The 50,168-nt window shown below is 60.4% G+C and carries 39 protein-coding genes and 3 pseudogenes; 9 read left to right on the forward strand and 33 right to left on the reverse strand.

Features of this window, described 5'->3' with window-relative positions; translation table 11 throughout:
* The first annotated feature begins 425 nt into the window (after positions 1-425).
* Positions 426-1,046: a hypothetical protein gene (locus tag PQR32_RS37235; protein ID WP_408239461.1), complete on the forward strand. Its 621-nt coding sequence runs from the start codon at positions 426-428 to the stop codon at positions 1,044-1,046.
* Positions 1,047-1,440: 394 nt separating this feature from the next.
* On the opposite strand, the gene PQR32_RS37240 is transcribed toward PQR32_RS37235, so the two are convergent.
* The 3 genes from PQR32_RS37240 to PQR32_RS37250 all read right to left on the reverse strand — a co-directional run bounded on the left by PQR32_RS37240 (position 1,441) and on the right by PQR32_RS37250 (position 4,131).
* Positions 1,441-2,382 (reverse strand): LysR family transcriptional regulator, encoded by a 942-nt coding sequence (locus PQR32_RS37240; protein ID WP_408239569.1) that lies wholly within the window; start codon positions 2,380-2,382, stop codon positions 1,441-1,443.
* Between the two features lie 137 nt (positions 2,383-2,519).
* A complete protein-coding gene (locus PQR32_RS37245; RefSeq protein ID WP_408239463.1) occupies positions 2,520-3,056 on the reverse strand; it encodes a carboxymuconolactone decarboxylase family protein in 537 nt (178 codons plus the stop codon).
* A 73-nt stretch (positions 3,057-3,129) separates the two neighbouring features.
* Positions 3,130-4,131 (reverse strand): HPP family protein, encoded by a 1,002-nt coding sequence (locus tag PQR32_RS37250; protein WP_408239466.1) that lies wholly within the window; start codon positions 4,129-4,131, stop codon positions 3,130-3,132.
* Positions 4,132-4,231: 100 nt separating this feature from the next.
* Between PQR32_RS37250 and PQR32_RS37255 the strand changes: the two genes are divergently transcribed.
* Positions 4,232-5,107 carry a LysR family transcriptional regulator gene (locus tag PQR32_RS37255; RefSeq protein ID WP_408178681.1) on the forward strand — a complete coding sequence of 292 codons (876 nt, stop codon included), beginning with the start codon at positions 4,232-4,234 and terminating at the stop codon, positions 5,105-5,107.
* A 379-nt stretch (positions 5,108-5,486) separates the two neighbouring features.
* Here the strand turns inward: PQR32_RS37255 and PQR32_RS37260 are convergent, their stop codons facing one another.
* Both PQR32_RS37260 and PQR32_RS37265 read right to left on the reverse strand, forming a co-directional pair.
* Positions 5,487-5,945 (reverse strand): universal stress protein, encoded by a 459-nt coding sequence (locus tag PQR32_RS37260; protein ID WP_408239468.1) that lies wholly within the window; start codon positions 5,943-5,945, stop codon positions 5,487-5,489.
* A 315-nt stretch (positions 5,946-6,260) separates the two neighbouring features.
* Positions 6,261-6,827: a hypothetical protein gene (locus PQR32_RS37265; protein ID WP_408239471.1), complete on the reverse strand. Its 567-nt coding sequence runs from the start codon at positions 6,825-6,827 to the stop codon at positions 6,261-6,263.
* Between the two features lie 143 nt (positions 6,828-6,970).
* Between PQR32_RS37265 and PQR32_RS37270 the strand changes: the two are divergent.
* Positions 6,971-7,375: pseudogene (locus PQR32_RS37270) on the forward strand (DUF899 family protein); the annotation flags it as partial.
* A 55-nt stretch (positions 7,376-7,430) separates the two neighbouring features.
* Here PQR32_RS37270 and PQR32_RS37275 read toward each other — a convergent pair.
* Genes PQR32_RS37275 through PQR32_RS37285 form a run of 3 tightly spaced genes read right to left on the reverse strand, consistent with a single transcriptional unit; the run spans position 7,431 to position 11,262 of the window.
* A complete protein-coding gene (locus tag PQR32_RS37275) occupies positions 7,431-9,746 on the reverse strand; it encodes a xanthine dehydrogenase family protein molybdopterin-binding subunit (protein WP_408239474.1) in 2,316 nt (771 codons plus the stop codon).
* Positions 9,746-10,732, reverse strand: a complete 987-nt coding sequence (locus PQR32_RS37280) for an FAD binding domain-containing protein (protein WP_408239477.1) — start codon at positions 10,730-10,732, stop codon at positions 9,746-9,748. Before PQR32_RS37280 ends, PQR32_RS37275 begins: the two co-directional genes overlap by 1 nt.
* Complete coding sequence (locus PQR32_RS37285) at positions 10,732-11,262, reverse strand: 2Fe-2S iron-sulfur cluster-binding protein (RefSeq protein ID WP_408239480.1); 531 nt, start codon at positions 11,260-11,262, stop codon at positions 10,732-10,734. Before PQR32_RS37285 ends, PQR32_RS37280 begins: the two co-directional genes overlap by 1 nt.
* 617 nt (positions 11,263-11,879) lie before the next feature.
* On the opposite strand from PQR32_RS37285, the pseudogene PQR32_RS37290 reads away from it, so the two are divergent.
* Together PQR32_RS37290 and PQR32_RS37295 are read left to right on the forward strand one after the other, a co-directional pair.
* Positions 11,880-12,089: pseudogene (locus PQR32_RS37290) on the forward strand (alpha/beta fold hydrolase); the annotation flags it as partial.
* A gap of 721 nt (positions 12,090-12,810) precedes the next feature.
* The gene (locus tag PQR32_RS37295) at positions 12,811-13,506 is read left to right on the forward strand and encodes a GntR family transcriptional regulator (RefSeq protein ID WP_408239483.1); all 696 of its coding nucleotides are present in this window, start codon (positions 12,811-12,813) and stop codon (positions 13,504-13,506) included.
* Positions 13,507-13,775: 269 nt separating this feature from the next.
* Here PQR32_RS37295 and PQR32_RS37300 read toward each other — a convergent pair whose 3' ends face one another.
* The 14 genes and pseudogenes from PQR32_RS37300 to PQR32_RS37365 all read right to left on the reverse strand — a co-directional run bounded on the left by PQR32_RS37300 (position 13,776) and on the right by PQR32_RS37365 (position 32,127).
* Entirely contained in the window at positions 13,776-15,074 is a 1,299-nt protein-coding gene (locus PQR32_RS37300; protein WP_408239486.1) for an MFS transporter, read from the reverse strand.
* A gap of 221 nt (positions 15,075-15,295) precedes the next feature.
* A complete protein-coding gene (locus tag PQR32_RS37305; protein ID WP_408239489.1) occupies positions 15,296-16,897 on the reverse strand; it encodes a CoA-transferase in 1,602 nt (533 codons plus the stop codon).
* Positions 16,894-17,634, reverse strand: a complete 741-nt coding sequence (locus tag PQR32_RS37310; RefSeq protein WP_408239492.1) for an enoyl-CoA hydratase/isomerase family protein — start codon at positions 17,632-17,634, stop codon at positions 16,894-16,896. Before PQR32_RS37310 ends, PQR32_RS37305 begins: the two co-directional genes overlap by 4 nt.
* Positions 17,635-17,673: 39 nt before the next feature.
* Positions 17,674-19,014, reverse strand: a complete 1,341-nt coding sequence (locus PQR32_RS37315) for an FAD-dependent oxidoreductase (RefSeq protein ID WP_408239495.1) — start codon at positions 19,012-19,014, stop codon at positions 17,674-17,676.
* 324 nt (positions 19,015-19,338) lie between these two features.
* A pseudogene (locus PQR32_RS37320) lies at positions 19,339-20,035 on the reverse strand (helix-turn-helix domain-containing protein); the annotation flags it as partial.
* 334 nt (positions 20,036-20,369) lie between these two features.
* Positions 20,370-20,693: a DUF4148 domain-containing protein gene (locus PQR32_RS37325; RefSeq protein ID WP_408239498.1), complete on the reverse strand. Its 324-nt coding sequence runs from the start codon at positions 20,691-20,693 to the stop codon at positions 20,370-20,372.
* A 1,326-nt stretch (positions 20,694-22,019) separates the two neighbouring features.
* Positions 22,020-23,237, reverse strand: a complete 1,218-nt coding sequence (locus PQR32_RS37330) for an ABC transporter substrate-binding protein (protein WP_408239501.1) — start codon at positions 23,235-23,237, stop codon at positions 22,020-22,022.
* Between the two features lie 42 nt (positions 23,238-23,279).
* Positions 23,280-24,350, reverse strand: coding sequence for a porin (locus tag PQR32_RS37335; RefSeq protein WP_408239504.1), 1,071 nt, complete (start codon positions 24,348-24,350; stop codon positions 23,280-23,282).
* Between the two features lie 328 nt (positions 24,351-24,678).
* Entirely contained in the window at positions 24,679-26,394 is a 1,716-nt protein-coding gene (locus PQR32_RS37340; RefSeq protein WP_408239507.1) for a hydantoinase B/oxoprolinase family protein, read from the reverse strand.
* A gap of 7 nt (positions 26,395-26,401) precedes the next feature.
* On the reverse strand, positions 26,402-28,477 hold the full coding sequence (locus tag PQR32_RS37345) for a hydantoinase/oxoprolinase family protein (RefSeq protein ID WP_408239510.1): 2,076 nt from the start codon (positions 28,475-28,477) through the stop codon (positions 26,402-26,404).
* A gap of 269 nt (positions 28,478-28,746) precedes the next feature.
* A complete protein-coding gene (locus PQR32_RS37350) occupies positions 28,747-29,463 on the reverse strand; it encodes an ABC transporter ATP-binding protein (protein ID WP_408239513.1) in 717 nt (238 codons plus the stop codon).
* Positions 29,460-30,206, reverse strand: coding sequence for an ABC transporter ATP-binding protein (locus PQR32_RS37355; RefSeq protein ID WP_408239516.1), 747 nt, complete (start codon positions 30,204-30,206; stop codon positions 29,460-29,462). Before PQR32_RS37355 ends, PQR32_RS37350 begins: the two co-directional genes overlap by 4 nt.
* Positions 30,203-31,180, reverse strand: coding sequence for a branched-chain amino acid ABC transporter permease (locus PQR32_RS37360; protein ID WP_408239519.1), 978 nt, complete (start codon positions 31,178-31,180; stop codon positions 30,203-30,205). Before PQR32_RS37360 ends, PQR32_RS37355 begins: the two co-directional genes overlap by 4 nt.
* Before the next feature lie 56 nt (positions 31,181-31,236).
* The gene (locus PQR32_RS37365) at positions 31,237-32,127 is read right to left on the reverse strand and encodes a branched-chain amino acid ABC transporter permease (protein ID WP_408239522.1); all 891 of its coding nucleotides are present in this window, start codon (positions 32,125-32,127) and stop codon (positions 31,237-31,239) included.
* A 424-nt stretch (positions 32,128-32,551) separates the two neighbouring features.
* On the opposite strand from PQR32_RS37365, the gene PQR32_RS37370 reads away from it, so the two are divergent.
* A complete protein-coding gene (locus tag PQR32_RS37370) occupies positions 32,552-33,526 on the forward strand; it encodes an NAD-dependent epimerase/dehydratase family protein (RefSeq protein WP_408239525.1) in 975 nt (324 codons plus the stop codon).
* A 53-nt stretch (positions 33,527-33,579) separates the two neighbouring features.
* On the opposite strand, the gene PQR32_RS37375 is transcribed toward PQR32_RS37370, so the two are convergent.
* Positions 33,580-33,885, reverse strand: coding sequence for a hypothetical protein (locus PQR32_RS37375; RefSeq protein ID WP_408239528.1), 306 nt, complete (start codon positions 33,883-33,885; stop codon positions 33,580-33,582).
* A gap of 161 nt (positions 33,886-34,046) precedes the next feature.
* Between PQR32_RS37375 and PQR32_RS37380 the strand changes: the two genes are divergently transcribed.
* The 3 genes from PQR32_RS37380 (at position 34,047) to PQR32_RS37390 (ending at position 37,702) form a co-directional block, all read left to right on the forward strand.
* Positions 34,047-34,574, forward strand: a complete 528-nt coding sequence (locus PQR32_RS37380) for a MarR family winged helix-turn-helix transcriptional regulator (protein ID WP_408239531.1) — start codon at positions 34,047-34,049, stop codon at positions 34,572-34,574.
* Between the two features lie 217 nt (positions 34,575-34,791).
* Positions 34,792-36,210 carry an MFS transporter gene (locus PQR32_RS37385; protein ID WP_408239534.1) on the forward strand — a complete coding sequence of 473 codons (1,419 nt, stop codon included), beginning with the start codon at positions 34,792-34,794 and terminating at the stop codon, positions 36,208-36,210.
* A 205-nt stretch (positions 36,211-36,415) separates the two neighbouring features.
* Positions 36,416-37,702, forward strand: coding sequence for a Rieske 2Fe-2S domain-containing protein (locus PQR32_RS37390; RefSeq protein WP_408239537.1), 1,287 nt, complete (start codon positions 36,416-36,418; stop codon positions 37,700-37,702).
* Positions 37,703-37,770: 68 nt separating this feature from the next.
* Here PQR32_RS37390 and PQR32_RS37395 read toward each other — a convergent pair whose 3' ends face one another.
* The 10 genes from PQR32_RS37395 to PQR32_RS37440 form a co-directional block, all read right to left on the reverse strand.
* Positions 37,771-38,364 (reverse strand): carboxymuconolactone decarboxylase family protein, encoded by a 594-nt coding sequence (locus PQR32_RS37395; protein WP_408239540.1) that lies wholly within the window; start codon positions 38,362-38,364, stop codon positions 37,771-37,773.
* A 41-nt stretch (positions 38,365-38,405) separates the two neighbouring features.
* Entirely contained in the window at positions 38,406-38,705 is a 300-nt protein-coding gene (locus PQR32_RS37400) for a hypothetical protein (RefSeq protein ID WP_408239543.1), read from the reverse strand.
* A gap of 35 nt (positions 38,706-38,740) precedes the next feature.
* Positions 38,741-40,090, reverse strand: coding sequence for an NAD(P)H-dependent oxidoreductase (locus tag PQR32_RS37405; RefSeq protein WP_408239546.1), 1,350 nt, complete (start codon positions 40,088-40,090; stop codon positions 38,741-38,743).
* A gap of 39 nt (positions 40,091-40,129) precedes the next feature.
* Positions 40,130-40,978, reverse strand: coding sequence for a TauD/TfdA dioxygenase family protein (locus PQR32_RS37410; protein WP_408239549.1), 849 nt, complete (start codon positions 40,976-40,978; stop codon positions 40,130-40,132).
* A complete protein-coding gene (locus PQR32_RS37415) occupies positions 40,978-42,756 on the reverse strand; it encodes a GMC family oxidoreductase (RefSeq protein ID WP_408239551.1) in 1,779 nt (592 codons plus the stop codon). Before PQR32_RS37415 ends, PQR32_RS37410 begins: the two co-directional genes overlap by 1 nt.
* A gap of 33 nt (positions 42,757-42,789) precedes the next feature.
* Entirely contained in the window at positions 42,790-44,256 is a 1,467-nt protein-coding gene (locus PQR32_RS37420) for an aldehyde dehydrogenase family protein (RefSeq protein ID WP_408239554.1), read from the reverse strand.
* Positions 44,257-44,384: 128 nt separating this feature from the next.
* A complete protein-coding gene (locus PQR32_RS37425) occupies positions 44,385-46,433 on the reverse strand; it encodes a hydantoinase/oxoprolinase family protein (protein WP_408239557.1) in 2,049 nt (682 codons plus the stop codon).
* 89 nt (positions 46,434-46,522) lie between these two features.
* The gene (locus PQR32_RS37430; RefSeq protein WP_408239560.1) at positions 46,523-48,265 is read right to left on the reverse strand and encodes a hydantoinase B/oxoprolinase family protein; all 1,743 of its coding nucleotides are present in this window, start codon (positions 48,263-48,265) and stop codon (positions 46,523-46,525) included.
* Positions 48,266-48,333: 68 nt separating this feature from the next.
* Positions 48,334-49,095, reverse strand: coding sequence for a 3,4-dihydroxyphthalate decarboxylase (gene phtC, locus PQR32_RS37435; RefSeq protein WP_408239563.1), 762 nt, complete (start codon positions 49,093-49,095; stop codon positions 48,334-48,336).
* A 74-nt stretch (positions 49,096-49,169) separates the two neighbouring features.
* On the reverse strand, positions 49,170-50,114 hold the full coding sequence (locus tag PQR32_RS37440) for a PDR/VanB family oxidoreductase (protein WP_408239566.1): 945 nt from the start codon (positions 50,112-50,114) through the stop codon (positions 49,170-49,172).
* Positions 50,115-50,168 lie beyond the last annotated feature (54 nt).

Here is a 50,168-nt window from a genome sequence, read left to right on the forward strand (position 1 = left end):
ACTGGCCGAACTCTGCCTGACGACGATCCGCCGCCTGCGCTCCCTCAGGAGACGGTGGGCGACGCTCGAGAGGATCGGCAAATTCCACCGTTGAGCGCGCGTCCGTGCTTGGATGCTGGCTGCCGAGTGGTTGAGCCTCAGCGGTCGTGGCGCAGCGGCGCCATTTTGAATTTTCGCCAACACCTTCTTGAGACGGATGCCACGACTTGCTGACGGGTCCGCAACAGCAGCCGAATCCTGCTACTCTTAAGGAAAGAAACTCGTGCTTTGGCGAGCTGTGCCTAGGTTCCTAGATTGACTTACACAAAGCCCCAACCCGCACGCTCCCGCGAGCAGTCGTGAATTGGGATCGTGGCGTCCGAATGTCCAAAGCGTGCGCCTTTCGACGGAACTAGCCCTACAGATTGCGATGCTAGAGGCAAACTATGAGCACAGAGCCGTCCGAAGGACATGCGCCGAGTAAGAATGCTTTACTCCGTGCGCTTAAAAGCGACTCATTTATTGAGAATGCATTTTTGCTAGTTCTCACTGCCGCGCTTTCTGGAGCCGTGGTTCCTCTGATTATCAAGTCAGTTGATGTTGCGAGTGATCGGCACGCGGAGCTAGCACGTGCTCAAGCAAAGCTATTTGATGACGTCTCTGAGACCATCATGACCTGCGAAGCGCTTGCGCTCGACGTGAGTTGGTTCGGGACAGTGCAAGCGAAGAATGTTGAAATGCAAAAGAAAGCCTTCGACCGGTATACAGAGAGGACCGCCGACCTGATTGCACGTTGGCGAACTGAATCGGCGCGCGCACAAGCTTTAGCCTCGCCCGAAGTCGCCAAAAAACTTGACGCGTTTCAGTACCGCTTTTTCGTCGAACAGGATACGCCGATGAACGGACTATGGATCAAGTGCAATACTAGTTGTGATTGGAAAGACCAGCATGCGCAAAACGAAGCTATGCTTGCTCAGGCTAACCTGCTCATTCTTGAACTCGCGCATGAGTTGGGAATGGCGCGCGCTAGCCAATCGTCTTTTCCAAGTGCATCGAAAGAACGTTGAGAAACATAATCGCTTCTCGCTTGGCGGTTGGTTTTAGGAATTCGCCTCAAAGTTCAGGGGCGATTGCAGCAGTAGTCGTCCGGTGTTGAGAATCGTTGGATGCGAATGCCTCGCATTGGGATTTGCAGCCCTCGAAGTATTCGCCTCGCACGAAGGACTGTTCATATAAATAAGTGAAGCAGCCTGTCGAGTGACCGGGCGACCTCCGGTGCGAGAGTCTATGGCCGAACAAGGTCCGACGCCGAGACCGCCGAGGTAGCCGCCGTCGACGTTCTGTATCCGGCAGAAGTCGACCCGGAGGAGCCATTGCGTCCGCAAAACAGGAACGTCCGCTCACGCCATGACCGGCCATTCGGTAGCGCCGGACGACTGTCTCCTCGTGGCCGGGTCGTGCCTATTGACCGGACGATTGCTGTTCTTTCGTGTCACCAAGTCCCGCCAGGAACCGCTCAGCCAAATCGGATGTGTCTAGTCGCTCGATCCACCACTCCAATGCTCGCCCCACCTTGTCTTCGCGCCAGGCCAGGTAGCAATTTGTCAGTTCACGCACGCCGACAATGCGTCGGGCGACGAGTCTCCCCTCATGGATCGGCCCTTCCGCTACGCGCTCGGGCAGCATTCCGACGGCGATACCTTCGCACAACGCTTCAACCTTCGCGCCCAGTGTCGGCACGACAATCACCATCTGTCCATCGTGTTTGGCCACCGATTGAGGTTGCAGTTTGCGCGAAGTGTCGCTTATGACAACACCTCGGTATCTTGCGATCGTCTCGCTTCGCAACGGCTCGAGGATGCCTGCGAGTGGATGGTCCGGTGCAACGACGAACACGTGTCGGAGCGTGCCGATTGGTCGAGCTGCGATGTTGGCGGCATGCGGCGGCTCACCAAATGCACCCACGGCCAGATCGGCCCGTCGGGTAATCAGCGCATCCCAGACTCCCCCAAGCACCTCGGTGGAAAGGCGTAGTTGGGTAACCATCTCGAGATCGTAGAAGGCACGTACATACGGCCACAAAGATGCGGAAGGCAAGATTGCGTCGAGGCATATCCGCAGCTCCGATTCCCAGCCGTCCTGTATTCCCTTTGTTCTGATTTCCAGATCTCGAGCAGCGTGTAAAAGTTGCCGCCCTTCATCGACAAGGAAGCGACCGGCTTGCGTGAGTTTTGCTCGTCTGCCGCTGCGATCGAAAAGCTCGACGTTCATATCGCCTTCCAGCTTCTGCACGAGGTACGTGAGTGACGAAGGAACTCGATGCAACGACATTGCTGCTTCAGCGAATGTGCCAGTGCGGTCAATCGCGTCCAGGACCGCAAGAACTTCAAACGAAAGCTTTATCGCCACAGACGTTGCGTCCTCAGTTGTTGCTACCCGTTGATCGCCGTCAGCGCGAACATCGAGCAATTTTCAGCAGCGCTTGCGCTCGCATGGGGTCACGCAAGTGCTATCAGATGGAAGGAGCCGATGCTTTCGCACTAGTCCGCAGCAGGGAAGTCGAGCGTAGTGTCGTTGATACGGTTAAACAGATTGGTGAATGCAATGCTGGCTATGGCCATCGCGACATCGACGATTTGTGCATCGGTGACACCGGCCTGTTTGACCTCCGTTATCACATCGGTTTGAACTGTGCCGCTCGTTGTGATTAGATGCAGCACAAACTTGGCCAACGCATCATCGTGCGCGTCGCCCGACGGCCGGGCCTGACGCAACGCCAGAATGGCCTCACGGTCAAGGCCCATTTTTTTGCTCAACAGCGTGTGTGCGGCGAGGCAATAGCCGCAGCCGGTTGTCTGGCTGACGACCAGTTTAACGACTTCGATGTCCCGTGCGCTCAAGTTGCTCTTTTTGAGCGATGCCTCAAGACTCAGTACTGCCTCCAGCGCGACCGGGCTATTGGCGCCGAGTCCAATGTATGAATTCGGGACCTTGCCGAGAGCCGCTTTGACACCTTTAAACAATTCGGCCGTGTGGCCGGTGGCTTCAGACACTGAGATAGTATGGAAGCGAGGCATGATGTATTCCTTTGGGGCGGTGAAAAATAGGCGAATAGCGGGCGCCATGGCGCGTGAAGCTTAGTAAACCTGATCAGTCATCCGCTGTGAGCGGTGCGCTTTGATCGAGCAATAGGGGACGAGCGAGCAGAAATGCGCCGACAAGCGCCGCGCTACCCAGTGTGACAGCGAGCACGAAACGCCAATCAGGGTGCAGCATGATCTGTGGCAAAAGACCCACCGTCAGGGCGGGCGGAAAGTGGAGTCGCAGTGCACGCAACGTCACGATTCCGACCAGCAACGAAACGACGACGGACAACGGGCCGGCGCCGAACCACAAAAGCGCGGCGAGCCCCACAGCGGCGGTGATCGTGCAGACAAGGGGCAAAGTGAGGGGCCGCTTCGCCCATGGACGGATGTTAGCGTTGGTGAAGATCTCGAATGCGGTCATAACAAGTGGGGGAAACAGGATCAGCCGCAGACCGGTGACGCGGGCTAGTCCGTACGCCACGAGAACAAACCCGAAGAAAATGAAAATGGGTAGCCACATCCTGAGCCAGGGCGCACGCTCAATTTCATCGGCTTGGGCCACGGCATCGTGCGCGGGCGCCTGACCAACATCGCCCGAAGCCAATATACGGCCATAGATCGTGGAGACGAGGGCCAGAATCGCCATCACGGCAGCGATGGAGATTGGATACCACCAGCTCGTGATACCGAACACGAGAGGCAGAAAGGCTGCGGAAATGGCTGGCATGATGGGCGAACGCATCAAACCGATGATCAGTATCGCGCCGGCAATGGTCATCGCCACCGACCATAGGCTGTACACCATCGCTTGCGTGAGCGCGGTGCCCAGTGCCGCGGTCACAGAGGGCGTGATCGCCAGCATGACCGGCGAGCGTGCCCACTCTCCCGTGGGGCGCGTGAATACGTCATAGCTCAACGCGGCCAGTTCGGGAAAAAGAACGTAGAACGCGCCAGTCAACAGCGCCGCCTTCGCGACAACAGCGAGAAGGACAACCGAAAGCACTGGCCCAAGGATCAATGCGTCGGTGAACGTGCCACGTCGGTCGCGGCGCATGGAAATGCTCATCAGAAATAAACCCTACCGGTTGGCATAGTCCGATGATAGGGATTTCGGATTTGTGCGAATATTCCCCGTATCTGCAACCCTACCTTGCGTTAATGCACCGATGTTCGATTGGGAAAACATTCGATATTTCTTGGCTATCGCTCGCATCGGGACGCTGTCGGGCGCCGCCCGAAGCCTCAAGGTTGATCACGCGACGGTGAGTCGGCGTTTGAGCGCACTGGAGAGCGAAATCAAGACCTGCTTGATCGAGCGCCAGCCCAGGACTTGCAGGCTCACGCCAATCGGCCAGCGCGTGTTCGAATTGGCGCAGGAAATGGAAGAAGGCGCGTACGCTGTCGAACGACTCCTGGACGCCAGCCGTTCGCCGCTGAGCGGCAAGGTCACGCTCAGCGCACCGCCCGTCCTCGTGGCGAATTTTCTGGTTAAGCATCTAGCAGACTTTCGTCGTGCAAATCCAGGCGTACAACTGTCCGTTTCGTGCGAAGCACGGCAGGTCTCCCTAAGCCGAAGGGAGGCAGATGTTGTCCTGAGACTGACTCGGCCTGAGGAACTCACGAGCGTCGCGCGGAAGCTGGGGCGCGTGTCGTTCGGTCTGTACGCGAGCAAGGACTATCCTCATCTGCACGATCCGTCCGCCTGGGAGTTCATCGCCTATGACGCTGGCTTCGTGGGCGTGCCACAGCAGAAGTGGTTGACGAGCGTTGCAGGGAAAAGGCCCATTGCCTGCGAAATCAGCGATATCAATGGCCATCTGGTAGCGGCGCGGGCAGGCGCGGGCGTGGCGGGTCTCCCTGACTTCCTGGCAGATACCGATGCGAAGCTGCAGCGCCTCACGTACGGTGGCGAAGCGTTTTCGCGAGATATCTGGATGGCTGTTCATCGAGACCTGCGCCGTTCGCCGCAAATACGGGCAGTCATGGACTTCCTGGTGAAGATCGTAGCCGAAAATCCCGCCTTGGCGGACCATCGACCCTAAGCGGACGTTCGTTGCATTGACGCGAACGTCCCTTGTTGGCCGGGTGCTGTCCGGTACAAATTGCATATCCCGTGGTTCGCGCCCAGACGGCGGCGATCGGCAGTACGCGTCGTCAAACTGCCGCAGCAATGACGCGCTTAGGCGCGCCGCATGAAGGCCCCCTCACGGGTTCAACAGTGAGGAGCGTGCAGGATTGCGTGAGTCAAGTGCAGAGGAAAACTGATTGGGCGCTTCGTGCGCTGTCGCCGTGGTTGCCGACGGGCTCTGTGAACGTGCAGCGACGACGATGGATGCACCCGCGACGGCCCAACATCCAGCGTGATTTTCACTTGCTGGAACGGCCACGGGAATTGGCTACCGCCTGACCCGCGTCATGAAGTTAGCCCTTGTCCCGGGTTTCGATCAGTACCGCACAGGGCGACCGTTCGATGACTTCTCCGCTGGTCGAAGGGTTGGCCCAGCGGCGTAGCCGTGACAAATGGTGATGTCCCATCACAATGACCTCCGCAGTCAGCAGTCGGGCTTGTTCGATGACGACGTCGGCCGGACGATCTCCCGCGCACAGGTGCTGTTCCACCGTGAGATGCCGGTCGGCAAGCTGTGCGCCTGCGGCAGTCAGGACGGATTGTGCGAAAGATGTCTGCGCGTATGCGGGCGGATAGGTCACGCCATCGGGCGCGACACCGCTTTTGCTACCGGGAGGCAACAAATACGATGGGTCGACAACGCACAGAAGGTGTACGGTTGCGGTACCTGGCGCCGCGACGCGGCTGACCAGGTCGATGACGTGGACACTCTGGGGCGAGCCGTCCAGCGGAACGAGGAGGATATTGAACATGGCCGGAGATAAAGTCAGAAATGGTGATGCGACACGTGTCGCCGTCAGCCGCGCGCATAGCCTATCTAACGGTAGTCGAAAAGCCTCAAACTTCAAATGGGTAAGTGACGATTAAGCGAATACGTACCTCGACGCCCAGCGTCGGCCCCCTCCGAATTCGAAGGGCCTGGCTCGCATATGAAGCGGTCGTTCGAGATGACTTGGCGGATGACTCTTGATGGCCGGCTGCTGCCTGATGCAGCTGGCTCTAGTGCATCAGATGCGGCCCTTCACTGTTGTCGCTTGAATATCGCTTGCCGGAAGCGTTGTGCGTGCTCAATGGCTCGACTTCGCCGTTGTAGACGTGTCGGTTGTTTGTAGCCCATGTCGTCGGAGGACAATGGAAACCACAAACCACATCTGATTATTTACCTGCTGCGATAGCGTTGCCATGTACCTGGCCGTACCGCCATCTCGCATCGCAACAGCCCACCTTTGCATGACGGGATCTTGCAGCATCGTTATCAGACGCCTGAGGTCATCATCCGAGAACTTCGCGCTTTCTATGAAGTGTCTCGTTAGAAGAGCTTGCTCTCCGTATCCCGGCTGTATTTTGTCTGAGATAACCTCATCGACGTCAGCACGGACGGATTTCCAGGTGTCGTCCGAAACCTTGGAATTGAATTTTTGCGAGGCATCAACCAGGTAGCCGGCCATTGTCTTTTCCATGGCGGCTGGATCTCCATGCTCGGTCAACGCAACGACTCTATCGATCAAGGCTTCGGTAGCTACGTTAGTTTGTACGGACGCGTCTGCCGATCCGCTGACAAGGACGAGGAGCAGTGAGGCCATAACTTCCCGTACTCGCCGGGAGACGAAATTATGTTGCATCATCTTCTTCAATTGCCGACTGGTAAATTCCCGCGTATCTCCCTAAGGGGGCCGGTGAGACGAGGCAAGATAACCGAAAGACCCGAGATCCAGCAACATCTGCGTCTTGTCCCCCGCTCCGAGCCATCCTTCGCCGGGATAGCGACAAACCCGTCCGAGCTCCTTCGATTCAGCTTAGCCGACGCTTTGCTCAGGCAGGTAGTAATAACTGCTGGGTATGCGACGCTTCATCCGGCCAAACAAGTGGATCCCGTCACATTTGTTACTCCCGCCGTGCCTCGTCTGCGGACGCGTTCGTTCGAGACGGCGAGCAGGTGTTCCGCACGTACTTCATCAACGGCCGCGGCGACGAGGCGATGGGCACGGTCTGGAGTTATCTCGACATGACGGCGTTGGGGCGTCAGGAGATTTGGGAGGACTCGCCCGCAGGCTATCCGCAGAGTCGACCGTACAAATGGTGGAACTGGCACGACAGTTACGTCCCCAACGCTGCGCCCGACCCGAAGTGGGTCGAGGTGTCCGATGCCGGAGAAGCTGCCTTTCGGAAGAGCGATGGTTAACGTCCAAGAAGTTGTCGATCGGCGGCAACCTCAAACCTTTGCGTCCGTCTTCGGCTTAACGAAGCACCTTGTCCAACGTGATCGGAAGATCACGAATTCGCTTTCCGGTGGCATTGAAGACGGCATTCGCGACAGCCGCGCCCACCCCCGTAATGCCGATCTCGCCAACGCCGCGCGCGCCCATCGGCGTGTGAGGATCAGCTTCGTCATTCCAGATGATATCGATCTCCGGCACGTCGAGGTGAACTGGCACGTGGTAGTCAGCGAGTGATGGATTCATGACGCGCCCCGTTCTTTCATCAAACTGGGTTTCCTCCATCAGCGCAAGGCCGAGGCCCATGATGATCCCGCCACGAAACTGGCTAGCGGCAGTTTTGGCGTTGATAATCCGACCGCAGTCGAACGAGCCAAGGAAGCGGCTCACGCGAATCTCGCCGGTGACCGCATCGACCCGCACCTCACAGAAGAGGGCACTGTGGCTGTGCATGGACCAGTGTTGTAACTCAAACGGCATCGGCGCCTCGGCCTCGACAGTAACTTCTGTCCGCCTGGCGCGGGCGAGAAGAGCCGTGTAGCTCTCGAACCTTCGCTCATCCTCTAGCGCACAAAGACCGCCGTCACGCCCGCCCACCTCGTCCGATAACAGGCCAGAAAGCGGCGAAGTGTTGCCGGCGAACTGGAGCAACTGTCTGACGAGCTTGTGATGGGCCGCAATCACGGCAGCGCCGATGGCGGCCGTCTGCTGCGAACCGCCCGCCAGCACTAAGCCCGGCAACCTTGAATCGGCGTATTCGAAGTCGATGTCGTCCATGGTCAATCCGAGGCGTTCGGCGACAATCTGGGTCTGAGCAGTCGATGTGCCCATGCCCATTTCATGCGCGGCGATGCTGACCGTAGCGCGTCCTTTGTTGGTGAGCGTGATTCGTGCCGCACCGCCTGGCATCCGATAATAGGGATAGGTGCCCGTGGCGCAGCCCATGCCGACCAGCCAGTCGCCATCTCGCCGTGCGCCGGGTGCTCCACGCGCAGCCCAACCGAATCGCTCGCGACCGACCTTCCAGGCCTCAACGATGCCACGCTGCGAGAACGGCAACCCCGTAGTCGGGTCTTTTTCTGGCTCATTTGCAATCCGCAATTCAATCGGGTCCATGCCCATCGCGTGGGCGAGTTCATCGATGCCGGACTCCAGTCCAAAGGTGCCGACTGCTTCGCCTGGCGCGCGCATGAAGGTATTGGCCGTCATATTCATTTTGACGGTCTCGACGTCGAGCAGGAAGCTCCTGGAAGCGTAGGCGCTTTTCGCCGGCAGAATGAACGGCTCCGGCATGTTGTTGTGTGGCGTCATCGCGACCGTGCCCGTGTGAATCAGGGCGTCGAGGGTGCCGTCGGCCTGAGCGCCCAGCGCCACGCGCTGTTCGGTGAGTGTCCGGCCGCCGACGAGACGGAACACGCCTTCCCGCGATAGCATGATCCTCACGGGGCGCCCTGCCAGCTTCGCCGCCGCGGCTGCCAGCACCTGATGTTGCCAAACCGTCTTTGAGCCAAAACCGCCGCCGACATAGGGCGAAGTGACGTGCACTTTTTTCTCGTCGATGCCGAACACGTGAGCGATGGTCCATGCTTCGTGGGCTACCGCCTGCACGGTGTCATGGATTCGCAGCGTGTCTCCATCCCAGGCTAGCGTCGCCGCGTGCAGCTCGATAGGATTGTGGTTGTGGCGAGGAGTCGTGTAGCGCACGTCGATCTTGTGGGGCGCTGCAGCCAGCATGGCCTCGGCATCGTTGATCTCGAGCTTCAGCGGCTCACCCTGGAAGACGCCTGGCTCCGAACCTCTGGCCTTGGCCGCATCGAGGGACGTTACTCCATCGCTTTGCGTCACATAGGTGACGTGGATCAGGGATTGGGCGTGGTCCGCCTGCTCCTGGGTTTCGGCCAACACCAGTGCGATCGGCTGGCCATTCCAGTGAACCTGGTCGTCCTGCATCACCGGCAGGTCATCGCCGCCCGCGGCTTTGGGCTGAGTCATAAACGCCGGCATGGGTTTGAGGCGTGGCGCGTTCCGGTAGGTCATCACCAGGACGACGCCTGGCGAAGCCTCGGCGGCGGCAGTACTCATGTCGACTATGCGCCCACGAGGGATGGACGAATATTTGAGCGCCGCGTAGGTCATGCCCTCCATCGGGAACTCCGCAGCAAAGGTCGCCTGACCGGAAACCTTCAATGGTCCGTCGATCCGGCTCACCGACGCACCGATCAAGCCGTGCCGGTGGCGGATCAGCGGATCGGGTTCGCCGCCGGGGATAAAGCTGTCAGGGGCGAGAGCAATGGCCTTTTTCATCATCGCCTGTATGGCGTCTTTGAGGATAGGCATCAGCGGATCTCCTGTAGAGCAGTCAACTTGACCAGTGTGTCGGTGATCACGCGCTGACCCAGTTCGATCTTGAATGCGTTGTCGCGAAGACCTCGGGCGGAAGCGAACTCCGCCTGCGCTGCCGCGCGGAACGCTGCCTCGGTCGCCGGACCGCCCTTCAGAGCCGCCTCGGCCGCATTGGCGCGCCACGGCTTGTGGGCGACACCGCCCAGCGCAATCCGCACCTCGCTGACGAGGCCGCCCCGCACGTCCAGAACTGCTGCCATCGAGATCAGAGCGAAGGCATAGGAGGCCCGGTCGCGCACCTTGCGGTAGATGGAACGGCCCCCCAGAGCAGGTGGCAGCGTCACCGCGGTGATGAGCTCGCCCTCTTCCAGCACCGTTTCGATCTGTGGTGTTTCGCCGGGCAGCACGTGGAAATCGACCACCGGAATATCGCGTGCGCCATTACGCCCCTCCACCGTTACCGACGCGTCCAGGGCGGCCAGCGCCACGGCCATGTCCGAGGGATGGGTGGCGACGCAGGCCGTGGAGGCGCCAAGGATTGCGTGCATGCGGTTAAAGCCCTCTATGGCGTCGCAGCCCGTACCCGGCGCGCGTTTATTGCAATGCGCAGCCTCGTCATAGAAGTAGCCGCAGCGAGTGCGCTGCAGAAGGTTGCCGCCGACTGTCGCCATGTTGCGAATCTGGGCCGAAGCACCTGCCAGGATAGCTTCGGACAACATCGGGTAGCACTCGCGCACGCGCCGGTCAGCCGCCACGGCGGTGTTCCTGACTCCGGAGCCGATCCGCAGCCCACCATCGCCGGTTTCCTCGATTGCGCACGAGAGGCCCGTGACGTCGATCAGCACCGTCGGCTGCTCGATGGTCTCGCGCATCAGGTCAACGAGGTTAGTGCCTCCGCCCAGGTATTTGGCACCGGATCGGGTGCCAAGTGTCAGCGCCGTCTGCGGGTCAGACGGGCGTTCATAGGTAAACGGGTTCATCAGGCGGCCTCGCGATGGCTGGGCTCGGTCGTGGCCGTACCGAAGGTATCCCGGATCGCGTCGACGATGCCGTTGTAGGCGCCGCAGCGGCACAGGTTGCCGCTCATCCGTTCGCGTAACTCAGCGTTCGTAAGTGCAAAGCTCTCTGCGGCGACGTCCTCGCTGACATAGCTTGGCACGCCGCACTTCAGCTCCTGGACCATGCCAATAGCCGAGCAGATCTGGCCGGGCGTGCAGTAGCCGCACTGGAATCCGTCATGCTCGACGAAGGCAGCCTGCAATGGGTGAAGCTGACCCGGTTCGCCCAGTCCTTCGATGGTGGTGATCTCGCAATCCTGATACTGCACGGCCAACGCGAGGCAACTGTTGATGCGCGTTCCGTTCACCAGCACGGTGCACGCGCCGCATGCGCCCTGGTTACAGCCCTTTTTGGCGCCGAAGAGATGACGTTGCTCACGGAGCAGATCGAGCAGCGAGGTCCTGGGATCGAAGTCCAGCTCGGCCTCGTTGCCGTTGATGACGAAATGCATGATTGCACTCCTATAAAATTCTGGCTGACGCCGTGAAGTTAGTGTCCGCCGGCTGTCACTCCAGGACGCCGCCGTCTTCGCCGCAGATCGTCTGCATAATCGCGCTTGATCTACCGCACGGGCTTCTTGACGACTTCAAGATGCGCGCCACGCTGTCAGCAAGTCGACCGTAGAACCTGTCGGCTTAAGCGCATCAGTGTCAGCCTGTGGACAGAGCAATTCCCGGGCCTTCGCGCCGGCACGACCGGGGCGCGCAACTTCCCGTCCCGGCCGACGCTGACCGCCATGTCTCAATGGTTGCATCAGCCCCTCGGGCATGACGAATATCGTCGAGCGTTTGAGCGTGAATCACGTATAAAAAGCAGGAGTGGAGGCCCGTCGTTACGTAGCGTCGCCGAGTGCGCCGACGGCTTTCAGCGCGCGAAAAGAGCGCGCGCAGCAGCGCCACCGCCGTTTCGGCTTCGACGTTGGCCTGAACGGCCTGATTGTTGCTGCTGGCTAGCGCGCGTTGCCAGAACTGCACCAACGGCGACCGACAGTGCTGGCCCAAGGAGAGTGAACGATGCTCGAATTCATTCACAGAATGACCACGAACGTACTCGAAATCGCTTACGCCGACGCCGGCCCCCCGTATTGGCGTGCCCACGTTGATGCTGCAAGGAGGCGCGGATCAGTGCGACGAGCCGGCGGAGTCAGAAGGCATGGACAGACATTTCACCGGCGGCTATCGCCGGACCGTGATCGAAGGCGCCGGCCATTTTCCGCTGCGCGAAGCTCCGGACGCGGTGGCCGATGCGCTGATCGAACATCTCGTTACGGCAGGTTGAAGAAGTTCGTTGGCCTGCCTGAAAAGAAGAAGCGACATGAACACACCACCACCGAAAATTCTGGCATTTGCCGCGATCGGCCCCATCGCCGGACTGGTGCTTACCGAGCTTGTCCGCCGCAGTGCGGGACATCCGCGCGTTTGTACGTCGCGAGGACCAGCGAGAGCCGACATTGCGGCGCGGAGCGTCGGAAGTTGCGATAGGTGATTTTCACGACCCGCCCAAGCACGGCAAATGCATTAAACGGCATCAATGCCGTCTTCTACATCGCGCCCGTCGACCTTCCGGACCAGGGAACAACTGGACAACGGCTGGTTGCGCAGGCTGCAGTCCGACGACGAACTTCCGTAGTCGAGCCGTTGCTGCCCGTCAATGCGTCTTTCGGATTGTCCCATCCTCGGCGCAGAGCGGCCGATAACATCGGCTCGCGTCGTCTTTCAAAAGATCGAGTTGAGACGCCGTTTGCGGCTTGCAATGCCGCCTCGCTAGAATTGGCGACCACACATTATTTTAACGACCGAAAAGATAGATGCCTGCCAACGAAAGCAGAATAGTTGCCGCCGTCGCGGCAGCGGCCGATGAGGGCAACGCGATGGAAGGCCCGTCGAGACACAGAGCGTGTCGTTCGCCGGCCACGTGTATCCTGACGATAATAGGCGGCGCCTCTGTGTAGGTCACCACCTTCTTTGTACGCTCGAGTCCACCGTTTCTAATAGCTCCAATGAGAAAAAGCAATTCCATCAAGAACACTGCCAAACGCGAAGTCGCAAATCCGCCCGAGCAGTTGCTGGCTGATGTCGCATTCGCGCAGATCGAAGAAATGATCATCACGCGTCGCCTGCCACCTGGCTCCATGATCTCCGAGGTGCAGCTTGCAGCTGAGTTGGAAATGGGGCGGACACCGGTCCGCGAGGCTCTCCAGCGGCTACGCCAGGTCGGATTCGTTGAAATGCTACCGCGTCGCGGTACGCTGGTTGCTGGCGTCGACATTCGCCAGCAACTCGAACTGCTGGAGGTAAGACGTCCGCTAGAGGAACTCGTCGTCCGCATGGCCGCGCTACGTGCGACGCAGGAGGAGCGAAGCAACCTCCGAAAGCTCGCCAAGGTGATGGCCGCGGCAGCCGAACGCGGAAATATGGAGGACTGGATTCGCGCCGGTGGGGTGATTCACGAGGCAGAAGTCCGCGCGACTCACAACAGCATGTTGATCACCAGCATGCAGCCAATTCACGCTCAGTCGCGAAGATTCTGGTACCTGCACATCGGGCAAAATCGCGCGTATGTGGAGGGCGCGCAGCTGCACGCAAAAGTACTGAACGCCATCGCACAGGGCGATGGCGATCAGGCGGCGGCCGCCGCCAACGGGTTGATGCAGTTCATCGAGCGGTTTACCCGCTCCGCGCTCGATACTTTCTAGCGGTTACGTTATGAGGCGGGATGCGGTTCTCGAACCGCATCTGTGCATCTAATACGGCCCAGACAGCACCGCGAACTTCAACGGTCCTCCCATCGGCCGGGGATTCGTCGAGGGTGAGTATGCATTGCGGCAAATTGGGCGGCGCCAATCATGTTGGCCGGTCGGATAACAACCGACAACATCCCGATCGACCGGCCAGGATATTGCCGGTAAGTCGGACATGCTGCTCGACGCCGTCCAACCAATCCGTCAAACACGTGCGAACAGGGTCAGTCCGTCAGCGGATGCGGAACCTGTGCGCTCAGGTTGCCGTGAGTTTCGGAAATGTTTCGTGGCGCACGAACGAACACGGCCACCGCGAGGGCACCCGCCAGAGCAATGCCTCCGCTCAGCAGGAACGCGCTTGTGAATACCTTGGTCCATTGCACGAGGAAGCCCGTCAGAATCGGCGCAAGAATCCCGGCCGTGTTCGCCAGCAGGTGCATGAACCCGCCCACGCCGCCCATCCTCGCGGGTTCAACCGTATCCAGGATGATGGCCCAGTACACGCTGAGTGTAAGGTTCATAAAGAACACGGTAATTCCCATCAGGGCGACTGCTGAACCAACGCTATTCGCCGTCCCCGCACACGCTACACAGGCGGCTGCAATCAGCAGACCACCCACGATTACGATTTTGCGCGACTTCAGCGCATTCCCTGTCAACCGGAAGATCCGATCGGAGATAAAGCCGCCCAAAGCGATCCCCATAAACCCGAGAATCCATGGGATGACGTTGACGATGCTCATCGAAGACAGGCTCAGATGTCGTTCCATCATCAGGTAGCTGGGGAACCACGATAGAAAGAAATAGAGGATGTAGGCGTAGCCAAAGTAGGCAAGCGAGGTTGCCCAGATGGTTGGACTTTTCAGATAGAAGCTCAACGGCGTGTGTGCAACGGACTCACGTGCCGGAAGCTCTGCGCCTGCGTCCGATCCCGCCGGCATGGCACCGCGAACCCAGCGGTTGCCCTCCGGCCGATCGGAAGAAAATATCGACCACATCAGCACCCACAGTACCCCGAGCATGCCGATCACGATAAAGGGAATCCGCCAACCCCAGTGGACCGCCATCAAGCCGACGACCGGTCCCGCGAGCGCCGCGCCTAACTGCAGGCCCGAATTCGCGAACCCTACTGCGGTCGTCTGCTCCTTTCGCTCGAACCAGCCGCTAATTATCTTATTCGTGCAGGTGGCTAACGGGCCTTCCCCGGCACCGAAGATGACCCGGATAACCAGCAGCATTGCGACACTCGAAGCCGCCGCGGTCAAGCCGCAGAAAATTGACCAGAGGCCGATGGCGACGACAAGCACCCGTTTTGCGCCAAAGCGGTCAGCGGCATAACCGCCAATGAAGCAGAACAACGAGTACCCCACAAAAAAGGCGCTGAAGACGATGCCGAGATGGGCCGGATCCAGATGCAGATCTTTCGCAATCAGCGGGGCCGCGACAGAGAGAGCCGCCCGGTCAAGATAGCTGATCGCGCAGGCGAGAAATAACATGAAAACGATAAACCAACGGTACTTCATAGTTGTCTCCTCCGTAGCCGCCGTAGCGACCAAGATGGTCAAGCTGTCTGGGACAGATCACACAAGTGAACCAGCCCTTGCAACGGGGGCGAACGGGCGTACGGTATCCGGCAAGCGTGAACTTCGCCTATGGCTGATGGAACGATCGCATCTGGCGCGCATACTGGCGGGATCAGGATAGAACTTCACACTGCAGAAAAGTACGCCGTCGCGATGATTTTCTAGTTTTCGACTGCCGATTCGACGCAATGATCAGAGGTGGCCGAGAACAATGACGCGTCCATGAGCGGTAGCGGGTCGAGGATATGAGCCGGAGCGAATGCCATATGCTCGAGAACATCCCGACGTACATCGACGCCCGGAGCAACCTCAGTCAGCACAAGGCCTTGGGCAGTCTGCTCGAAAACGGCACGTTCCGTGACGATCAACGCGCTTTGCCCAGCCGACACCCCCTTCGCTACCGAGTAGGTAATGCTCTGTGCGGTATCGACGAACTTGCTGACCTTGCCCTCCTTAAGAATCTTCATGCGACCTGCGTCATACGCGATGTCAAGTCCACCCGTAGTAAACGAACCCGTGAACACGAGCCGCTGGGCATTCATTGCGATGTCGATAAATCCCCCCGCTCCCGGGTTGACCTTGCCGAACTTGCTGACATTGACCGTTCCATGCGAATCATATTCAGCGAATGCCAGCGCAGCAAAGCGACACAGTCCCCCGTCGATCACGTCGAACTGCGTGACGCCATCCAGCAGGGCCTGCGGATACAGGTTCGCCGAGAACTGCCAGCCGTTCATCACGATCCCGCCGTACGAGCCGTGTTCCGTCGTGAACCAGTAGTCATCCGATCCAGTTTCGGAGTCGATAAGGCCCTGCTCCGCCATCACCAAGGGTACGTCGGCTGCTGCGCCAAAACCGAAAATCGACAGTTCATGCTTGCGTACTTCCATCGCCGCGCGCCGTGCGATTACCTTGTCGGGACCAAAAGGAATCGCGGGCAACGCTGTACTCGCGCCGACCGAGCGCAGATACGCTTCGTTATACGGAGTATCGGTGCTCATCATCATGTTGGGTTCGACCACGAGCGCGTCGACCAGCATGCCGGGCAGTCGAACCGATGTTGCCGGTCGTTGGCCGCGCGGTACGATTCGCCGAACCTGGGCGATGACGCGACCGCCGCTTGCCTTGGCCGCCAGAGCGAGGGCCAGTCCGGCCGATACCAACGGTTCGTCTTCGAACGAAAGATTCCCGAACTCGTCGGCGCTGCTCGCGCGAATGATCGCTACGTCAATGGGCCAGGTCGGGTAGAACAACACCTCCTCCTGGTTCAGCCGGATCTTCTGGATCAGATCATCCCGGCAGCGCTCGGAGAACTTCCCACCACCGAACTCAGGATCTGCGTAGGTTCCCACCCCCACACGCGTCACATAGCCCGGGCTCTTCCGCGCAACTTCGCGCAGCCAGTGCATTGAGGCACCGATCGGCCAGGAATACGCCTCAATCCGGTTCTCCTGGATCAGTTTCATCAGAGCCGGGCGCTGACCAGTACGCGGGTCGACCGGGTTGATGTAAGACCCGGAGACGATGCGTTTCATCAGACCTTCCTGCGCCACATGGTCCATACCACGGATGTTGACTGCGTCTCCCGTGCCGCACGGAAAGTAAAACGTGAGGTTGCGTGGTGAGCCAGTTTCGCGAAAGCGCTTGCCAAGCGCTTCAAGTGTAGCTTCCGGAACCACCCATCCGATGACCCCCACCGACGCCACAGTTTGTCCGTCCTGAATCGATGCGACGGCCGCGGCCGCAGAGATAATCTTTGTCATGACTTCACCTTGAATTTCGAAAAAATAGCCTGCGCCGCTCCGCCTTCGCAGTTGCTTGCGAAATGACGGGAAGCCAGATTGTCGAGTCGCTCTCCGTCGAGCGTGACGAAGGGTTCGAAGAAACGTTTTGTCGACGCGATCGCAGGGGGGGGTAATTCGGCTAGCCGTTTAGCGAGTGAGATCGCCTCCTGGTCGGCAAGCCCGGGTTGGCTCACATAGTCCGCGACGCCGAGGCGGTGCGCTTCAGTACCATCGATCGGGTCCGCTGCCCAGGTCAGAAGTCGCGCGCGAACGGGACTCACGCGGGCAAGCAGAGCCTGAAGCCCCCAGGGCGGTAGCCAGCCGTTTGGTACTTCAGGAAGATGCCAGCGCGTATTTGACGCGGTCACCACGACATCACACGAGATTGCGAGAACGAAGCCGCCGCCAAGTGCAAACCCTTCGACTGCGGCGATCACGGGTTTGGACAACCCGGCGATAGATCGCGCGACTCGAGCGGTCTCCGACTCCGAGTCGCACATCTGCGGGATCGACATGGTGCTTAGCTCCTTCAGATCGCTGCCGGAACAGAAAGCAGGAGGAGCACCGGACACGACAATTGCACGCACGGCTGGATCTCGATCAGCCTGCTGCAGTTCCTGCCCCAGTTCGTCGATTGAGGTGCCGTCGAGCGCGTTACGACGCGCGGGTCGATTCAGGGTCAACTGACGAACATGACCGATATTCACAATAATCATCAATACACTCCGCGTTTACGTTTCATTGGTTGAGCCCCTTCATTGCAGACATGCACCGTCTCGCTCCAGTGCATCGCGTATCGCCTGTGGTTCCAGCGCGCGCGGCTCGATCCTTTGACGGACGGCGAGCGTCGCGGCATGACCGATCGCATGACCATATGAAAAGCACTGCGCGGTGACCCGTGCGGAGGCAACCGCCTCATGTTCCGCAGACAGGCATCGCCCGGCGACGAGCAGACCCTCGCCACGGGATGGCACGAAGCAGCCATAGGGCACCTCGTAGTAGTCGTCCAGCACCCACTCCACTTTTGGTTTCGCGCCGGCGTGCAGCTCAATCGGCCAGGGCGAGCGTGCGATACCCGCGGAAAACTTGCGGGCACTAACGACGTCAGCGTTCATCAGCTTCGAGACGCCTTCGACCTGACGTGTCTGGCGTACGCCCACCTGAACGCCGGTATCGTTTATGAAGGCGTTTTCGCACCCGGCCACGTACTCTCTAAGGAAGAGAGCGTATGCGTGCACCTGACGCCGACCGTTCAGTTCGGCTTCCGTGAAATCTTTATAGAAAAGTGGATTGAGTTCGCGCCCATCGGTGCCAGTAATTCGGGTGCAATTGCATAGCAACTCTCCTGGTCTGGTCGTCGGGAAGAGCCAGATTTTTGATCGGGGGAGATTGTCGCCGGCGAGGTGACGTTCATGTAGCAGCGCCGAGATCGCTTGACCCATGATGGTGTCGTCACCGTAAGCCGCGGTGAAGCGTGCGACATCCACACCTTGCAGCCGGAAGATCATGGTCGGATTCTGTACCCGACCTTCATCGCCTATGAAGCTATCCAATCCAGCCATCGCAACCAGATCGGCATCCCCGCTTGCGTCGACGGTAACGCGCGCGCGAATCGTCAAGGGTCCCTGCTTGGTCCACGCCGTGACGCCTTCGGTGCGCTCGTTCCCGTCAAGCAGGACGCCGGTCGCGACTGCGTGATAGATGACCTGGACTCCAGATTCGCTCAGTAGAGCGTCAGCCGCGTCCCGCCATACGAGAGGGTCGTGGACGCGTGTCCACGTTTTGCCGTAGCGCAGCGGCAGGCCAAGCCCTCCGCGCTCTTCCAGTAGTTTGCAAAACTCCTGAGCAAAGCCGAAAACGACTGGCTCAGGCTTCGCGGCTACGCGCTCTGTAGCGAGATACATGCCGCACACGGTCCCCGAAAGCCCCGCTACTGCACCCCCGCCGCAAAAGCCGTAACGTTCCAGCAGCACTACCTTGAGCCCCTGACGCCGCGCGGTGACCGCAGTGGCGACGCCGGCGGCACCTCCGCCTATCACAAGGACATCACACTGAAGATCATCAACCGCACGAACGTCGATTCCTGCCTTTTTCATTTGTCGCCTCATTGTCGTCAACTGACATATCAGTTGACGACATTTTTAATGAATGAAGGACACGCTGTCAACGACGGATAAATGGAACAAACCCTGGTGATGGGTCGCACCGGCGCGAGAGCGCAGACTGGGTGGCCCTCGGCGCGCGCAAAAACGCGCATGCCTAGAGTTTTCCCTGGGCGCATCTCGACCGCGAATGGCTGTCGGGGCAGCAAATTGCGCAAGACGGTTAGTTGCGTTTATTGACCTAAGTAAATGTACGGAAAGGGGAGCTACTGCGGGAACCGACATTGCCCCCGTTATGCCCGAGTCCGAACCGGTATCTTCGATGTTCAGTTCGTATACCGGCCGGCCGGAATGGGCAGGCTGTAGCAATTCCTTGTTCGCACCCGTCTTGCGAAACAGGCTGTACTTGTCGCTGTAGAACGCGACGGACCTGCCGTGACGTTCAATGTATGCGCGCGCCGCTTCGAGTAGCTGGAGATCGACTCGGTGGCTGTGAAATGCAGCATCATCAGATGGCTGGCTGCATGGTCGACATGCACCGGCGGCGAGCAGGCCGACGCGCGCTCCTCGAACCACCGGTGATCGTTGCCGTCGATCTGGATCAGCTCGCCAGACACGCGCGACGCGTGCGCGGCTGGTAGATCTCCGACGGCCGCTGCCTGCGGGGCATCCAAAGACCTGCGTCCGTCATCAGGCGCCTGACCGTCTCCTTTGCAAGCCGGATGCCGTGAGATTCGTATAGCTTCTCGCAGGCCCGCGTGGGCCCGAAATCGGCGTAGCTATCACGAATGATTGAGAAGGCCTGATCGGCATTCACTGAATCCAGGCGGTTGTTGCTGGGCTTCGAGCGCCGACGCGACACGGGACCTCCCGGCCCATGCTCACGCAACTGGCCGACGAGGCAACGAATTTACCGTGTCGTCAGCCCGAGCCGTTCTGCCGCGCGTCACGGCTTGAGCTTGCCGTCGGCGACGTCCTGAATGACCTTGAGTCTGTCCAGTTCGCGCACTGTCATCGTTATCCGTTCGGTCGCAGCCGTTGAAAGCCTCCCGCGCCGGATCGTCGGCGGCGGGGCGTTCAATATCTTTCTCCTGCGCCCACCGCACGCAAGTAACAGGAAGCGCGGGTCGACACGAATCCCCCAAGAATCGTCAGCAGAAGCAAAAAACCAGATAGGTGGCTGCGCAAACCCGCCGCGAGATTTAGCGGTTGGAGGGATTTGATAGGAAACTGGCTCGCTGTCGAGGTAACTCACAGTAGCGAGCCAGTTGCATGAATAACGGTGCGCGGCGCACCGGGGACGATGCTAGCGGGCGGACTGCGCGTCAGCGCTCCGCCCAACGCTTCGGTTATTGACCCAAAAATACCGAGCGCGGGTCAGTGGCGTCTGCCCCGGTTTTATAGGCGTGGGCGCCGGAGTTCGACGAGCCGCTGACTATGCCGCCGTAGGTGGTCGCCAAACCGTTCTGTTCGGCAACACGTGCTTCGGCAGCCTGGAGGTTCTGCGGGTAATCGTCGCTGTTTGCCCTCGCCGGGTCATAGCCGGCCTTCTCGAGCTGGACCAGTTGAGCGCGGACTTCAGCGCGTGTAACCGGCTGGTTCGATTGAGCAAACGATACGACCGGAGCAGCAAGGACGAGTGCAACAGCGACGGCATTGATGAGCGATTTCATGATTCGTACCTTCAGAGATTGCCATGTGCTTCCACAGACACACTGCCTGCGAGCCATTAACGCAGTCTACGAGGGGACGTTCTTAGGGTAAATACCTAATACGTGAAATTACTGTTGCAGTGGGTGAAACAATAGCCCAACCCGTTGCCACATGGCCGCACCAAACGCTCGATTGTTTCTAGAGTTGACGGCGTATCAGTTTTTAGCAGTGCTCTCCAGATCGCGTTACCCGCCTCCATCCTGGCGCGATTGAGGGAATGCTAACGCGGCAGCACGTACACGACGTACCCAGTCTTAACGATGATCCCGATCGACACAGTGTCTTGGCGTCGAAGGGGTGATGGTGGCACGTGGCGCAAAGCTCAGTGCAGGGGTGATTCCCAGAAAAAGGTCGCGCATCGCTTTCTGAAAAGCCATCTCTCCATGCACCGATCCCGCCGGTTAGGTTCACGTCGTTCGAGGCCCACACCTTGCCGGTTTCGCAATCGCAGCAATCTGTCTTCACGCTATCCGAAACCCCACGGCCGCTTCGACCCAAGCCTTAGCGTGATATTGCCGCCGGCTGCGTTACGCCGTATGACGGTACGACAAAGCATTGCTGGTCAAGGCTTGGCGAATCTCCCGATGGAACATTAGTTTTCCGAATCGATGCCGTTGATTCGTCCCGAAGTTCGTGTACCGGATCGCGTTGAAAACCGAGAACATGAACTGGCATGTATGTCAGCGCAAAACCGAGTTGATGTGGCTAACGGCACATCTGGCTTCGGGCTCCAAGACGATCGCAAACTTTCGCCGTGACAGCGGCGCAATCATTCGCAAGGAGGAAGTCCACCTCGTCGTTCTACCGTGACAGAGTCGGTTTGCGTCCATTACCGCTATAGCTGACCGGATCTATCGATCCGCACAAGCGGTTTCATTCGGGGGTCGATGAAGCGACCTTCATGCGGGTGAATTGAATGGTCGCGTCGCGCGACGCGGAACGGTGTCCCGATCCCCAGGTTCCGTTACAAGCGACTACGCCATGGAAAACTCATAACTATTGCGGCACTCAAAAAAATCGACGCCCGAGTGCCGCTCGTGCCACGGAGACCCCACGCGCCTTCTCCCACCCCGTCCCGCTTGCCCGAGCCGGGAGCCGCGTTGAGCCCATACAGTGTTTTGCGACCGATGTTTGGTCGGGATGCCCGTCATCCGACAATTCGAGCCAGTCTACTAGTTCCGCTCAACCGCCTGCTTGCGATGTACGTCAAAGAAGTCTCTCGTCGCCTGGATTTTTGGTCAAGCCTCGCCGCCAATCTCCGTTCCGCCCGTCACGAGTCGACGACGCTATTTCGCCTGTGCCATGCGTTGTTGCAACTCCGGCGACGGGACACGCGCAAGCTCGACCACTTTGCCGTTGCGTATCTGCGTGATGATGACGGGCAGCAGCATCTCCTGCGGCGTCCCGTATGTGGACGCTCCGCCGAACGCGGCCGGCCCGTAGCTCGACTCAAACGTGATCTTCGGCAATGTCTGGGCGACAACGCGCGGATCGATGCTCCCCGACTTTTCCATTCCTGCCTTGAGCGCCATCACAGCTTCCCACGCCGACATGCCGGCGATATCGAGCGGCTCGTGCATTGCCGGCTCGAACGCTGCTGCCAACTGACGCTGCACCGGCGTTGAGTTAGGCCCGTCGAAGTCTGCGCCCAGCCCCATGTACAGGTTGTCGACGGCCTTGCCGCCCGTGCGGATCACCGCATCGGATACCGTGCCCGCCGACGCAATGCGAACTCCGTTCCATCCCTGATCCGCGATTGCACGATAGATCACGCCGATGTCGCCAGGTGGCGCGCCGAGGGTGTCGATCGCGTCCGGCTTCGTTTGCACCACCTTGGTGGCCACCGGCTGAAACTCCGTCGTACCGCGTTCGTATTTCACGTACGTCAACACCTGGATACCCAGCGCCTTCAGATGTGGCATCGCGGAAGCAACCGCCTCTTCGTCGGCCGAGTCATTCGGGCTGATGAGCGCGATCGTTTTGATCGACGGATTCTGCTTCTTTATCAGCGTATAGAGGGGTGCCAGAAACTCCGTTGGCGTGTTAGTGATCGTGAAGGTGAGCGGAAACTTAGGACCTTTTATCAAATTAGACCAGCTGACGGTGAACATCAGAATGCCGGCTCGCTCTGACAGACTCTGGGTCGCGGCGACGGCTTGTGTCGACATGCCAAACACGACATAACGGATACCGTCGCGATTGAACATCGTCTGCGCAACCTTGACGCCGTCGGCCGCAGTGTACTTGTTATCGTACGCTGTCAGCGCGTATCGATAGACCTTCCCGTTGACATTCACGCCGCCGTGTTCGTTCACGTACTTGACGGCCTGCTGCGCGATCCATTGCGCACTCATGCCCCAACTCGCGCCCGCACCTGAGAGCGGCACCGTCATGCCGAGGCGGATCACGTCGTCCGCCAATGCGGGTGTGACAAGTGTCGCGTTGATGGCGAACGCGAGCCACGTGGCGGCCAGCGTGCGGATCGCAAACGGATGTGTGTGCATCGCTCCCCCTTGTCGTCGCATCGCGCCGCGCCCGCAGGCCGGCTAGAATGTGTGCCGGATGCCGACCATTCCGCCGGTTTGGGACGCGCCGAGAGACGTATTGAAGCCCGCTCCGTCCAGGCCGACGTTGCTGCCTTTCGTGTTCCAGATCTTCGAGACCTGCGCGTAAAAGTCCGTCGTCTTCGAGATGAAATAGTCAGCCAGAATCACTCCGCTCGTGGGTCCGTTGTGCAGATTGCGGATCTGCATGTGATATCCCCCCGCCGACAGCGAAAACGCCGGCGTGAATCGATAGAACAGACCCGACCAGTACAGATTCGAACTGACGGCCGAGGCGCCGTTCTGCCCGTTCAGCCAGCGATAACCCACATAGCCGGTGAGACTGCCGTACGTGTAGGACGCGCCCGCCACCACGCGTTGCAGCGCATCGCTTTGCGTCGCGATCGAGGTGCCCTGCTGCTGGTCGAACACGACACCGGCACTAATCGGCAGCGAGCCCTGGTACATGGCCATCAGTTCCCATTCTCGACCGACCTTGCTCGCGCCGGGCACCTGAGCGCCGTTCACGATAGTCGAATCGAAGCCCGTGCTGTACATGCCGCCTAACGTAAAGCCGGCGCGACTGATCGTGTAGCGCACCGAGTTGTCCATGCGGGACGCGAGGAACGAATCCATCGGATAGGCTGAATAGAAAGCGAACTGCAACGGATCATACGTCCACAGATATCCGTATGCGAGATTCTTTTGCCGACCCACGGTGACTGTGCCCCAGGTCTTGCTATCGAGGCCAACCACCGACGTGCGCCCGAACTCGCGGCCGCCTTGCGAAGATTGACCGGTGTTGATGAGGAAGCCGGATTCCAGAGTGAAGATCGCCTTCAGACCGCCCCCCAGATCTTCGACACCTTTCAAGCCCCAGCGATCGCCGAGCAGATTGCCCGCCTGCATCTGCACCTGGCTGTGATTGGTCTTGTTGCCAGTGGTCGTGGGCACCTGGTTCTTATACTCGATCCCGACATCGAGCAAACCGTACAACGTCACCGACGATTGCGCACTGGCCGCTCCGGATACGGCGCTCAAAGCGAGCGCGACGCAGATTTTCTTGTTGGTCATGACAGACCCTTTCGATTCAATCCAGTTCAGGATAAAGCGCGCATCAGCCAGAGTTCTATCGACTCACGCTCGTCGCGCACTGACATTTTTCGCAACTCACCGACCCTACTTTGATAGTCATCCTATCTAATCAGATTAATCGCCCCGCCTGATACCACCTCTTTTCGACTCCGGTACTTTGCTCTTTGACTCGTTCCGTTCGGTTGGAACGCTGTCAGTAGCTTGAATTAGTTTAGTCATCTAAGTTTAGCAGCCAATCGGGTGAATCCCTATCGGCTTACGCCCTGCCCGCACGTTACTCGGGCGCTACTTGCAGATGCAGCCAGCGTCAGCGCACCGAACGCCGTGCGGCAGTGGCCGTTACGTCGATCGCGTGTGTCTCGGGATCGATCACGACGCCATAGTCCCGCAAGGCGCCTTCCACCGACACGTAGCCATCGAGCACGTCCTCGAGTACCGCCTGCGGCTCGCGCGAATACGGATCGCCGTAGCCGCTACCGCCCTGCGACTGATACTGGAACGTTTCGCCCGCTTTCAGTTCGAACGCCGCAGAATGCGTAAGCGGCCTTTCGTCAGCGGTTTCAGGATTGATCGACGAAGGCAAACGCGTTGGACTGCCTCCGCCGAAGGCGCCTTGCGGTTCTCCCGCCTGCATCCGGCGAAAATTGAGCGTGCAATCCTCCAGCACGCGGTAGCGTTTCCGGTAACCCACACCGCCGCGAAACTGCCCGGCGCCCGCAGAATCCGCAATCGTTTCGATCCGTTCGACCTCGATCGGATACTCGGTTTCGATGATCTCGACCGGTGTATAAGGCGTGTACTGATGCATCGGATTAACCGCCAGATTGCCATCGTGCGTCGGCGTACCGCCCAGTGATGGCGACATCAGTTCGTACGACACCGCCGGTCTGCCGGAACGGGCTCTGCGAAAGCCGAGTACCGGTCCGGAAGTGCCGAATCCGCTCGTTGCGACTGCACGCGCGGGATTGAAGCGCGCGAGCGCCATCAGGCAGGCGCTATACAGCATCGCCGTCGATGCGAAATAAGATCCGACCGGTGCGGGAAATCGTGCCTCGGTAACGAGTCCGGCCGTACTGACAAGACGGATAGGCCGCAGCGCGCCATAGTTCAGCGGAATCGTCGGGTCCATACTCGTGATCAACGAGAGCGCCGCTGCCGCCAGTTGCGACTGCGGGCGAATGTTCTGCGGGCTGGCAACCTGCGGACTGCTGCCTGTCACGTCGAATGTGATCGTGTCGCCCTCTTTTTTCACCTTGACGTTAAAGCGCACCGGCTCCTTGAACAGATGGCCGTCGGCTTCGAAGTGCGTCTCGCCTGCGTATTCACCGTCCGGCCATTCGAGCAGCCCGCGCCTCACGCGTTTTTCGGTGACGTCCTGCAATTCCCGAAACGCCGCGCAGATCGTGTCGACGCCATAACTCTCGCATAACGCTCTCACCTTCTCCGCTCCGACGCGCGTGCAACCGACCTGCGCCTGCAGGTCGCCGCGCAGCGCGTCGGGTTGGCGGCTGTTGCGCATCAGGAGTCGCACCACATCCTCGATCGGACCTTCCGCCGTCGCGTAGCGGATCGCCGGAATGAGGAACCCCTCGTGATACAACTCTCGCGATGCGCCGGATGCCGAACCCGGCACCATGCCGCCAATATCGCTCTTGTGCGCGATGCTCGCTGCAAAACCGATCACCTCGCCGCCGAAGAAGATCGGCGTGACGATCGCAATGTCAGAGGCATGAAACGAGCCGCCCAGGTAAGGATCGTTGGCGATGAAACTGTCGCCTTCGCGCATCGTATCGAGCGGGTATTGTTCGAGGATCGACCGCAGCGTGAACTGATAGGGCATCAGGTGGACTTGCGACCCGGAGAACACTGCGCAGCCATCGCGATCGGTAATCACTGCACTGCCATCCTTCGATTCCCGCAGAATTGTTGAATAACCGCCATGAAAGAGCAGATGTTCCATCGTCGAAACGATTTCGCGCAGCCGGTTATTCAGAACCTCGAGCGTGACAGGATTCACAATCATGATTGCCTCACGCCTCCACGGTGATGATCAGCGTGCCGAACCGCACCACTTCGGCCTTCTGCCGCGGTAGCAAAACGGTTGTCGAATCGAGCTGCTCGATAATGGCCGGTCCTTCAACGGTATCGCCCCGCCGCAAGCGTTCGCGGAGATACACGGGCGTGTCGATATAGTCGTCGAACTCTTCGAAGCGCGCGCGCCGCGTACCTACGCGAGCGGCAACCGTGGAGCCATCGCCTTCGGGCACATCCGGTAAAGTCAGATGCGGCACCGCGCTCACGGAAACCAGCCGCAAGTTCACGACTTCCGGCGTCTCCTGCGGAGCAGAAATCGCGTACACACGCAGATGCGCGTCGTCGAATGCGCGCCGCACAGCTTCCTTATCCGAGTCGAGGAAAGGCGGCGCCTTGCACGGTATCGTCAGTTCGTAGCCCTGGTACGGATAACGCAGGTCCATCTGATACTGGAGTTCCACATCGTCGGGCGCGAAACCTTCCGCGTGCGCTTCGTCGAGCGCCCGCTCGCGCAACTCACCGAATAACTGATTGATCGTGGTCGCCCGCAGCGACGGCAACGACGCGGGATGGCTTCGCAAATAGAAATGCTTGACGTCCGTTTGCAGCAACCCCATTGCGCAACTGATACCGGGATGCGGCGGCACGATCACCCGCGGAATGCCGACGTTACGCGCCACGCGCGCCGCGTGCACCGGCCCCGCGCCGCCGAATGCCACGAGCGCGAAGGTCCGGTGATCGAGCCCGCGCTCGGCAAAAGCGAGCCGTGTATCGACTTCCGTGTTCACGTTGACGATTGCGATGATGCCGAGCGCAGCCTCTTCGACACTCAATCCCAGCGGCTCCGCAATGTGCCTGCGAATCGCCTCGCGCGAGAGATTGGCGTCGAGTTTGACCTTGCCACCAACCAGCGCATGCGGTTCCAGATAGCCCAGCACGAGATTCGCGTCCGTCACGGTGGGCAACTCGCCGCCGCGGCCATAGCACGCCGGGCCAGGCGCCGCGCCCGCTGATTGAGGCCCTGCCTTGAGCAGCCCATCCGGACCGATGCGAGCGATCGTGCCGCCGCCCGCACCCAGCGTATTGATGTGAATCATCGGCGTGCCCACATCCTGGTGGCTGATGCTGCCGTCGCGATTCTCCTGGTACTCGCCGCCTACGAGCACAGCGATGTCCGTGCTGGTTCCGCCCATATCGAAGGTCACGACATTCGGCTCGCCCACCGCCCCACCGAGTTGCGCGCTGAAGACAACGCCCGCTGCCGGACCCGATAACAGCGTCTGGTTCGGATAATTCGCTGCCATATCGACGCGCATCAAGCCGCCGTTCGACTGCATGATGAAGCGCTGCTGTGTCGTGAGATGCAGCTCTTTCAGACCCGTCGAGAGCCGGCGCAGATAGTTCTCGATCACCGGGCCGACATAAGCGTCGACCACGGTGGTCGATGTGCGCTGGTATTCGCGTATCACCGGCAAAATCACGCTCGACAACGATATCCGGCACCCGGGGAATTCCTCCCGAATGATCTGCGCCGTACGCGCCTCGTGTGCATCGTTCATGAACGAGAACAGGTACACCACCGCAATCGCCGCCACGCCGTTCTCTTTCAATCGGCGCACGGCGGCGCGCACGCCCGCTTCATCCAGTTCCCGCAGTTCAGTTCCATCGAAAGCGATGCGCCCGTCGATCTCCTCGATATGGCGCTGATGCACAAGCGGTCCCGGCTTGCGCCAGAACGTGTCGATCGCATCGGCGCCGACCGGCCGGAGTCCGCCGCGCAATTCATACACCGCACGAAAGCCGCGGTTGATCAGCAACCCCGCTGTGACGCCCTTGTGCTCGAGCAGCGCATTGGTCGCGACCGTGGTGCCGTGCGCGAAAAACTGGATCTCGCCAGCTGTCACCGCCGGGAACTCGTCCATCAGTGTCGTGAGACCGTTGAGCACGGCACGCGACGGGTCATCCGGCGTCGACGGAACCTTCGTGACGTGCAACGTCTGGCTCGTCACTTCGAGCGCGGCGACATCGGTAAACGTGCCGCCTGTATCGATTCCGATTATCCAGTTGGACATTCAACACTCCGATGTATAGCGTCGGTGGGGCACTCAACGAATCCATGTCCACACCTCGAAAGTCCGGCATGCATCTGCTTGCCTTCGATCTCTAATTAGATACCTAACAATATAACGAACACGTTGACTTTCAACCAGGTAGAACCCTTGTGGTCTAGAGGCGCAGTGCGTTCATTGCTGATCGGAGAAGGCAGATAGACAGACGAACGCGAGCGAGCCGCGTGCTCGAAGCATGCGGCTCGCTAAAGGAAAGTCGTGCGGACTGGAGTCTAGAGCCCCAGGTAGGCGCGCCGAACGTTCTCGTCGTCGGCGAGGGCTTTTGACTGCCCGTGTAGATGGATATAGCCGTTCTCTACGACGTACGCTTCGTCCGAATGCTTGAGCGCAAGCGAGGCATTCTGCTCGACCAACAGCACGTCGATACCTTCCTTGCTGACCGAGCGAATGATGTCGAGAATACGCTGCACGATCACCGGCGCGAGGCCCACCGAAGGCTCGTCCATCATCAGCAGCCGGGGCGCGGCCATCAGTGCCCGGCCGAAGGCCACCATCTGCTGTTGGCCGCCGCTTAGCATCGACGCTTTCGCATTCAGTTTGCTCTTCAGATCCGGAAAATATTCGAGCACCTGATCGAGCGTCCGTTTGATCGCAACCCTGTCGTTCCTGAGCCAGGCGCCGATCTTCAGGTTTTCCAGCACGGTCATGGAGAGGAAGAGTCGGCGACCTTCAGGTACGAGCACGATGCCGCGCTGGGTGATCTGATCGGGCTTCAAACCCGTGATGTCCTCACCGCAATAGCGGACGTGTCCTTTGGCCACCGGCAACATGCCCGTAATACCTTTCATGATAGTCGTCTTGCCGGCGCCGTTCGAACCGATCAACGTGGTCAGCGTGCCGTGCTTGACCGCGAAGTCGACGCCGAACACGACGCACACCTTGCCGTAGCGAATTTCGAGTCCTTCGACGGCCAGACACTCGCTACTCATGCGTCGTCTCCCAGATAGGCCCTGATGACTTCAGGGTTAGCGCGAATTTCCGCTGGCGTGCCGGACGCAAGCAATTGCCCGTAATTGAGCACCATGATCCGGTGCGAAATCCCCATTACAGAGCGCATATTGTGATCGACGAGAATGATCGTCGTGCCGTACTCGGCCTGAATGCGTTTGATGATGTCGATCGCGAAGTTGCTTTCTGTCGAGTTCAATCCGGTGAGCGGCTCGTCCAGACCGAGCAACACCGGGCGCGCCGCAAATGCGATCGCGATGCTCAGCATACGTTGACGTCCGTGCGGTAAGGTGCCGGCCGTCTGATTGAGCAGCGTCTCGAGGCCGAGCAACTCGGCCGTCTCCAGTACACGCTTCTTACGCGAGGCGTGATCGCGCAGGCAGTTCATCGTGCCGACCAGGATGTTGTCGTACACGCTCATCGAGCGCAGCAGACTGCTGTGCTGGAACGTACGGCCAAAGCCGCGTCGGCTGATCTTCGTGGCGCGCAGTCTGGTCACGTCCTCGCCACGGAAGTAGATGCGTCCGCGCGTGGCCCGAGTATGGCCGCTGATCACATTAAAGGTCGTACTCTTGCCGGCGCCATTCGGACCGATCAGTCCGAGCACTTCACCCTCGCGCACCTGAAAGGTCAAATTGTTGAGCGCCTTGACCCCGCCGTAGTGGCGGCTGATGCCGTCCGCGACGAGAAGCAGTTCACCGCTGGAGGTTGCGGGCGTACTCATTGTTCTGATACCTCCGTGCGGCTCCCCATGTGTCGTTTGGATGATCCGCGAAGCGATGAACGCCATCGGGTCCAGATCGAACCTTCCACAATCCGCCGCCACACACCCAACAGTCCGTCTGGCAGAAACAGCATGCTAGCCGCAATCGCTCCGCCAAACACGATTTCTTCCCATTCGCTATGACCCTGCAACGCCTGATCCAGACACGTGAGGACCGCGGCGCCAATCACCGTGCCGATAATGTGGCTCTGGCCGCCGATCATAATGTACGCGAGCAGGAACACCGCGACGGAAAACTGGAAATCCGGGGGACTGATGATCGCATTCGTAAATGCGGTCAGTGAACCGACGAAGCCGACCGCCACCGACGCAAGCACGAGGCAGATCACCTTCACTCGAATGATATCGACGCCCACGGACGCCACGATTGAATCGTTGTCGCGGATCGCCTGAAACAGCCGACCGAGCGATGAGCGTTCGCAAAGATAAAGAATCAGCATCCACACGCTGCACACTGTCAGCACGAGCGCCGGCAGCCAGCCTTCCATATAGGGCGGCAGATAGATTCCGACCATGCCCGCATTGCCGCCGACGTAGTCCCACTTCGTATAGATCAGACCCATCAGCGCGGTAAAGGAAAAACCTATCAACATGAAATAAGGACCTTTGACGCGCAGGCATACGATTCCGAACAGGCAACTGGCCGCGCCCGCCACCGCGCTACCCAGCAGTATTGCCGCGACGAAAGGCCAGCCGAAATTTACCGTGGCGATTGCGGTGGCGTACGCACTCATGCCCATGAATGCCGCCGTCGCCACATTCTTCTCGCCGATCAGCAACACGAAGCGCAAGCAGACCGCCGCCAGCGAATTCAGCGCGATCCACATGACCATGCTTTGACCGTAACGGTTCTGCGCGAAGATCGAATAGACCAGTAACGCAACGAAGATCGCGGTGAGCAGCAATATTCCCACGCGCGAAGTCCTCCTGACAGACTGCCCCATGAGTACCACGCCTCCTCCTTCCGTGTTCATACGATCTTCACCGCCTGACCCATGAATCCACGCGGACGCAGGAGCAGGAAAATGATCACCAGAATATTCGACACGATCGCCGCGCTGGTGAGGTCGAAGAAATAGCCACCGAAGCTCTCTATTGCCGCAATCAGAAAACTGGCGAGAATCGCACCGGGAATGCTGCCAAGACCACCGACAATGATGATGATGAATGCCTTGACAAGGTAGTCGTCGCTGATCGTGGGTGTTGTTGAAACGAGCGGAGCGATCAGGCCTCCCGCGACCGCCGCGAGAATCGACCCCAACGCAAAGCCGTAACAGGAAATTCGCCGGTAGCGGATGCCCTGCAACATCGCCGCCTCGTGATCGTCTGAGATCGCACGTAGTGCGTTGCCGAGGCGCGAGCGTTGCACGAACGCATTGAGCGCGAGCGTGACTGCAATCGCCACGCCAAAAATCAGCAGACGCTGCGCATTGACCACGCCGCCGAGCAGGGTAATGTCACCTGACACGAGTCGCGGCGTGACGCGTGGCGCGCCGCCGAACAACGCAAGCAGAATGCCCTGCCCCATGAATAGAAAACCGAGTGACAGAGTGAACGACCCCAGCAGGTCGCGCGTGAACTTGTAAAATCCGCCCCAGTACAACGCCATTGAAAGCACCGCAATGAAGCCGATAGACGCAACGAAAGTGGCGATGTACGCGGCCCATACGGGCCAGCCCCACGCGTTGGTCAGTGTCGGCAAGACACTTGAAATCATGAGCGCAGTGGCCGCGAAGAACTGACCATGCGCGAAGTTGATGATCTTCATCGTGCCGAAGATCAGTGTGAGTCCGAGCGAAAACAGCACGTAGACCGAACCGATTTCCAGCGTATTGAACAGCAGTTGAATGAACAGGCCCATGTTCGCAGTCCTTTGGTCGATCCGGTTCAGTCTGGCGACAGCATCGCGGCCACCAGCGCCATTCGCCGGGTTCTATCAAACGTCGTACCGACCTTCACGTGGGCCTCCTCGGCGGTATTCGCCGTTTCATGGACCATTGCATGCGCCGCTATGCGATGGCTGTCTCGTGGTCTCGATTTTTCTTATGCATTTAATATTCGATGTCTAAGATTATGCCAGGGGTACAGTGAAGTCAAGCCAAGGCGGCGCCCGCGTAAACGCGAAGTTGCGATCACCTCATGCATGCCGCGCGAGCGTGCTGCGATGCGAGAAAACCGCTCATCGTTTGACAAACCAGGTCTTTTTGTTAGACTGCTAAGTGTGCCACTCGACAGGCTTCATGCGCACCTGAGCGTCGCGCATCGATTACAAGCAAGGAGACGACATGTCCAGGTATCTGGTGATCGGCGGCAACGGAGTGATCGGCCACTTTGTCACGCGTGCGTTGGTGGAAGCGGGACATCGGCCTGTCGTGATGTCGCGCAGCGGAAATACCGAACTGATCAGTGACGTCATGGCGTCCTGCGATCTGGTCACGGGCGACGCATCCGCAGCCGAAAGCGTCGACACCGCAATTGGTGCATACGGCATCACCCATATCGCGCATCTCGGCGCAACGCTTACGAGCGTTACGGAGAACACGCCCGCGCTCGGCATGCAGATCAATGTCGGTGGCGCCGCCAACGTTCTTGAAGCAGCGAAAAAACATGGCGTCAGACGCGTGGTGATGGCGAGCAGCAAGGCCGCGTATTCACCCATCAGCGGAGAATTCGCGCATCCAACCTACCGGCCTATGCCGGAGACGGCGCCCACCGAACCCGCCACCGTATACGGCATCTCGAAGCTGACGGGCGAACTGTTGGGTCGCTGGTTTCGCGATCGCCATGGCGTGGAGTTTGCCGCGTTGCGCTTCGGCTCCACGATCGGGCCGGGCAAGATCACGCGTCACGGCGGCGCGCACAGTCGCTACAGTGTCCTGATGGAGAATCCGATGGCGGGACTGCCAGCTGACATTCCGAAAGGGGGCGATGCGGTGTGCGATGCACTGTTTAATGGCGAGGTGGCGCGCGGCATTATCGCGGCGCTCGAGGCGCCGCGTCTGAATCACGCGGTCTATAACATTGCCACCGGCACCGGCTTTACGCTGAAGCAGTTCGGCGCGGCCGTGAAACGGCGTTTCCCCGACGCACAGATTTCAATCGGACCCGGCACCGACACCGGCTCGATGAACTGCATTCTGGACGTAAGGCGCGCGAAAGAAGATTTCGGATTCGTCGCCGATCACGATATTGACCGGATTGTCGACGGTTACATCACGACCATGCAACGGCTCAATCTGCAAGTGCCCGCCCCTCACTGAGTTTGAACCGCTACCCGTAAGAGGCGCGCCGCAAGACGTTCGCTCCGGGCGCGTCACTCCTCCTGTTCGAACATGGCCAGCACGACAACGGGCAACAGTTGCTCCGCGTAGGGCTTCGGCGCGTCCACCCGGATCAGCGTGGATCCAACCTGATAATCGCCCATCGACTTTTCCACCCGCTGCTCGATATCCGCGATGGTTGCCTTCACGGCCGCGCCGGCTTCACCGTCATGGACGAATTGCAATGTCACCTCGCGCTGCGCCAGATCCGCCGAGATAGACCGGATCTTTTCCGGCAGCGGCCAGGTGAGCGCACGGTTCACGCTGCCAATCAATTGGCGATGCTCTTCATTGGTCACGACGCCTCCGTAAAAGTAACATTAGATCGCTAACAATGTAGCGCCGCACTTCACCGCTTGTCAATTGCCCATTCCGAGCCGTACGCGGGCTCGCTAAGCGTTTGGCGGGTTGGCAGGCTGCCGTGTATGCTTCACCAACGAACAAACCTTTCTGGATAGCGATGGCGACCCAACAGAGCGAAAAACCGGCGCTACCGATGCCACGCAACTGGCGTGACGCCGTACCCAACGATCGACTCGGGCATCTTGTCAAGGACGCGGCGCGTGCCATGGCGCGCGGCTTGCAAATCCGCCTGATGGAGCACTCGGTTTCGTATGGTTATTGGCCTTTCCTGCGCATCCTGTGGGAGCGCGAAGGTCTGACGCAGCGTGACCTCGCCGAACTCGCGGGCTTGCGTGAACCCACCGCTTACAACGCGTTGCAGCAAATGGAAAAACTCGGCTACATCACACGCCGCAAGCTGCCCGGCAACATGCGCAATATCTGTGTGTATCTGACACCGAGCGGCAAGGCGCTTCAGAGGCAACTCATTCCACTCGCCGAGGATCTGCATGAGGTCGCGGTTCGGGGCATCGCCGACAAGGATCTGGCGATAGTGCGCAAGGCATTGCAAACCATGGTTCGCAATCTGGAAGAAGACGAACTCGAAGCGAACCGCCTCATGCCGCCATCGCGCAAGATAGTGTGACGCCAAAGCGAAAGCGGTGCGATGTCATGTTCGCGCTAAGGGATCGACATGCCTTTCCAGCGCAAACCAGTCTCGCCAAAGCGTCAAAGCCGCATGCGCGCAGCAAATACTTAGGGATATAATAAAGCCGCCTCGAGAGCGGTGCTACGCGCGTGCGCACCGGTTCGGTTTGTCATCTTCGTCATAGCCGCGCGCCGCATTCCGAATCGTACGTGACGTGAAAGCATCCATCGCGAAAACGCCTATTGCCGATACGGCAACGCGGGAATCAGCGGCGAACGTGCCGCATGACGGCGTGGCCGTTCCGCAACTCTACTGGGGCATTCTGGTCGTCACGCTCAGCACCGCGTTAGGCGCACTGGATACGGTAATCGCCAATGTCGCGCTACCAACCATTGCGCAAGATCTACACGCGTCGCCTTCGACCTCTATCTGGATCGTCAACAGCTATCAGATGGCGATCGCGGTATCACTGCTGCCGCTGTCGTCGCTTGGAGACCGGATCGGCTATCGCGTGATTTACCTGACGGGCCTCAGTGTGTTCACGCTTGCGTCGCTGGCCTGCGCGCTATCGCATACGCTCCTCGCATTGGCGTTATCGCGCGCCGTGCAAGGGTTCGGCGCAGCCGGCATAGCCAGCGTCAATACGGCGCTCGTTCGAACGCTCTACCCTTCGCGACTGCTGGGTCGCGGAGTCAGCATCAACGCTTCGGTGATTGCCACTGCATCGGTTGCCGGGCCTACCGTCGCGGCGTCCATCCTGTCGGTCGCACCATGGCCGTGGCTATTTGCCGTCAACGTTCCGCTTGGCATCGCCGCGCTTTTACTCGGGCTCGTCGCGCTGCCGCGCAACCTCACCCATCGCAACCGTTACGACTTTGTCAGCGCGTTGCTCAACGTGCTGACCCTTGGCTCGCTGGTGCTGGCCGTCGACGCCTTCGGTCACGGCAGCGGCAAACTGAACGTCATTCTTTACTTGTGCTGCACGGTCGCCATCGGCTATGTCTTCGTCAGGCGTCAACTGAATCGCGAAACCCCACTGCTGCCCGTTGATCTGCTGCGCGAGCCGGTTTTCGCGTTGTCCGTCGCAACCTCGATCTGTTCGTTCATTGCGCAGATGCTCGCCTTCGTCTCTTTGCCGTTCCTCCTGCAACGAACGTATGGCTACTCTCCCGCTCATGTCGGCCTGCTGCTGACACCATGGCCGCTTGCCGTGCTATGCGTGGCGCCCTTCGCTGGCGTCCTCTCCGATCGCTATCCGGCCGGCATTCTCGGCGGCATCGGCCTTGCGGCGCTGGCCACAGGACTCGCGCTGCTCGCGTGGCTCCCGGCCAGTCCGGCACCGCTCGCCATCGGCTGGCGCATGGCGTTGTGCGGTTTGGGCTTCGGGCTTTTCCAGTCGCCCAACAATCGCGCGATTCTCGCCGCCGCGCCGCGCGGACGCACCGGCGGCGCAAGCGGCATGATCGGTACCGCGCGCATGCTCGGGCAGACCATCGGCGCCGCTCTCGTCGCCTTCGCCTTCGAAGTGGTGCCGCAACACGAAGGCAGCGTCGCGCTCGCGGCAGCGGCCGGATTTGCGTCGCTGGCGGCTTGCGTGAGCCTGTCGAGACTCGCCGCCGTGCGCCCATCCTGACGCGCCGTTCTCCAAACTTAACCGAAGTGATGTCTTCAACGAATAGTTAGGTTTTCGAACGACTTTACGTTGACGCGATAAACATAGATAGCTAATATAATTCTGGCTGTCTGACGGCTTTGGGTCCGTTTTTCCCACTTTCCCGTGCGCGATGCCAGGCAAAATCCGGCACGGCTCTTCACCGATCTTTTCTGGAGGTGAACTCATGCTCACAGCAGAACAGAACCAACGGCTCACGCGCGTCGGCGCGGGCACGCCCGGCGGCGAGCTGATGCGCCGCTACTGGCATCCCATTGCGGGTGTCGACGAATTCTCCGACGGACGCAGCGCGCGCCGCGTGCGCCTGCTCGGCGAAGACCTCGTGCTGTTCAAGGACCGCCAGGGCCGGTTCGGCCTGATTGCCGAACATTGTCCGCATCGGCGCGCGTCGCTTGCGTACGGCATCCCGACCGCGGAAGGCATTCGCTGCCCGTATCACGGCTGGCATTTCGATGCGCAGGGAAACTGCATCGACCAGCCGAACGAATCGGTCGAAACGTGCTTCAAGGAGCGCGTCAAAACGCCGGCCTATGCGGTCGAAGAACTCGGCGGCATGCTGTTCGCGTACATGGGACCAGAGCCCCGCCCGCAGTTGCCGCGCTTCGATGGCTTCGTGATCGAGCCGGCGGTACGCATGATCGGACGCGCGGTGATTCCGGCTAACTGGCTGCAGATCATGGAGAACTCGGTCGATCAGGTGCATACCGAATGGCTGCACGGACATCTGTACGAAAACCTGAAAGAAAAGGAAGGCGTGCGGGTAGCAATCACCAAAAAGCACGTGCGCATCGGCTTTACCGAATTCGAGCATGGCATCATCAAACGGCGTCTGCTCGAAGGCCAAAGCGAAGATTGCGACGACTGGCAGGTCGGCCATCCGCTCGTGTTTCCGAACATGCTGGCAGTCGGCTACGCGTCGAAGAAAGCCGGCAGCCGCATGTCGTTCCAGATCCGCACGCCGATGGACGACACGCACACGCTGCACCTGTGGTACACCACGTTCGTGCCGCCCGAAGGCACCGAGATTCCGCCGCATCTGCGCGAGCGCGTTCCGGTTTACGAAGTGCCTTACGTCGACCGCCGCGGCGACTACCTGCTCGACATGATCGATTCTCAGGACATCATGGCGTGGATCACACAAGGCCCGATCGCCGACCGCACAAAGGAAAATCTCGGCTCGACGGACCAGGGCGTGGCAATATTGCGGCGCATGGTGCATCGCGAACAGGCCAAGGTCGCGCGTGGTGAAGATCCATTGGGCACGGTGCGCGACCCGGCAATGAACGAGCAGATTCATTTACCGCTGGAGCAGGACAAGTATCACTACAACGATGGCTTTACCAGCATGCTCGGGCGCACTCAGGCACGTTATTCACCCTATGCCCGCGATCTCATCCGGCTGTTCTCGCCTGAACATGCCGAGGCATTTGAACGCGTGCTGGAGATGCTCTAAGCGCAGAAAAGTGGGCGCCATTCCGATGAAATAAGGGCGCCCTCTTTAACACGTCGCTGGAAAAGCGCTTAGCCGGTCAGTAAAGGCGGTTCAACGCCAGGATCGAGTTGCATATCGAACGTGGCGAGCAGTGCCGCAATCGTCGAATAGTTTCCCATCAGCGCCACCAGATCAATCAACGAACGCTTGCCGAACACCTTCAGCGCGCGCTCATAAGTGCGCGAGCTAACCCGATGCGCGCGAAAAATCTCCCGGCCCAGCGTGACGACGAGCGCGTCGGTTTGATCGAGTGCAGCAAGCCGCCGGTCACGCCGGATCGCGTCAATGGTGTCTTCGGGCACACCCGCGCTCAATGCCGCCTCTTCATGCGCAGCCCACTCGAACTGACTGTCGCAGCAACGCGCCGTGGTCAGTATGGCGACCTCGCGCACTCGCGCCGATAGCGGCGCTTCGAAACGCAAATAGCGCAATAGCGCACGGTTGCGTTTCGCGAGTTCCGGACTGTGCAACTGGAGCCCACCGGGCCCGCGCAAGCCACGTATCGAATGCGGGCCCGGTTTCACATGTGCGTCGAAAATCTCCTGCGCTTCCGCGTCGAGGGTCGCGCGATCGGGCAGCGGCAACCGGCATCCCGATTGAGGATCGATATCTGTGGGGTACATGTCGTCGTCTCCGTGATGCACCGGTGTCGCGATTTACGCGCTTACTGGCTTGCCGCCTGTCCGACGCCCGCTTTCTTCTGCGCGTCCTCGAGCTTTGACGGATACGTGGCGCCCTCCTGATTCGGCTGATAGCCGTTCTTCTCAAGCGTCTGCAATTCAGCCTTGTTCTTCGCGTGCGCCGCCTTGCGGTCGGCTTTGCGTTGCGCCTTGCGCGCGGCCTTGGTGGTAGCGCCCGAGGCGGCGCCCGTATCCTGCGCAAACGCCGGCACTACCGACGCCGCCATCGTGACCAGCGCCGCGGCCATGATCGTAACCAGACAGTTCTTTTTTATCGTCGACATGGTTGTATCTCCTCATTCGTTGGTTTTGCCAGGCTTTACACTTGCGCTGCCGCGAACATGGCTTCCATCTCGCGCCGCACGCGCACGTCCAGGCGATTGGCGTCATAGCGCACATCGCTCCATCGCACCACGGTGCCCGCGGCGATGTCGTGGATCAGTTCCATACCGTGCGCAACACCGATCGGCAAGGCGGCCGCCGCAAGCGAATCCGCGGACGGCATCAGCTTGCCGTACACCGTGTAACCACCTTCACCGTCGAGCCGCTCGCCCGCACGCAAAGCGCGTTTGCTGGTGGCCACCGCATCCGCCCGAAAGCCGCCGGTCGAACCGGTTGCTTCACCGCGCAACGCGGCGCTCGCCACCGAGGTTCCCAGCTCCAGGCCGATCAGATGATACGGTTTGTAGATCGCCGCGTAACGGCCGCTCGCGTCCGTGCGCAAACCGTATTGCGCAAAACAGTCACGCACATAGGCGCTGACCGCTTCGATCACGACGTATACGCCCCAACGCAAGTCCCGGAACACCGGACGTCCATCGCGTTCAAGCGATGACACGACCTCAACCGTGCCGCGGCGCTCCAGCACGCCACCGTCTTCGACTGGTTTAAGAAGCGCCGGCAGGTCGTCCGCACCGCAGGCTGGAAATGCCAGACCGTCCACCGCCGGCGTGAGCGCGCACGCGTTCGCGACCGCCGCCATTTCGAGTGCCGATTTCGTGCCGTCCACGAACGAGTTGAACATCTGCGCGTTGAAGTCGCCGCTGCGCACCTGCTCATCAGAAAACCCGTAATGGCGCCAGACGGTATCCGGCGTGGATTGCCGGTAAGCGGGCAGATAACGCGTACCCTTGCCCGCGCAGACGATCTCGAAGCCGCAGGTACGCGCCCAGTCGACCAGTTCGGCGATCAGCGCGGGCTGATCGCCCGACGCCATCGAATAGACAATGCCCGCTTCCCGCGCACGCTGCGCGAGCAGCGGCCCCGCGAGCACGTCCGCCTCGACGTTGACCATTACCACATGCTTGCGATGCTCGCAGCACAACAACGCATGGCGCACGCCAGCGGCCGGGTGGCCAGTCGCTTCGATAATGACGTCGACAGGCTCGCACGCGATCAGCGCCGCGGCATCGTCGGTGATGAAGGTCGAGCCGTTGTCGAGCGCGTCGCACCAACTCGCCGCCGCATAAGCGGATGCGCACCAGCCCACGCGTTGCAGCGATTCGCGGGCGCGCTGCGGCGACAGATCCGCGATGCCGACCAGATGCACACCCGGCGTCGTGCGCACTTGCGACAGATACATCGAGCCGAATTTTCCTGCGCCGATCAGGCCGACACGCACCGGCCGGTTCGACGCGGCTCGTGCCTCGAGCTTCGCTATCAACGACATGAACGTCCTCCACGGCGAGTGGCGCGCGACAAGTACCGCCTACTCGACCGCTTCGGCCGGCAGCGTAATGCGCCGCATCACACGGCGCTGTTTCGAGTCGAAATCCGTGCGCGCATGCAATGCGCAGCGGTTGTCCCAGATCAGCACGTCGCCAACCTGCCAGCGATGCGAGTAAATGAACTCCGGCCGCTCCTGATAAGCAAACAGATAGTCGAGCAATGCATCACTCTCTTCTTTCGGCATGCCCTCGATGCGCGCCGTCATCAGCCGGTTGACGAACAGTGACTTGCGCCGCGTGACGGGATGCGTTCGTACGACCGGATGCACGTGACTCGGCGCGTCCGCATTCGGCTGCCCGCAACGGGTCGGGTTCACACCGTAGTCGTAGACGTTCAGCGCCCTGAGACCTTCGATCTTTTGCTTGACGGCTTCGGGCAGTGCTTCGTAAGACTTATAGGTGTTGGCAAACAGCGTGTTACCGCCTTCGCTCGGGATTTCAATCGCATACAGCATCGTGCCTTTCGACGGGTGGTCGCGATAGCACTGATCGGAATGGAACTGCATTTCGCCATCGGGCAGAATGCCGTCCGGCCGATCCGGCTGCTTCACGTTCGTTACATAGACGAGCCCCTCGACACGCTCCAGCGCCGGAATATGGCCTGACGACAATGCGCCGCCACCGAACAGCTTGCCAAACCTGACCTGGTCCTCCTCGGAAAGCGTCTGGTTGCGGATCAGCACGACGAGGTTCTCATGCCACGCGTCGAGGATCTTCTGGTTCTGTTCGGCCGACAGATTGCGCAGATCGACACCACGCACCTCAGCTCCCAATGCGTCCGACAAAGGACGCGTCGTCACAACACCCGTCACTTGCGCCTGCTCGCTCATTACTGTCTCCTTGAATCGCCCACGGATTGGCTCGCTTGCTGTGAAAACGCGGTGTCGGGCGCGGACGAAACGTCCGCAGCGGCCGGCAGCTGCGCATCGTGTTGCCACGGCGTCGCGCGGCCTGTTGAAGTGTGGATACCGACCGATTCGCCAGATGATTCACTGGATCGTCCGGCGATCATCTCCGCCGCCTTCTCAGCGATCATCAACACCGCCGCGTTGATATTTCCGCCGACGATGTCCGGCATCACCGACGCATCGACCACGCGCAGGCCGCGCACATTACGCACGCGCAGCGAGGCGTCGACCACGGCTAGCGGATCATCGGCGGTGCCCATGCGGCACGTGCCAGCCGGGTGATGCGAAGTGGCTGAAGTACGCCGCATGTGCGCATCGAGTGCGGCGTCGGACCTCTGGTCCGCGCCTGGCAGCGTCTCGCCGCCGACGAACGGGCGCAGCGCGCTCTGGCCCGCCACCCCGCGGATCAGGCGCATGCCGGCGCGTAGCGTGCGCGCATCCCGTTCGTCGTCGAGAAAGTTGAAGTGAATTTTCGGCGCCGCTTGCGGATCGGCTGACGCCAGTTCGATCCACCCGCGACTGTGCGGTCGCAACAGCACGGCGCGACATGCGAACCCGTCTGGCGCCGGCCGGCTAAACGGCGCGAACCAGGGTCCCGCGCCCGGCGGCAACGCGCGAAACAGCAACTGGATATCGGGTAACGCGGCCGTGTCGCTGGTCTTCACGAACGCCGTCCAGCCGCTCGGCAAGTCCGTCCAGAAGCCATTACGGAACAACGCCGCCTGAACGATCCCACGCGCCACCCGATCGAGCCGCATTTCGCGCTGAAAGATGCCCGGCGTGCAGCGGCTGAATTCGACACTGGCCCACAGGTGATCCTGCAAATTCCGGCCAACGCCCGCCACCTCGGCTTTAACCGGGATTCGATGACGTTCGAGCTGCCCGGGGTCGCCGATACCGGAAAGCATCAGTAGGTGCGGCGAATGAATCGTGCCGGCGCAAAGAATGACTTCCCGGTCCGCCTCCACGTCTTTTGTTTCGCCGTTTACGACCACGCGCACACCCGTCACGCGGTCGCCGCTGAACAACAGCGTTTGCACCGCCGCCCGCGTCATTACGCGCAAATTGCTACGTCCGAGCGCGGGCCGCAGATAGGCGGAAGCGGCGCTCGAGCGACGCCCGTCGCCGACGGTCAATTGCAGACGACCCACGCCTTCCTGGGTACGGCCGTTGTAGTCGGGCGTGGCGGGCAGCCCGGCTTCGCCCGCCGCGCGCATCCAGGCATCGACAAGCGGATCCGGGTAGCGCGATGTGCACGTTGCAAGGGGCCCGACGCCGCCGCGAAATTCCGATGCTCCCGATTCCCAATGTTCCTGCTTGCGAAAATAAGGCAACACATCCCGATATGACCAGCCTGGCAGGCCATAAGACGCCCAGCGATCGTAGTCGCCTGCGTGGCCCCGCACGTAGGCCATCGCATTCACCGACGAACAGCCGCCAATCACCTTGCCACGCGCGCACTCGATGCGCCGGCCGTCGAGGCGTGCTTCCGGCTCGCTATGCAAACCCCAGTCGAAACGCGGCGAGCCGTGCAAACGCCCCCATCCGAGCGGAATATGAATCCACGCGCTGCGATCCCACCCACCGGCTTCGATCAGCAGGACGTTCGCGTCGCCCGCCTCTGTCAGCCGCGCGGCGAGCGTGCAGCCGGCCGAGCCCGCACCGATGATGATGTAGTCGAACCGTGACGTTGTGCTCATGGTGGCTGTCGAAACATGCAAGAAATGGACCGATCAGCGGAGTGTGATGTGAACCGATTTTTGCCTGGTATAGCTAAGCAACTCATCCATGCACTCTTCACGTCCCACGCCGCTGTTCTTCGTGCCGCCAAACGGCATGCCGGTGTAGTGGCCGCCTCCTCCGTTCATCCAGACGTAGCCACAGTCGATCTTCATCGCGATCTTCAGCGCCGCGTTCAGATCGTTCGACCAGAGCGCCGCGGCGAGACCGTATTCCGTCGCGTTGGCGAGCGCGAGCGCCTCATCCACGGAACGCCATTTGAGCACCGACAGAACCGGGCCGAACACTTCCTCGCGCGCGATCCGCATGTCGCGTGTCACGTCAGTGAAGACGGTCGGTTCAACCCAGTAGCCGCGCGCGAATTCTTCCCCAAGTGGACGCTTGCCGCCAGTCGCGAGCCGCGCGCCGTCGGCTTTTGCGATGTCGATGTATTCGAGCACGCGCCGATAGTGCCGCTCGGAATTGATCGGTCCCATTTGCGAGTGTTCATCGAGGGGGTTACCGAGTCTGAGCCCCGACACCGCCGCGACGATACGCTCGACCACGGCGTCGTGGATCGACTCGTGCAGGAGCAGACGGCTCGTCGATCCACAAGACTGGCCTTGCCACGCGAAGTTCATGCCGGCGATCGCGGCGTTTGCCGCGACGTCGGGATCGACATCGGGAAACACGATCATTGGATTCTTGCCGCCCAGTTCCAGCGAAACCTGCTTGACGCACACTTCCGCTGCGCGGCGCTGGATCATCATGCCGGTGCCAACGGAACCGGTGAATGCGATACGCCGCACGCGCGGGTGACGTACGATTGCATCGCCCGTGGTTTGTCCCGGACCCGGCAATATATTGACGAGACCGGCGGGCAGCACGTCAGCGCAGACTTCACCGAGTATCGCGGACGACAGCGGACTCTGCTCCGGCGGTTTGATGAGTGCGGCATTGCCCGCCATCAACGGTCCCGCTAGCGCCGCCACTTCGAAATACACCGGATGGTTGAACGGCACGATACGCGCGACCACACCGAACGGTTCGCGCATCGACAGATGCAAGCGATCTTTCGTGAATGGCAGCGTCTCGCCTTTGATTTCGCACGCAATACTTGCGTAGTACTCGAGCAGATGCACCGCGCCCGCCAGATCGCCGCGCATCTTACCTATCGTATTGCCGGTGTCGCGCACTTCGAGTTGCAAGATTTCATCGCGGCGTTCCATCAGGCGCCTGCCCAACTCGCGTAGCCGGGCGGCCCGCTCGCTCACGTCGAGCGCGGCCCACGCCGGCTGCGCCCGTTCGGCCGCACTGACCGCGCGGTCCACGTCGTCGGCGTCGGCAATCGCCATGCGACCGATCGCCGTTTCGTCAGCGGGATTCAGCGAGACCGCCCACTCTTCGCGCGCGCCCGCGCCGAGCAGTCCATCGATCAGCAGCGGATAGTCACGCAAACCGGCTTGATCGCCAGCACGCATCGAAGTCGTCTCCACCAGTCGCTCTCTTAAAGATTTAAAATAAGATACCTAAGATTATGACGGATCGGCGGCAAGTCAAGTCGGGAGTAACCCGTTTCGCGTGAAAGCCGCCATAGCCGCGAAAAACATCAAGCGCCTATGTTCGTCACCAGCATGTTGCAGAACGTGTCAACTTCGACGTGCTGTCCCGGATACACCACTGTCGTCGAGGTGCGCTCCTCGACGATCAACGGACCGGTGAGCCGCGTACCGGGATACAGATCGTTGCGCCGGTAAACCGGGGTCGGCACTGATGCTTGCGGACCGAACCACGCTTCGCGTGTTTCGAACGGTGCGGGCGAGACATCATTCGCGACTTCAAACGTTTTCATGGCCGGCTTTGGAATCTGTCCGACGCCTGTCACCTTGAAGTTGACGATTTCAACCAGTTGCTGTTGCGCCATATGACCGTACCTGCGGTGGTGCGCCTCGTGAAAGCGCTGCTGAAGCGTGGCGAGATCGTCGGGGCCGTTGAGCGCGGGCACCGTCACGTTCACTTCATACGACTGGCCGGCGTAACGCATGCCTGCGTGGCGCACGGAAGTCAGATGCTCGCGTGGAATGTTTTCGTTCACGAGGTCTTCCAGCACAATCGCTTCCATATCGCGGTAGAACGCGTTTAGCTCGTCGCTGGTGGTCGCCTCCATGCGCGTGATGCGTGTCATGCTGCGCTCCTGCTGAACGTCGCTGACCAGCATGCCGTACGCGCTGAACGTGCCGGGGTCGCGCGGAATCAGAATCCGGTTGATGGCCAACTCGGCGGCGATTTTTGCGGCTGTCGTCGGCCCCATGCCGCCGAACGGCACAAGTGCGAATTCACGCGGATCGTAACCGCGCTCGACACTGATCGTACGCATCGCGATCACGACATTGGTCGTCAGCACGCGCAGGATGCCCCACGCTGCTTCGTGCACGCTCATGCCGAGCGGTTTAGCGACGTGCTGTTCGACTGCCTCGTAGGAGGCATCGCGAGAGATCGCCATTTTCCCTTCGAGCAGCGCGCGCTGATTCAGGTGACCCAGCACAACAAGCGCGTCGGTGAGCGTCGGATGCGTGCCGCCGCGCATGTAGCAGGCGGGTCCCGGATTCGATCCGGCGCTTTCCGGCCCCACCTTCAGAACGCCGCCAAGCTGGACCGACGCGAGACTGCCGCCGCCCGCGCCCACCGTGTCGATATCGACCGCGTGAGTGCGGATCGGATGGCGTCCCACCGACACCTCCGACTTGTGCAGCAACTGACCAGGAATCACCGCCATGTCGGTGCTGGTGCCGCCGACGTCGAACGTCAACAGATTGGCCACGCCTTTGGCCGAGCCGAGATAGCGGCTGCCGATCGTGCCTGCCACCGGGCCTGACATCACCGTCTGGATCGGCGTGCGCGATAGCATTCGCGAACTCGCCGCGCCGCCGTCCGACTTCATCATCAGCACACGCGCACCCGGAAAATAACCGAGCGACAGTGTCTCGAGATCTTTCAGATAGCGTGCGGCCGGCGGCCCGATATAGGCGTTCGCTACCGTCGATGCGGTGCGTTCGTACTCGCGCCATTCTGGGTTGACCTCGCTCGAAAGCGACACGTACATGCCGGGCGCGACATCTTCAATGATTCGCGCGATCTCCTGCTCGTGCGCCGCGTTCGCGTACGAAAACAGCAGCGCCACGGCAATCGCCTCGACCTGTTGCGCCTGCAACTTCTTCACCGCCGCCACCACATCGTCGCGCTGCAACGGTTCGATCACGGCCCCGTCGAACGCGAGCCGTTCACGCACTTCATGAATGCGATCGCGCGTCAGCAGCATTTTCGGCGCGGGCGCATACAGATTGAACACGTCGCCGCCGCGCCATTGACGGCCCATTTCGTAGACGTCGCGAAACCCCGCCGTGGTCAGCAGGCCGACACGCACGCCGTTGTCCTCAAGCAGCGTGTTGAGTGCAGCGGTCGAACCATGCAGGATCAGCGACACGGCCTCCGCACCGAATTCCGTCTGCAGGTCCTTCATGATCGTGTCCATCACGAGCATTGGCTCTGCCCGGTTCGACAGATACTTGCGGATCACCGTGACGTCGCCCAAGTCTTCGTCGAATGCCGTCACATCGGTAAAAGTCCCGCCGACGTCGATGCCGATCCGCAGTTTCATAACCACCTCTTTTCCAATAACGGATGCAATAAGTGTTGTCGTTTCGCGTGCCTGATGTCAGTACTTCGACGCGTCAGTACACCGGTGCATTAGCGCGCAGAGGCGCCTTTTATGTGATTGCGCAATTGCGCGGTGGCTTCGCCGTCAACGCTGCCGTCATCGGCGCGTATCGCCACGCCGTACAGCTCGCGAGCCGCTTCGATCGACACATAGCCGCGCAGTACGTCGAGCCGCACCGCTTCGGTATCACGCGCAAAAGGATCGCCACGGCCGCCACCGCCCGCGAGCCCCCATGCCAGCACGTCACCCGCATGCAGCCGCAGCCCCGCCACTTTCGACGGCAACGCGCGCTCATCCGGCTTGCCTCGGTTGAGCACCGCACTCGACGCTCTCGCCGGCGACGCACCGAGCGAACCCGGCGACGCGTGCTTGAAGCGATCCGCGCGCAGATTGAAGGTGACCTCGTCGCTCAGCACTTCCCATTCGCGCATCGCGCCAAGTCCACCGCGATGCAGACCGGCGCCAGCGGAATCCTGAATCAATGCGTACCGGCGAATGCGCAACGGAAACTCCGTTTCCACTGCCTCGATCGGCGTGTTCATCACGTTCAGCACGAGTTCGTCCTGAACGCTAACGCCGTCACCATGCGGTCTTGCACCGCCTCCGCCGTTGTAGATTTCGTGAATCGAGAACCAGCGTCCCGTGCGTGGGTTGAGCCCCGAGCCGGTCAGGCCACCGCTTGCGCCGCTGCCGGGCGCCGGAATGCGATCGGGCGCGACCTCGCCGAGCACGCGCGCGACCAGCGTGCTGATCAACTGGCTGGCACGCACGTACATATTGACCGGCGCCGGAAAGCGCGGATTGAGCAGCGACCCTTCTGGCGGATACGCGACGTCGATCGGTCGCGACATGCCGTCATTCACCGGCAAATGCGGCGCGAAGGCCATCTTCACCCAACACTCGATCACATTGCGCGACACGCATGGCCTCAGATTGATCGGCCCGCGCGCCTGCGGGTCGCTGTCGAGCGTGAACTTGAGCCGGTCGCCCGCGACTTCGAGCGACAACGCAATGCGATACGACTTCTCGCGGTCGATCCCGTCGTCGTCGAGATAGTCGACGACCGGACCATAGGTGCCGGGTTTGAGCTGCCTGATCTGCGCCACCAGTTCGCTTTCGCAGATGTCCATCCAGCGCGTCCAGCAGGCGAGCACCGACTTCGTACTGTACTTCTCGAACAGTTCGCCGAACTTGCGAATGCCATAGACATTGGTCTGCACCTGAGCGTTGATGTCGCCCCAGGTGACTTCCGGCGTGCGCGTGTTCGCGCAGATCAGTTCGTACAGCGCATCGTTGAGCTCGCCCTCGCGGTACAGCTTGACGGGCGGAATCAGCAGGCCTTCCTGAAACACTTCGGTCGCGTCGGGGCTATTGGTGCCTGGCACCTTACCGCCTATATCCGGCTTGTGCGCCGTATTGCCGATATACGCGACCAGTTGTCCCTCGAAGAACACCGGCGAGATGATCGTGACATCGGTTGCATGGTTCTGACACGCGCGATACGGGTGATTGACAATGAACGCATCGCCCGGCGCCATCTTGCCGCGAAACGCTCGATGAATCTCGCGCGTTTGCGCGGCGATCGGTCCGATATGCGCCGGCTGCGGGATGCCCTGTGCGACCATCCGCGCATGCCGGTCGAAAATCGCAAACGTGAAGTCCTGGCTTTCCTTGATCACCGTCGAATAGCCGGTGCGCAGCATGTTCATTGTCAATTCACGTGCAATCTGCAACGTGGACTGGAAAATGACTTCCAGATCGATGCCGTCCATCAGGATCTCCGCGACGCTGAAGTAAAAGATGGCAGCGCCCCTCGCGCGGCCGCATGGATACACGACGACTAGGCGCGGCGCTCGTGCTCTTCGAGCACGCTCACGTAATGGCGCCAGGTCCACCTGAAAACGTCCTTGTTGTGCGCCGCGAGTTTCGCGTTCTGCGCCTCACGCAGCCGCTTGAAGTACATCTGGTCTTCCTCGCCCAGCAGCATGGGCGGCTTTCCCGCCTTCGCGCATTCGAGCGTGATGCTGGCCAGTGTTTCAAGCTGGATCGCCTTGATCGTCGCTTCCTCGACGGAGGCGCCGACGGTCGCCACGCCGTGGCCATACATGAGACACACCGACTTGTTCTGCATCGAGCTGACGAGTTGCTGGCCCGTCGCCGCGTCGCGCACGAGCATCGCGCGCGGGAACATCGGCACGCCTTCCGCGGCGAGATACATCGAGTTGGGATCGTAGGCGCCGAAAACCGGCTGCAATTCGAGGCCGAGTATCGTGCAAAGCATCGACGCGCGCGGATGCGCATGCACGACCGCGCCGACTTCGGGCCGCGCCTTGTAGAGCTCGCCGTGAATCGGCAACTCAGTGGGCGTTTCGTACGCATCGGCATGTTCGAGTTCGGATCCGTCGAAGCGGCACGCGTGGATCGCTTCAGGCTGAGTGCGTATCAAACCCGCCTCGCTTTGTCCGCGACAGCGGATCAACATGCGCTCGTTATCGATTCGCGCACTGACGTGGCCCGTGGTTTCACGCACCAGACCGAGATGGGCAAGAATCCGGCACGCGGTGGCGATCGTGTCGCGAAGTTCGTCAAGCGTCGTGTCCATGTACGGTGTCTCCTGATTGAGTGCAACGCGTTGTAACCTTGCTTCATATCCGGCGTGCTACCGCTCGCGCCGCTTCAACGATCTATCGTGATCTCCGGCGTTTTTGCGCGCGATACGCAAGGAATGATGAAAGTGTCGAGTTCGTCGTCGAACAACGCCAGATCGCGATGGTCCGCCACGCCAGCAAGCAGGGCGGTCTTGCACGTGGCACACGATCCGGTTTCGCACGAAGTCGGCACGTCGAAGCCGTGTTCGCGCATCACCTGTACGATCGACTTGTCAGCAGGAATGTCGAGCGTCACGCCGCTTTTCGCCAGATGGCACCGGAACGGCCGGTCCACGCTGGATTCGTCCGCCACCTTCGCCGAACCGAAGTCTTCGAAATGGACCGTGCCGCGAGGCCAGTTCGCAGCGGCCTCGCGCACCGCGTCCATCAGCGGGCGCGGACCACAGCAGTACAGGTGTGTGCCGGGCTCGCGCGCGGTGAGCAGACCGGCGACATCGAAAGCGCGTTCCGGATCACCTTCGTCGTGATGCACCGTGACGTTGGCGCGATCGCGCGGCGCGCTGACTTCGTTCAGAAACGCGGTTACTCCGGCCGTGCGCGCAAAGTAATACAGATCGTACGGAACGCCGCGCGCGTCGAGGTGTTGCATCATCGCGTAGATCGGCGTGATGCCTATGCCGCCCGCAATGAACAGGTATTTTTCCGCCGACGCTTCCAGCGGAAAATCATTGCGCGGCGTCGATACATTCAACAGGTCACCGGCGTGCACGCCTTCAATCATCGCGCGCGAACCACCCTGCCCGTGATGTTCCTTCTTCACGGCGAAACGGTAATAGCCTGTTTCACCCGGCGCGCTGCACAGCGAATACTTGCGCACGAGACCGGTCGGACCGGTCACCTCCACGTGCGCGCCCGGCGTGAAATCGGGTAGCGCGGCGCCATCGGCGTCGCGTACCTCGAACAGGTAAATGTCACCCGCAATCTGCGCTTTGTGACTGACAAGCAAATTCATATTTCTCCCTGTACACGTCGCCGGTCTGTGCGTTGCCGGTTCGCGTCGCTTCTT

The sequence above is a fragment of the Paraburkholderia dipogonis genome (genome assembly GCF_046027395.1).
GTDB classification, from domain to species: domain Bacteria; phylum Pseudomonadota; class Gammaproteobacteria; order Burkholderiales; family Burkholderiaceae; genus Paraburkholderia; species Paraburkholderia dipogonis_A.

Excerpts from the sequence above, each read along its gene's own strand:
- PQR32_RS37235 (WP_408239461.1), top strand. The coding sequence starts at position 426 with ATGAGCACAGAGCCGTCCGAAGGACATGCGCCGAGTAAGAATGCTTTA.
- PQR32_RS37245 (WP_408239463.1), bottom strand. The coding sequence starts at position 3,056 with ATGCCTCGCTTCCATACTATCTCAGTGTCTGAAGCCACCGGCCACACG.
- PQR32_RS37250 (WP_408239466.1), bottom strand. The coding sequence starts at position 4,131 with ATGAGCATTTCCATGCGCCGCGACCGACGTGGCACGTTCACCGACGCA.
- PQR32_RS37255 (WP_408178681.1), top strand. The coding sequence starts at position 4,232 with ATGTTCGATTGGGAAAACATTCGATATTTCTTGGCTATCGCTCGCATC.
- PQR32_RS37260 (WP_408239468.1), bottom strand. The coding sequence starts at position 5,945 with ATGTTCAATATCCTCCTCGTTCCGCTGGACGGCTCGCCCCAGAGTGTC.
- PQR32_RS37275 (WP_408239474.1), bottom strand. The coding sequence starts at position 9,746 with ATGCCTATCCTCAAAGACGCCATACAGGCGATGATGAAAAAGGCCATT.
- PQR32_RS37280 (WP_408239477.1), bottom strand. The coding sequence starts at position 10,732 with ATGAACCCGTTTACCTATGAACGCCCGTCTGACCCGCAGACGGCGCTG.
- PQR32_RS37285 (WP_408239480.1), bottom strand. The coding sequence starts at position 11,262 with ATGCATTTCGTCATCAACGGCAACGAGGCCGAGCTGGACTTCGATCCC.
- PQR32_RS37295 (WP_408239483.1), top strand. The coding sequence starts at position 12,811 with ATGAGAAAAAGCAATTCCATCAAGAACACTGCCAAACGCGAAGTCGCA.
- PQR32_RS37300 (WP_408239486.1), bottom strand. The coding sequence starts at position 15,074 with ATGAAGTACCGTTGGTTTATCGTTTTCATGTTATTTCTCGCCTGCGCG.
- PQR32_RS37305 (WP_408239489.1), bottom strand. The coding sequence starts at position 16,897 with ATGACAAAGATTATCTCTGCGGCCGCGGCCGTCGCATCGATTCAGGAC.
- PQR32_RS37310 (WP_408239492.1), bottom strand. The coding sequence starts at position 17,634 with ATGATTATTGTGAATATCGGTCATGTTCGTCAGTTGACCCTGAATCGA.
- PQR32_RS37315 (WP_408239495.1), bottom strand. The coding sequence starts at position 19,014 with ATGAAAAAGGCAGGAATCGACGTTCGTGCGGTTGATGATCTTCAGTGT.
- PQR32_RS37325 (WP_408239498.1), bottom strand. The coding sequence starts at position 20,693 with ATGAAATCGCTCATCAATGCCGTCGCTGTTGCACTCGTCCTTGCTGCT.
- PQR32_RS37330 (WP_408239501.1), bottom strand. The coding sequence starts at position 23,237 with ATGCACACACATCCGTTTGCGATCCGCACGCTGGCCGCCACGTGGCTC.
- PQR32_RS37335 (WP_408239504.1), bottom strand. The coding sequence starts at position 24,350 with ATGACCAACAAGAAAATCTGCGTCGCGCTCGCTTTGAGCGCCGTATCC.
- PQR32_RS37340 (WP_408239507.1), bottom strand. The coding sequence starts at position 26,394 with ATGATTGTGAATCCTGTCACGCTCGAGGTTCTGAATAACCGGCTGCGC.
- PQR32_RS37345 (WP_408239510.1), bottom strand. The coding sequence starts at position 28,477 with ATGTCCAACTGGATAATCGGAATCGATACAGGCGGCACGTTTACCGAT.
- PQR32_RS37350 (WP_408239513.1), bottom strand. The coding sequence starts at position 29,463 with ATGAGTAGCGAGTGTCTGGCCGTCGAAGGACTCGAAATTCGCTACGGC.
- PQR32_RS37355 (WP_408239516.1), bottom strand. The coding sequence starts at position 30,206 with ATGAGTACGCCCGCAACCTCCAGCGGTGAACTGCTTCTCGTCGCGGAC.
- PQR32_RS37365 (WP_408239522.1), bottom strand. The coding sequence starts at position 32,127 with ATGGGCCTGTTCATTCAACTGCTGTTCAATACGCTGGAAATCGGTTCG.
- PQR32_RS37370 (WP_408239525.1), top strand. The coding sequence starts at position 32,552 with ATGTCCAGGTATCTGGTGATCGGCGGCAACGGAGTGATCGGCCACTTT.
- PQR32_RS37380 (WP_408239531.1), top strand. The coding sequence starts at position 34,047 with ATGGCGACCCAACAGAGCGAAAAACCGGCGCTACCGATGCCACGCAAC.
- PQR32_RS37390 (WP_408239537.1), top strand. The coding sequence starts at position 36,416 with ATGCTCACAGCAGAACAGAACCAACGGCTCACGCGCGTCGGCGCGGGC.
- PQR32_RS37395 (WP_408239540.1), bottom strand. The coding sequence starts at position 38,364 with ATGTACCCCACAGATATCGATCCTCAATCGGGATGCCGGTTGCCGCTG.
- PQR32_RS37400 (WP_408239543.1), bottom strand. The coding sequence starts at position 38,705 with ATGTCGACGATAAAAAAGAACTGTCTGGTTACGATCATGGCCGCGGCG.
- PQR32_RS37405 (WP_408239546.1), bottom strand. The coding sequence starts at position 40,090 with ATGTCGTTGATAGCGAAGCTCGAGGCACGAGCCGCGTCGAACCGGCCG.
- PQR32_RS37410 (WP_408239549.1), bottom strand. The coding sequence starts at position 40,978 with ATGAGCGAGCAGGCGCAAGTGACGGGTGTTGTGACGACGCGTCCTTTG.
- PQR32_RS37415 (WP_408239551.1), bottom strand. The coding sequence starts at position 42,756 with ATGAGCACAACGTCACGGTTCGACTACATCATCATCGGTGCGGGCTCG.
- PQR32_RS37420 (WP_408239554.1), bottom strand. The coding sequence starts at position 44,256 with ATGCGTGCTGGCGATCAAGCCGGTTTGCGTGACTATCCGCTGCTGATC.
- PQR32_RS37425 (WP_408239557.1), bottom strand. The coding sequence starts at position 46,433 with ATGAAACTGCGGATCGGCATCGACGTCGGCGGGACTTTTACCGATGTG.
- PQR32_RS37430 (WP_408239560.1), bottom strand. The coding sequence starts at position 48,265 with ATGGACGGCATCGATCTGGAAGTCATTTTCCAGTCCACGTTGCAGATT.
- phtC (WP_408239563.1), bottom strand. The coding sequence starts at position 49,095 with ATGGACACGACGCTTGACGAACTTCGCGACACGATCGCCACCGCGTGC.
- PQR32_RS37440 (WP_408239566.1), bottom strand. The coding sequence starts at position 50,114 with ATGAATTTGCTTGTCAGTCACAAAGCGCAGATTGCGGGTGACATTTAC.